Annotated in this window: 61 protein-coding genes; 25 read left to right on the top strand and 36 right to left on the bottom strand. The window is 44.3% G+C overall.

The window, feature by feature from the left end; genetic code table 11:
- Positions 1-188 precede the first annotated feature (188 nt).
- From ACZIX4_RS19400 to ACZIX4_RS19385, 4 genes are read left to right on the top strand one after another with little or no spacing between them, the layout of a single operon-like run.
- Positions 189-521 carry an ArsR/SmtB family transcription factor gene (locus ACZIX4_RS19400; protein WP_463337313.1) on the top strand — a complete coding sequence of 111 codons (333 nt, stop codon included), beginning with the start codon at positions 189-191 and terminating at the stop codon, positions 519-521.
- Between the two features lie 12 nt (positions 522-533).
- On the top strand, positions 534-998 hold the full coding sequence (locus ACZIX4_RS19395; protein WP_463337312.1) for a DUF6428 family protein: 465 nt from the start codon (positions 534-536) through the stop codon (positions 996-998).
- A gap of 2 nt (positions 999-1000) precedes the next feature.
- The gene (locus tag ACZIX4_RS19390; protein WP_463337311.1) at positions 1001-1132 is read left to right on the top strand and encodes a hypothetical protein; all 132 of its coding nucleotides are present in this window, start codon (positions 1001-1003) and stop codon (positions 1130-1132) included.
- Positions 1133-1135: 3 nt separating this feature from the next.
- A complete protein-coding gene (locus ACZIX4_RS19385) occupies positions 1136-1555 on the top strand; it encodes an arsenate reductase ArsC (RefSeq protein ID WP_463337310.1) in 420 nt (139 codons plus the stop codon).
- Positions 1556-1772: 217 nt separating this feature from the next.
- Here ACZIX4_RS19385 and ACZIX4_RS19380 read toward each other — a convergent pair whose 3' ends face one another.
- Positions 1773-3917, bottom strand: coding sequence for a M3 family metallopeptidase (locus tag ACZIX4_RS19380; RefSeq protein WP_463337309.1), 2145 nt, complete (start codon positions 3915-3917; stop codon positions 1773-1775).
- Between the two features lie 162 nt (positions 3918-4079).
- On the opposite strand from ACZIX4_RS19380, the gene ACZIX4_RS19375 reads away from it, so the two are divergent.
- Positions 4080-6899, top strand: a complete 2820-nt coding sequence (locus ACZIX4_RS19375; RefSeq protein WP_463337308.1) for an AsmA family protein — start codon at positions 4080-4082, stop codon at positions 6897-6899.
- 117 nt (positions 6900-7016) lie between these two features.
- Here the strand turns inward: ACZIX4_RS19375 and ACZIX4_RS19370 are convergent, their stop codons facing one another.
- The 3 genes from ACZIX4_RS19370 to ACZIX4_RS19360 all read right to left on the bottom strand — a co-directional run bounded on the left by ACZIX4_RS19370 (position 7017) and on the right by ACZIX4_RS19360 (position 9408).
- On the bottom strand, positions 7017-7373 hold the full coding sequence (locus ACZIX4_RS19370; RefSeq protein WP_463337307.1) for a nuclear transport factor 2 family protein: 357 nt from the start codon (positions 7371-7373) through the stop codon (positions 7017-7019).
- Entirely contained in the window at positions 7373-8278 is a 906-nt protein-coding gene (locus ACZIX4_RS19365) for a pseudouridine synthase (RefSeq protein WP_463337306.1), read from the bottom strand. Before ACZIX4_RS19365 ends, ACZIX4_RS19370 begins: the two co-directional genes overlap by 1 nt.
- Before the next feature lie 185 nt (positions 8279-8463).
- Positions 8464-9408 carry a geranylgeranylglycerol-phosphate geranylgeranyltransferase gene (locus ACZIX4_RS19360; protein WP_463337305.1) on the bottom strand — a complete coding sequence of 315 codons (945 nt, stop codon included), beginning with the start codon at positions 9406-9408 and terminating at the stop codon, positions 8464-8466.
- 118 nt (positions 9409-9526) lie between these two features.
- On the opposite strand from ACZIX4_RS19360, the gene ACZIX4_RS19355 reads away from it, so the two are divergent.
- The gene (locus ACZIX4_RS19355) at positions 9527-10081 is read left to right on the top strand and encodes a hypothetical protein (protein ID WP_463337304.1); all 555 of its coding nucleotides are present in this window, start codon (positions 9527-9529) and stop codon (positions 10079-10081) included.
- Positions 10082-10134: 53 nt separating this feature from the next.
- Here the strand turns inward: ACZIX4_RS19355 and ACZIX4_RS19350 are convergent, their stop codons facing one another.
- The 5 genes from ACZIX4_RS19350 to mvaD all read right to left on the bottom strand — a co-directional run bounded on the left by ACZIX4_RS19350 (position 10135) and on the right by mvaD (position 13470).
- Positions 10135-10320, bottom strand: coding sequence for a hypothetical protein (locus ACZIX4_RS19350; RefSeq protein WP_463337303.1), 186 nt, complete (start codon positions 10318-10320; stop codon positions 10135-10137).
- A complete protein-coding gene (locus ACZIX4_RS19345; RefSeq protein WP_463337302.1) occupies positions 10320-10781 on the bottom strand; it encodes a DUF6934 family protein in 462 nt (153 codons plus the stop codon). The genes ACZIX4_RS19350 and ACZIX4_RS19345 overlap by 1 nt, the downstream gene beginning before the upstream one ends.
- Before the next feature lies 1 nt (position 10782).
- Positions 10783-11364: a hypothetical protein gene (locus ACZIX4_RS19340; RefSeq protein WP_463337301.1), complete on the bottom strand. Its 582-nt coding sequence runs from the start codon at positions 11362-11364 to the stop codon at positions 10783-10785.
- A gap of 9 nt (positions 11365-11373) precedes the next feature.
- Positions 11374-12312 (bottom strand): mevalonate kinase family protein, encoded by a 939-nt coding sequence (locus ACZIX4_RS19335; protein ID WP_463337300.1) that lies wholly within the window; start codon positions 12310-12312, stop codon positions 11374-11376.
- Between the two features lie 75 nt (positions 12313-12387).
- Positions 12388-13470, bottom strand: coding sequence for a diphosphomevalonate decarboxylase (mvaD, locus tag ACZIX4_RS19330; RefSeq protein ID WP_463337299.1), 1083 nt, complete (start codon positions 13468-13470; stop codon positions 12388-12390).
- Between the two features lie 146 nt (positions 13471-13616).
- Between mvaD and ACZIX4_RS19325 the strand changes: the two genes are divergently transcribed.
- The 3 genes from ACZIX4_RS19325 to ACZIX4_RS19315 all read left to right on the top strand — a co-directional run bounded on the left by ACZIX4_RS19325 (position 13617) and on the right by ACZIX4_RS19315 (position 15374).
- Complete coding sequence (locus tag ACZIX4_RS19325; protein ID WP_463337298.1) at positions 13617-14153, top strand: hypothetical protein; 537 nt, start codon at positions 13617-13619, stop codon at positions 14151-14153.
- Between the two features lie 107 nt (positions 14154-14260).
- Complete coding sequence (locus ACZIX4_RS19320) at positions 14261-14872, top strand: M949_RS01915 family surface polysaccharide biosynthesis protein (protein WP_463337297.1); 612 nt, start codon at positions 14261-14263, stop codon at positions 14870-14872.
- A gap of 25 nt (positions 14873-14897) precedes the next feature.
- The gene (locus ACZIX4_RS19315) at positions 14898-15374 is read left to right on the top strand and encodes a TspO/MBR family protein (RefSeq protein ID WP_463337296.1); all 477 of its coding nucleotides are present in this window, start codon (positions 14898-14900) and stop codon (positions 15372-15374) included.
- Positions 15375-15422: 48 nt separating this feature from the next.
- Here the strand turns inward: ACZIX4_RS19315 and ACZIX4_RS19310 are convergent, their stop codons facing one another.
- The 5 genes from ACZIX4_RS19310 to ACZIX4_RS19290 all read right to left on the bottom strand — a co-directional run bounded on the left by ACZIX4_RS19310 (position 15423) and on the right by ACZIX4_RS19290 (position 19920).
- A complete protein-coding gene (locus ACZIX4_RS19310) occupies positions 15423-16058 on the bottom strand; it encodes a DUF4291 domain-containing protein (RefSeq protein WP_463337295.1) in 636 nt (211 codons plus the stop codon).
- An 85-nt stretch (positions 16059-16143) separates the two neighbouring features.
- The gene (locus ACZIX4_RS19305) at positions 16144-17595 is read right to left on the bottom strand and encodes a nicotinate phosphoribosyltransferase (protein WP_463337294.1); all 1452 of its coding nucleotides are present in this window, start codon (positions 17593-17595) and stop codon (positions 16144-16146) included.
- Positions 17596-17658: 63 nt separating this feature from the next.
- The gene (prs, locus tag ACZIX4_RS19300) at positions 17659-18489 is read right to left on the bottom strand and encodes a ribose-phosphate diphosphokinase (RefSeq protein ID WP_463337293.1); all 831 of its coding nucleotides are present in this window, start codon (positions 18487-18489) and stop codon (positions 17659-17661) included.
- 75 nt (positions 18490-18564) lie between these two features.
- Positions 18565-19251 (bottom strand): NUDIX hydrolase, encoded by a 687-nt coding sequence (locus ACZIX4_RS19295; protein ID WP_463337292.1) that lies wholly within the window; start codon positions 19249-19251, stop codon positions 18565-18567.
- A gap of 87 nt (positions 19252-19338) precedes the next feature.
- Complete coding sequence (locus ACZIX4_RS19290) at positions 19339-19920, bottom strand: hypothetical protein (protein WP_463337291.1); 582 nt, start codon at positions 19918-19920, stop codon at positions 19339-19341.
- Between the two features lie 233 nt (positions 19921-20153).
- Between ACZIX4_RS19290 and ACZIX4_RS19285 the strand changes: the two genes are divergently transcribed.
- Together ACZIX4_RS19285 and ACZIX4_RS19280 are read left to right on the top strand one after the other, a co-directional pair.
- The gene (locus ACZIX4_RS19285; protein ID WP_463337290.1) at positions 20154-20846 is read left to right on the top strand and encodes a DUF4397 domain-containing protein; all 693 of its coding nucleotides are present in this window, start codon (positions 20154-20156) and stop codon (positions 20844-20846) included.
- A 179-nt stretch (positions 20847-21025) separates the two neighbouring features.
- Positions 21026-21199, top strand: coding sequence for a hypothetical protein (locus ACZIX4_RS19280; RefSeq protein ID WP_463337289.1), 174 nt, complete (start codon positions 21026-21028; stop codon positions 21197-21199).
- Positions 21200-21265: 66 nt separating this feature from the next.
- On the opposite strand, the gene ACZIX4_RS19275 is transcribed toward ACZIX4_RS19280, so the two are convergent.
- The 3 genes from ACZIX4_RS19275 to era form a co-directional block, all read right to left on the bottom strand.
- Positions 21266-22033, bottom strand: a complete 768-nt coding sequence (locus ACZIX4_RS19275) for a LuxR C-terminal-related transcriptional regulator (protein ID WP_463337288.1) — start codon at positions 22031-22033, stop codon at positions 21266-21268.
- A gap of 112 nt (positions 22034-22145) precedes the next feature.
- Positions 22146-23456 (bottom strand): ribosome biogenesis GTPase Der, encoded by a 1311-nt coding sequence (gene der, locus ACZIX4_RS19270; RefSeq protein WP_463337287.1) that lies wholly within the window; start codon positions 23454-23456, stop codon positions 22146-22148.
- A gap of 123 nt (positions 23457-23579) precedes the next feature.
- Positions 23580-24464 (bottom strand): GTPase Era, encoded by an 885-nt coding sequence (gene era / locus ACZIX4_RS19265; RefSeq protein ID WP_463337286.1) that lies wholly within the window; start codon positions 24462-24464, stop codon positions 23580-23582.
- A 16-nt stretch (positions 24465-24480) separates the two neighbouring features.
- Between era and ACZIX4_RS19260 the strand changes: the two genes are divergently transcribed.
- Positions 24481-24615, top strand: a complete 135-nt coding sequence (locus tag ACZIX4_RS19260) for a hypothetical protein (protein ID WP_463337285.1) — start codon at positions 24481-24483, stop codon at positions 24613-24615.
- Here the strand turns inward: ACZIX4_RS19260 and ACZIX4_RS19255 are convergent.
- Entirely contained in the window at positions 24612-24788 is a 177-nt protein-coding gene (locus ACZIX4_RS19255) for a hypothetical protein (RefSeq protein WP_463337284.1), read from the bottom strand. The genes ACZIX4_RS19260 and ACZIX4_RS19255 overlap by 4 nt on opposite strands.
- Before the next feature lie 62 nt (positions 24789-24850).
- Here ACZIX4_RS19255 and ACZIX4_RS19250 point away from each other — a divergent pair, with 62 nt between their 5' ends.
- Positions 24851-26425, top strand: coding sequence for a T9SS type A sorting domain-containing protein (locus ACZIX4_RS19250; protein WP_463337283.1), 1575 nt, complete (start codon positions 24851-24853; stop codon positions 26423-26425).
- Here the strand turns inward: ACZIX4_RS19250 and ACZIX4_RS19245 are convergent, their stop codons facing one another.
- From ACZIX4_RS19245 to ACZIX4_RS19235, 3 genes are read right to left on the bottom strand one after another with little or no spacing between them, the layout of a single operon-like run.
- Positions 26426-27172, bottom strand: coding sequence for a tyrosine-protein phosphatase (locus tag ACZIX4_RS19245; RefSeq protein ID WP_463337282.1), 747 nt, complete (start codon positions 27170-27172; stop codon positions 26426-26428).
- A 59-nt stretch (positions 27173-27231) separates the two neighbouring features.
- Complete coding sequence (locus tag ACZIX4_RS19240; RefSeq protein ID WP_463337281.1) at positions 27232-28383, bottom strand: lipoprotein N-acyltransferase Lnb domain-containing protein; 1152 nt, start codon at positions 28381-28383, stop codon at positions 27232-27234.
- Positions 28384-28402: 19 nt separating this feature from the next.
- Positions 28403-29476, bottom strand: a complete 1074-nt coding sequence (locus ACZIX4_RS19235) for a putative type IX sorting system protein PorV2 (RefSeq protein WP_463337280.1) — start codon at positions 29474-29476, stop codon at positions 28403-28405.
- A gap of 97 nt (positions 29477-29573) precedes the next feature.
- Between ACZIX4_RS19235 and ACZIX4_RS19230 the strand changes: the two genes are divergently transcribed.
- Together ACZIX4_RS19230 and ACZIX4_RS19225 are read left to right on the top strand one after the other, a co-directional pair.
- On the top strand, positions 29574-30317 hold the full coding sequence (locus tag ACZIX4_RS19230; RefSeq protein WP_463337279.1) for a CDP-alcohol phosphatidyltransferase family protein: 744 nt from the start codon (positions 29574-29576) through the stop codon (positions 30315-30317).
- A gap of 9 nt (positions 30318-30326) precedes the next feature.
- Positions 30327-31247 (top strand): glycoside hydrolase family 25 protein, encoded by a 921-nt coding sequence (locus ACZIX4_RS19225; protein ID WP_463337278.1) that lies wholly within the window; start codon positions 30327-30329, stop codon positions 31245-31247.
- On the opposite strand, the gene ACZIX4_RS19220 is transcribed toward ACZIX4_RS19225, so the two are convergent.
- The 8 genes from ACZIX4_RS19220 to ACZIX4_RS19185 form a co-directional block, all read right to left on the bottom strand.
- A complete protein-coding gene (locus ACZIX4_RS19220) occupies positions 31224-31688 on the bottom strand; it encodes a GNAT family N-acetyltransferase (RefSeq protein WP_463337277.1) in 465 nt (154 codons plus the stop codon). The genes ACZIX4_RS19225 and ACZIX4_RS19220 overlap by 24 nt on opposite strands.
- 52 nt (positions 31689-31740) lie before the next feature.
- Positions 31741-32493 carry a hypothetical protein gene (locus ACZIX4_RS19215; protein ID WP_463337276.1) on the bottom strand — a complete coding sequence of 251 codons (753 nt, stop codon included), beginning with the start codon at positions 32491-32493 and terminating at the stop codon, positions 31741-31743.
- 79 nt (positions 32494-32572) lie between these two features.
- Positions 32573-33346, bottom strand: a complete 774-nt coding sequence (locus ACZIX4_RS19210; RefSeq protein WP_463337275.1) for a TPM domain-containing protein — start codon at positions 33344-33346, stop codon at positions 32573-32575.
- 69 nt (positions 33347-33415) lie between these two features.
- On the bottom strand, positions 33416-34216 hold the full coding sequence (locus ACZIX4_RS19205) for a TPM domain-containing protein (RefSeq protein WP_463337274.1): 801 nt from the start codon (positions 34214-34216) through the stop codon (positions 33416-33418).
- Positions 34217-34654, bottom strand: coding sequence for a TPM domain-containing protein (locus ACZIX4_RS19200; protein WP_463337273.1), 438 nt, complete (start codon positions 34652-34654; stop codon positions 34217-34219).
- 3 nt (positions 34655-34657) lie between these two features.
- Positions 34658-35257 carry a LemA family protein gene (locus tag ACZIX4_RS19195; protein ID WP_463337272.1) on the bottom strand — a complete coding sequence of 200 codons (600 nt, stop codon included), beginning with the start codon at positions 35255-35257 and terminating at the stop codon, positions 34658-34660.
- Positions 35258-35275: 18 nt separating this feature from the next.
- Positions 35276-35605, bottom strand: a complete 330-nt coding sequence (locus ACZIX4_RS19190) for a MerR family transcriptional regulator (RefSeq protein WP_463337271.1) — start codon at positions 35603-35605, stop codon at positions 35276-35278.
- A complete protein-coding gene (locus ACZIX4_RS19185) occupies positions 35605-36582 on the bottom strand; it encodes a M23 family metallopeptidase (protein WP_463337270.1) in 978 nt (325 codons plus the stop codon). Before ACZIX4_RS19185 ends, ACZIX4_RS19190 begins: the two co-directional genes overlap by 1 nt.
- 166 nt (positions 36583-36748) lie before the next feature.
- Between ACZIX4_RS19185 and alaS the strand changes: the two genes are divergently transcribed.
- The 3 genes from alaS to ACZIX4_RS19170 all read left to right on the top strand — a co-directional run bounded on the left by alaS (position 36749) and on the right by ACZIX4_RS19170 (position 41048).
- The gene (alaS, locus tag ACZIX4_RS19180; RefSeq protein WP_463337269.1) at positions 36749-39376 is read left to right on the top strand and encodes an alanine--tRNA ligase; all 2628 of its coding nucleotides are present in this window, start codon (positions 36749-36751) and stop codon (positions 39374-39376) included.
- A gap of 77 nt (positions 39377-39453) precedes the next feature.
- The gene (locus tag ACZIX4_RS19175; RefSeq protein WP_463337268.1) at positions 39454-40410 is read left to right on the top strand and encodes a GSCFA domain-containing protein; all 957 of its coding nucleotides are present in this window, start codon (positions 39454-39456) and stop codon (positions 40408-40410) included.
- Between the two features lie 26 nt (positions 40411-40436).
- Positions 40437-41048 carry a DUF4230 domain-containing protein gene (locus tag ACZIX4_RS19170; protein WP_463337267.1) on the top strand — a complete coding sequence of 204 codons (612 nt, stop codon included), beginning with the start codon at positions 40437-40439 and terminating at the stop codon, positions 41046-41048.
- Between the two features lie 42 nt (positions 41049-41090).
- Here the strand turns inward: ACZIX4_RS19170 and ACZIX4_RS19165 are convergent, their stop codons facing one another.
- Both ACZIX4_RS19165 and ACZIX4_RS19160 read right to left on the bottom strand, forming a co-directional pair.
- The gene (locus tag ACZIX4_RS19165) at positions 41091-41402 is read right to left on the bottom strand and encodes a hypothetical protein (protein WP_463337266.1); all 312 of its coding nucleotides are present in this window, start codon (positions 41400-41402) and stop codon (positions 41091-41093) included.
- 79 nt (positions 41403-41481) lie between these two features.
- Positions 41482-42450 carry an App1 family protein gene (locus ACZIX4_RS19160; protein WP_463337265.1) on the bottom strand — a complete coding sequence of 323 codons (969 nt, stop codon included), beginning with the start codon at positions 42448-42450 and terminating at the stop codon, positions 41482-41484.
- 71 nt (positions 42451-42521) lie between these two features.
- On the opposite strand from ACZIX4_RS19160, the gene ACZIX4_RS19155 reads away from it, so the two are divergent.
- Positions 42522-43400 carry a diacylglycerol/lipid kinase family protein gene (locus tag ACZIX4_RS19155; RefSeq protein WP_463337264.1) on the top strand — a complete coding sequence of 293 codons (879 nt, stop codon included), beginning with the start codon at positions 42522-42524 and terminating at the stop codon, positions 43398-43400.
- Here ACZIX4_RS19155 and ACZIX4_RS19150 read toward each other — a convergent pair.
- The 3 genes from ACZIX4_RS19150 to ACZIX4_RS19140 all read right to left on the bottom strand — a co-directional run bounded on the left by ACZIX4_RS19150 (position 43397) and on the right by ACZIX4_RS19140 (position 45555).
- Positions 43397-44563 (bottom strand): GNAT family N-acetyltransferase, encoded by a 1167-nt coding sequence (locus ACZIX4_RS19150; protein WP_463337263.1) that lies wholly within the window; start codon positions 44561-44563, stop codon positions 43397-43399. The genes ACZIX4_RS19155 and ACZIX4_RS19150 overlap by 4 nt on opposite strands.
- 47 nt (positions 44564-44610) lie before the next feature.
- The gene (locus ACZIX4_RS19145) at positions 44611-45093 is read right to left on the bottom strand and encodes a DUF1761 domain-containing protein (RefSeq protein ID WP_463337262.1); all 483 of its coding nucleotides are present in this window, start codon (positions 45091-45093) and stop codon (positions 44611-44613) included.
- A 132-nt stretch (positions 45094-45225) separates the two neighbouring features.
- Complete coding sequence (locus ACZIX4_RS19140; protein ID WP_463337261.1) at positions 45226-45555, bottom strand: hypothetical protein; 330 nt, start codon at positions 45553-45555, stop codon at positions 45226-45228.
- 28 nt (positions 45556-45583) lie between these two features.
- On the opposite strand from ACZIX4_RS19140, the gene ACZIX4_RS19135 reads away from it, so the two are divergent.
- From ACZIX4_RS19135 to ACZIX4_RS19115, 5 genes are all read left to right on the top strand, one after another.
- Positions 45584-45760 (top strand): DUF5522 domain-containing protein, encoded by a 177-nt coding sequence (locus tag ACZIX4_RS19135; RefSeq protein ID WP_463337260.1) that lies wholly within the window; start codon positions 45584-45586, stop codon positions 45758-45760.
- Positions 45761-45828: 68 nt separating this feature from the next.
- Positions 45829-47817 carry a urocanate hydratase gene (locus tag ACZIX4_RS19130; RefSeq protein ID WP_463337259.1) on the top strand — a complete coding sequence of 663 codons (1989 nt, stop codon included), beginning with the start codon at positions 45829-45831 and terminating at the stop codon, positions 47815-47817.
- A 78-nt stretch (positions 47818-47895) separates the two neighbouring features.
- Positions 47896-48465 carry a DUF4136 domain-containing protein gene (locus ACZIX4_RS19125; protein WP_463337258.1) on the top strand — a complete coding sequence of 190 codons (570 nt, stop codon included), beginning with the start codon at positions 47896-47898 and terminating at the stop codon, positions 48463-48465.
- 763 nt (positions 48466-49228) lie between these two features.
- A complete protein-coding gene (locus tag ACZIX4_RS19120; RefSeq protein WP_463337257.1) occupies positions 49229-50761 on the top strand; it encodes a DUF7619 domain-containing protein in 1533 nt (510 codons plus the stop codon).
- Between the two features lie 366 nt (positions 50762-51127).
- Complete coding sequence (locus ACZIX4_RS19115; RefSeq protein ID WP_463337256.1) at positions 51128-52888, top strand: aromatic amino acid hydroxylase; 1761 nt, start codon at positions 51128-51130, stop codon at positions 52886-52888.
- A gap of 73 nt (positions 52889-52961) precedes the next feature.
- On the opposite strand, the gene ACZIX4_RS19110 is transcribed toward ACZIX4_RS19115, so the two are convergent.
- The gene (locus tag ACZIX4_RS19110) at positions 52962-54881 is read right to left on the bottom strand and encodes an ABC-F family ATP-binding cassette domain-containing protein (RefSeq protein ID WP_463337255.1); all 1920 of its coding nucleotides are present in this window, start codon (positions 54879-54881) and stop codon (positions 52962-52964) included.
- Between the two features lie 167 nt (positions 54882-55048).
- Between ACZIX4_RS19110 and ACZIX4_RS19105 the strand changes: the two genes are divergently transcribed.
- Entirely contained in the window at positions 55049-55342 is a 294-nt protein-coding gene (locus tag ACZIX4_RS19105; protein ID WP_463337254.1) for a DUF983 domain-containing protein, read from the top strand.
- Here the strand turns inward: ACZIX4_RS19105 and ACZIX4_RS19100 are convergent.
- Positions 55314-56423, bottom strand: a 1110-nt coding sequence (locus ACZIX4_RS19100; protein WP_463337253.1) for an NAD(P)/FAD-dependent oxidoreductase, incomplete at its 5' end; no start/stop codon positions are given. The genes ACZIX4_RS19105 and ACZIX4_RS19100 overlap by 29 nt on opposite strands.

The following is a 56423-nucleotide window of genomic DNA, read 5'->3' as shown; positions in this document are numbered from 1 at the left end:
TTATTTTATACACCAGATGGCACCCATTCAAGGCTTGGGTTATAAAGATTTGAAAACAGTGAAAATTCAATTAATCTGTGTCATCAGTGTTCCCTTTCTTAGAATTAACGAATAAACAAATCACCAAGTAGCTCTTTGCCATTATATTCTTTTATCGTAATATTGCGATAAATAAAATCATTGTTGACATGGGTACTTCAAAAACCGAGAATTTTACTGAAACCCAAAACCGTATTGCCGGCATGATGAAGGCACTGGGCCACCCCGCCCGCATTGCCATTATAGAATACCTGCTAAAAGTAAACACCTGCATCTGCGGCGATATTGTAGGCGAACTCCCATTGGCGCAGGCCACGGTATCGCAGCACCTTAAGGAGCTTAAAAATGTGGGGATAATTAAAGGCAGCATAGAAGGCACTGCCGTATGCTATTGCATCGATGAAAAAGCCATAGCGGTTTTACAGCAATACTTCGGGCAGGTGGCTGCAACATTGCAATGCAGTAATAATAACTGTTGCTAAAACATATAGATCATGAAACTTTCAGAACTTAAAACACTACTGACAGGTATTACCGATGTGGTTTTTCGCCTTAAAGACGGTACGGCCGTTCCTGCACATTTCCACGTAACGGAAGTTGGCGCCATAAACAAACACTTCATAGACTGTGGCGGTACGATACGTAAAGAGTATGTTGTAAACTTCCAGCTATGGAGTGCAGACGATACTGAGCACCGCCTGTTACCGGAAAGGCTTTTACACATCATCAGCCTTTCTGAAGAAAAACTCGGCCTTACCGACGGCGAAATAGAAGTGGAATACCAGACGGCTACTATTGGCAAATACGGCCTTACCTTCGACGGGGTAAACTTCGTGCTCACCTCAAAGCAAACAGCCTGCCTGGCTACAGACCAATGCGGTATACCGGCAGTAAAACCAAAACGCAAACTAAGTGAACTAAAGGCGCAATCCTGCGCGCCGGGTTCGGACTGCTGCTAACCATGGAAACAACCGCCAAACGCAAGCGCTACCGAAAATTTGCCGTGATTACCGCTTCGGTAGTGGTATTGCAGCTCATTTTCGGGTTCGACCCAAAGTTTTGCATCATCAACATTATCTGGTTATTCGTATAAATTATGGAAAAGAAAAATATTTTAGTATTGTGCACAGGCAATAGCTGCCGCAGCCAGATTGCCGAAGGTTACCTTAAATACTTTGCAGGCCAAAAAGCCAACGTATACAGCGCCGGGGTGGAAACTCACGGTGTAAACCCCAAAGCCATAGCTACAATGGCAGAAGAAGGCATTGACCTGCGTAGCCATACCAGCAACCACGTAGATGAATATGCTGGTATAGCATTTGACTATATCATTACCGTATGCGACAACGCCAGGGAACGTTGCCCTTACTTCCCTTCCAAAGCAGAGCGTTTCCACTATAACTTCCCCGACCCGGCAAAGGCCACAGGTACCCATGAGGAAATCATGGCGGAGTTCGGCAGGGTACGTGCCATGATAAAGGAGTATACTGAGGATTTTGTTACAACCCGGTTATAAACGCACTGCAATATAACGACGACGTTCTTCCATGTCGACCGCAGCGTAGCGGATTGGAAACATCTTTATTAGATTCTTCCTATCGTCGGGCTGGAAGCGCATAAAATAATAAAGACCGCCAATGAGCGGTCTTTATTATTTTATGAAATTGCAATATCCTAATTATCGGGTAAAGCTCCGAATTAATGAATAAACAAATCAACGCATCCACATCAAATTACTGCACAACCTTATCCTCATACAACCCACGTTTTTTGAGCAGCGGGGTTATCGAAGGGTCGGCACCGCGGAACGCTCGGTACATATCGGCAGGGTTACCGGTAAAGCCACGCTCCAGTATATTTTTCCTGAATGCCGTTGCCGTGTTTTTGTCAAAAACCGTTTTTTCCTTAAAGGCTTCAAACGCATCGGTATCCAGCACGCCGCTCCATATATAGCTATAATAGCCGGCGCTGTATCCTCCGCTGAAAACATGGCTGTAATACGTACTGCGGTAGCGTGGTATAATACTGCTTATAAGCCCTATCTTTTGCATGGCTTCCTGTTCAAACGGCACCACGTTTTGGTTAATAGGTTCGGTGCGGGCATGGTAATCCATATCCAGGTAAGCGGCTGCAAGGTATTCTACCGTGGCAAACCCCTGGTCAAACGTAGCGGCCTGCTGCATTTTTTCTACCAATGCATCAGGTAATGCCTCGCCTGTCTTATAATGTTTAGCATACAGTTTCAGTACTTCAGGGTCAGCGGCCCAGTTCTCCATAACCTGCGACGGCAGCTCCACAAAATCCGTCGGTACACTGGTACCCGAAAGGCTTTCGTAAGTAACATTACTCAGCAGCCCGTGCAGCGCATGCCCAAACTCATGGAAAAATGTACTGGCCTCATCAAAAGTAAGCAATGACGGCTCGGTTGCAGTGGGCTTGGTAAAGTTGCATACTATAGATATAATGGGTGCTATGCGCTTACCATCGGTAGTTTTTTGTTTGCGGTAGCTGGTCATCCAGGCACCGCCCTTCTTCCCTTCCCTCGGGAAGAAATCCATATACAGCAGCCCAAGCAGCTTACCGTCATTATCATGCACCTCCCATGTGGTTACATCTTTATGGTACACCGGCACATCCTTCACCTGTTTAAACTTCAGTCCGTAAAGCTTGTCGCACACCATAAAAATACCGTTGCGCACCGCATCCAGCCCGAAGTAAGGTTTCAGTTCCTGCTCGTCCAGGCTGTAGCGCTCCTTACGAATCTTTTCGGTATAGTAGCGCCAGTCATACGGCTGCACAGGACCTTCAATTTTATCGGCCTGCATCAGCTTCAGTATATCGGCTTCTTCGGTTTTGGCCTTCGCCAATGCGGGAACCCAAATTTCATCCAACAGGGCATTAACCTTTTCCGGGGTCTGTGCCATACGCTCTTCCAGCACATAGTGGGCGTGGCTCTTATAACCCAATATCTGTGCGCGCTCCATACGCAGGTTGGCCAGCTGCACTATGTTAATGCGATTATCATGGCTGTCGCCGTTATTACCGCGGTTTTGGTACGCCTCCCATATCTCCTTACGCAACTTACGGTTATCGGCATATTGCAGGAATGGCATTACGCTGGCGTTTTGCAGGGTAAATACCCACTTACCTTCCTTATTGTGTGCCTTGGCATCTTCGGCAGCAGCGGTTATTATACTTTGCGGCAGCCCGGCCAGGTCTTCTTTATTATCTATAACCAGCTCGTAGCTGTTGGTATCGGCCAGCACATTATCACCAAACTTCAGCGATATTACCGCCAACTCTTCGTTAATCTTACGAAGGCGTTCCTTTTTATCGGCAGGCAGCCCGGCGCCGTTACGCACAAAAGCTTTGTATTTACGTTCCAGTAATTTGGCATCTTCGGCCTTCAGGTGCAGGTCAATCTGGTTATCCCAAATGTATTTAACTCTTTCAAACAAGCGGTCGTTAAGGTAAATGTTATCGTTGTGCCTGGTAACCTCGGGGGCTATCTCCTGGGCTATCTGTTGCAGTTCGGCATTGGTTTCGGCACTGTTCAGGTTGTTGAATACGGTATAAATACGGTTCAGAAGCTGCCCGCTTTCCTCAAGCGCCAGTATGGTATTTTTAAAGGTAGCCGTTTCGTGGCTTGCCGCTATGCCGGCTATTTCGCTATCGTGCAGGCGGATTGCCTCCAACAGTGCAGGCTTGTAGTGTTCGTTTTTTATAAGTTCAAAAGGCGGTACGCCATAAGGGGTATCCCAGGTAGCCAGCAGCGGGTTGTCATCGCCTATGGCCCCGGCCTTGTTTTCTTTGTGGCAGGACATAAGTGTTGCGGTTAGTGTTAGTGCAATCAGTGTATTTCGTAAGGCGGTCATCATGGTAAAGATATTAGCTATTGCAGGCAAATGCAAGTTTGTAAGGCTTTTCTTTTTATTGCAAAATACGCTTTAATGCCTTTGAAAAGTATTAAAGGTGCGTTAAACCCTAAATCTGCTTAACAGGAAAAACCTAACTTTATTATACACTAATGAAGAAAGGCTATGAAAATCAACATAAAGAAAATAACACTTAAAACCCTGAAATGGACAGGCATAACCATAGCGGTGATACTACTGCTGTTGTTTTTGATACCACTGTTGTTTCCGGGCAAGATAGAATCGGAGGTACGGAAGCTGGCCAACAAAAGCCTGGTTTCAAAACTCGATTTCAAGCACACACGGCTGTCGTTTTTTACGCACTTCCCATCGCTCACAGTATCTATGGAGGAAGTATCGCTTATGGGTTCGCCACCGTATGGCAACGACACACTGGTACGCGCAGGGCAAATATCATGCGGTATCAACCTGAAGCGGCTGATTTTTGACAACACTGTAAAAGTGGACGAGATATACGTAAGTGATGCCTATATAAATGTGCAGATAAGCACTAAAGGTGTGGCCAACTACAACGTGTACAAAAGCCCCGAAAAAGAAGACAAAAACGAACCGAAAAAACCAAGCGACCCCGAAGAAGGCACTGCCATACAACTGGACAAGGTAAAGTTTGAAGATTGCCATATTGTGTACAATGACCGTTCGGCTAAGATACTGGTCGATGCTCATGGCTTTAACTACCTCGGCAGGGGCGGCCTGAGTAAAGATGTATTCGACCTGGAAACCGATGCTAACATAGAATCGGTAGACCTGTACTATGACCGCGTAGCCTACCTGGAACGCAAGGAAGTACACGCCGACCTGATAACCCGCATCAATACCAATGCGCTTTCATTCATCCTTGAAAAGAACCAGCTGCGCATCAACGAACTGCCGCTGGAATTTACGGGCTTCTTTACCATACTGCGCGACGGTTATAAAATAGGCATAGATGCCGCCAGTAAAAACACTACCCTGAAAGACCTGTTCAGCATATTGCCCCCACCCTATCTCACCTGGATGGAAGACACCAAAATAAAGGGCGATGCCGACCTTCATTTCACGTTTAAAGGACGCTACAACGCCGCTGTGGGCCAGAAGCCCGACCTCGGCGTATCACTAAAGGTAGATAACGGCGCCATAGAATATAAGGGAGCACCCGCATCTGTTGAAGACCTGAATATCGACCTTGCTGCCATGCTGCCCGCACTGGACGTAAAACGACTGGCAGCCGATGTAAAGGCATTCGACTTTAAAGTGGGCGAAAAAGGTTTTTTCAGGGCACGGGTAAATACAAAAGGGACTGAGAACATTGCCGTAAGGGCCGACATAAAAAGCGCCCTCGACCTAGCCGAGCTGGATGCAGCACTCGGCCTGCCCGATGTAGACCTGAAGGGTACACTGCGCGCCGAACTTGCCGCGAGCGGGTTTTATAATGCCAACAAAAAGCTGCTGCCCCAAACCAAAGGCAACATAATCCTTAAAGACGGCTGGCTAAAAACCATACACTACCCTAACCCCATTAAGGACATTACTTTTGTGGCTACCATAGACAACCCTAAAGGCACTTATGAAGGGCTCAGGGTGGCGGTAACGCCTGCCAGTTTTGTGTTTGAAGGCAACCCTGTTTTTGTAAACGCGAGTATAGAAGACCTTAACGATGTGCTGTATAACGCCCGCATTAAGGGCGAGCTGAACGTGGGGCGTATCTATAAAGTATTTAAGCAGGAGGGTGTGGATGTTACCGGATACGTCAAAGCCGACCTGAGCCTTAAAGGCCGCCAAAGCTATGCCACTACCGGCCAGTACAGCAAACTGGACAACAAAGGCACGCTATTGCTAAAACACATAAAAGCCACAAGTGAATTGTTCCCTAAGGCATTTTTTATAGACGAAGGGTTGTTCCGTTTCCAAAATGAGAAAATGTGGTTTGAAAAGTTCGCTGCCAATTACGGTAAAAGCGATTTTGCCCTGAACGGTTATTTGCTGAATACCATTAATTATTTCATTGAACAGAAAGGTACGCTGCACGGGGAGTTCAACCTGAATTCCAAACTGATTAACGTAGACGAGTTTATGTCGCTTAAAGAGGGCGAAAACAAAGACCGCAAAACAGCTGTGGCCTACGCCAAAGAAGAAAACCCTAAAGTAAGCGGCGTGGTTGCCGTACCCCAAAATCTGGATGTATGGCTTACCGCCAATGCCGAAAAAGTGGAATACAACGGCCTGCTGGTACAGAACCTGAAAGGCAAGACCGGTATAAGCAAAGGGCAGATGTACCTGCAGGGTGCCAACTTTGAGATTATAGGCTGTAAAGTAGGTATTGATGCACGTTATGATGATGAGTCACCCGTTGCGGCCAACTTCGATGCGCATTTTACCGCCAAGGACTTTAGTGTGAAACGGGCATATGACGAAATACCCATGTTTCGTGAAATGGCTACAGCCGCGAGTAAAGCCGAGGGTATCATTTCACTGGATTATACTGTAAAAGGTGACCTTAATGGCGATATGGGGCCTATATACGAATCACTGGAGGGTGATGGCATTATTAACCTGCGTGATGTAAAAGTACAGGGATTAAAAATGTTTGGCGCCCTGAGCCAGAAAACCGGGCAGGACGGCCTGGACAATCCATCGTTTGAAGGCATTACCATAAAAAGCCACATCGACAATAACCTGATACATATAGATCCGTTTACGTTTAAGGTATCGCTGTTCCGCCCAACGATAAAAGGGACTACAAGCTTTAACGGCCTGCTGGATTTGCGTATACGTGTAGGATTGCCACCCGCAGGGCTTATAGGAGTTCCGGTTGTAGTGACAGGGACACACACGGATCCTAAGATTAAGGTTTTCAGTAAAACCGGTAAAACCATAGATGAGGCAATCTATAACGACAAAACCAATACTGTAGTACGGGAAGAAAAAGTAAAAAAAGCGAAGTAAGGTTATGCGGTGATTTGGTTATGTGGTAATTCGAACTAACCTGACATGTTACAACAACTAATATCTGTCGTTATTTCATGTGTAAAAACTTTTGACTTTAAACCTTTGACTTACGACTTACCCGTGGTATACGCGAGAGAACACAATTTGCCCATCCTTAACATCAAACACCTCAGCTACAGGCATGCTTTCCTCCCCTTCTACCTCGCGGATGTATTCTATAAATACACGGTCGGCATTAGCGGTAACGGTCAGCAGCTTATAAAACAGCGTAGGCAGCCTGTCATACGAACCTTGCCACCATTCGCGCAGTGCAGGACGGCCTTTTACAAGCCCATTGGTTTCCGGCTGTCGTATTTTCAGCTTTGGGCTAAAATGCCAGGCATCTTCAGCATACAGCCCTACCAGATGATCCAGGTCGTGGGCGTTAAAAGCATTAATCCATTCGTGGGCTATCTGTTCGGTGGTAAGCATTACTGTGCGTTTTTAAGGTTGATAACCTCCTGCTCTGTAAGGAAACGGTAATTACCGCGTGGCAGGTTCTTTTTGGTAAGCCCCGCAAACGATACGCGGTCTACTTTGGTTACATCATAACCGAAGTTTTCAAAAATAGCGCGTACTACCTTAACGTTTTGTGTGCGCAGTTTCAGGCCAATTTCGGTACGCGGCTGGTTGTCTATATAGCTTATTTCGTCTATAAACAGACGGTGGCCGTCAAGGGTAACGCCACCCTGTATTTTTTCAAAATCTTCCTGCTTCAGGTTGCGGGTAAGCGACACCTGATATATTTTAAACGACTTCTGTCCCGGCTGGCTGAACTTGCGTATCAGTTCGGCATCATTGGTAAACAGGATAAGGCCAATGGTATTTTTATCCATACGGCCTATCGGCTGTAGGTCGGCTTTACTGGCACCGCGTATCAGGTCAAACGCATTGCGTGAATCGCTCTCGCCCGTAGTAGAAAAACTCTTCGGCTTGTTCAGCAGCAGGTATTCTTTCTTCTCAGGGATAATGCGTACACCGTCAAATTCTACAAGGTCGGTTACCTTAACCTTATAACCCATTTCGGTAACCACTTCGCCATTCACCTTTACATTACCACTCTGGATATAAATATCGGCATCGCGGCGGCTGCACATACCACTATTGGATATGTACTTGTTAAGGCGCATTTCGTCCTTATCGGCCTGCGGCTTAGGGGCATTCTGTTTTGGTTCAAAGGGTTTCGGATTGCGGCCTTTTATAAACGCGGCCTTACGTACCGGTTTGCCTTCGCCGGGTTTGTTATCCCTGCGTTCAAACGGTTTGTGGTCGCCATCATTGCGCTTCTTGCCAAATCCTCCCTTGCCCGAAGCACCACCTCGCCTTTTATTCTCCATTGCGTGTAATAATTTTTGCAAAGATAGTTTTTTTTCAAGTCAAAAATGAGAAAGTATTAAGGAGGGATATTTTCAGTCGAAGCAGTAGGTTTCATTGAAGTAAGGCAAAAGGGATGAGACAAAAGTTTTAGCAGGTTTCAAAACCAGATTAACAGATTAACGAACCAACAAATTAACAATCAAACCTACCCAAGTAATTGCCTGCCATGCACCAATACCGTAGGTTCTATAAGCACTATACTGAATACCCCGGCTACAATAAGCCCTTTAAGCAGGTTGTGCAGCAGCAGGTAATCGGTTTTGCCGCCGGCATTCCAAAGGCGGTACATAAAGTAGATAATAACCAGCATACCGGCGTAGAAGTACACATCCATATAACCTACATCGTACACTTCTATAAGCATGTACACGGGGATTACGGTAAGAAATATAAGACCGGCAATGATGCGCTTAGCTGTTTCTTCGCCAAACATTACGGGTATGGTGCGGTAGTTGGCTGCCATATCCCCTACCAGGTTTTCCAGGTCTTTAATAAGCTCGCGGGTAAGAATAAGCAGGTACAGGAAAGTAGCATGGGCGAATATAGTACCCACATTTTCGTTCATAAAATAGGTACCCTCGTTATAGCGCGTTACATACATCAATATACCGAAGAACGGCAATACTGCGAGCAACGCCGCGGTAAGGTTGCCTATAAGCGGGTATTTTTTCAGTTTGTGCGAGTAGAACCAAATCAGGGAAATGTATACTGCAAAAAACACCACTGCCCTCCACGATACCATAAAGGCCAGCAATACCACTATGAAATTCAACACAAAGTATACCTGCAACTTGGTACCCTGACTCACCAGCCTGTCCAGCATGGACTTTTTGGGACGGTTGATTAAGTCCTTTTGGGCATCGTAAAAGTTATTGATGATATAGCCTGAAGCTATGGTAATGGATGATGCCAGCACTATAATGAACAGGTGGCCATCGAGCAATATATCGAGCGCACGGCGCTTGGTATCAAGTATAAATATGGCCGAAAGGTATTGTGCCAGTGCTATAACGGGTATGTTATAGCCACGCACTACCGAAAACAGGCTGAATATTTTCATCAGTACCAGTTTTACTTTTCTTGATGCCATAGTTGTTGTTAATGCTATTTACGGGTAGGGTTACGGACTGTAAATATAACAGTAAATCGGCAAAAAAAGTATAAACAACTCACAAAGCATTTTTATATTTGTAATACAACCATATGCCATGAAAACGATACTATACATTACAACAGTTTTGCTATTCGCCACTGCCTGTAAGCGAAATGACACACCAGAACAAGCAATAACAACTGATAGCAACGTTACAACTTCTGATACAGCTAACACAACTATCGAAGACATAACTGAAACCACAGACGCTAATAGTGATTACGCAACGTATTATGTGGTAATAGCTGATACTGCTCAGGATTATTACAACCTGCACCGCAGCATGTTGCAATTGCAAAAAAGCCTGCCTGCCACTATAGATACTATGGGCAGGTATTACAACAAAGCCAAAAACAAAATTGTATTGCCTGATGACGATGAAGACGAGATGTACGCAGGCGATTACTACCCAAGGCGTTATATAGGGCGTACATTAAGCCTTGAATATCTGAGCATGTATAAGGATAAGACCGACAGCACTACCATAGCACTGGTTACCGGGATTTATGAAACGAAAAAAAGTGCCGACAGCGCCTACTCTGTCCTGCAAAAGCACAGCAAAAAAGCTTTTGTACTGAAATCAGAAATTTATATGGGGTGTATGCATTAAAATTCAAAGATTTCAAAATTAGGGTAATAAAAAAACCTCAGCAGTGCTGAGGCTTATTCATATTTCTTTAAACTGTCAAAATCAATTTTTGCTATGATTTCGTTTGCAATCTCCAATTTGTTTGAAACGGTTTTTGGCAACGCATTGTCCAAAGTAGGTTCCTCAGCTATACCTTCTCCCCACCATTTTTCTCTGTTCTCTAATTGCGAACCACGCCGTTTGTATCTTATCTTTCCCATCATTTTCTTTTTATAAGAAATCCTGTAGCATTCATCAAGTTATTAAAATGCTCTGCAACTTCTCGACCATCAACATCTTTAACTATACCAAATATAAGAAATTTTTGAGACAATTCTTTTAAATTTAGAGATATTGCCATTCTATAAAGTCGTATTCTGGCAGGTGTAGTTCCAGTGAAGAAAACATAGACACTCGGATTTAAATTTGTAAATATAAACACCGCATTTACAACAGTAGCCAAAACTTTCTCTGTATCACCATTATTGCTTACAATAATGTCATCGACGATAAAATCACCTTCTTCAGTATCCCTTTTATCACCAAATCCAAGATTATAAACAAGCTCATTATCCGTTGGAGAAAAAATTATCACTTTTCGAATGGAAGAAATTCCAATGCTTGTAAATTCAAACCGGGTTACATTCGCATTCCAATCAAGCTTATACTTAGGATAATCCATACTACTGCACTACCTTCTTCATTTTACCGGTAAATTGCATCAGCATAAATGTGGTAAAGAAGAATACAATAATGCTTAGCAGTAATTGCAAACCTATACTGCCAAACTGGGCTGCTTTGTGTACGCCTGTATAGCGCGTAAAGCTAAGCGACACCCACAAATCAAGTAATAACTGTGACGGTATTATAAGCAGTACCAGCGAAAAGATTATCAGCAGTACTTTGTGCATGTACAGCTTTTTTATCCAAAGCAACTGGCTTAGTACAAAATAAAGCACCGGCCCGTAGAAGATAACCCAACCATAATTTTCCAGGTTACCACCCTGTATGCTCATACGCACACCATTTTCCTGCGGTTGTTGCAGTGCATAGAGGTTGTACATAAGCGGCATTTGCAGTATCAGGTTTAGTATACCTGCAAGGCGGACCGCCTGGCCCCCTTGCAAAACAAAAAGTTCTTTAAAGTGTATCCCCTTAAGATTGCTTGTTTTTATAATCGAAAACAAGGGTATTAAAATGCCAAACCCCATAAACAGTGACGTAAACAGGGTTTGTAGTATTGCTGTAATATTTAAATCGTTCATTGTAGAAAATTAAAACTGGTAAACCACCTCAACTTTGTGGCCTTTAAGGGCATCTTTAGCCCTGTCTATATCGGGTGCAAAACCAAGGATGTAACCACCACCGCCCGATCCGCATAGTTTCAGGTAGTAATCGTTAGTCTCAATACCTTTTTGCCACAGCTCATGGAAACCTTCCGGTATCATCGGTTTAAAGTTGTGGTATACGGTTTTGCTTAGTTGTTTTATATTGGCAAATAAACCTTTTGCATCGCCATTAAGGAAATCAGCTATGCAGGCATCGGTATATTTCAGGAATTCGTTCTTAATCATGGTACGGAAACCCTGGTCTTTAAGGCTTTCCATGAAAATCTGCACCATAGGGGCGGTTTCCTTTACAATACCCGAATCCAGCAAAAACACAGCGCCTTTACCTTCAAGGTTTTGCATTGGTATACCCGTAGCCTCTATGCTCTCAGCCGAATTGATAAGGATCGGGATGCTCAAGTAGCTGTTCAGAGGATCAAGTCCGCTGCTGGCACCATGGAAATAACTTTCCATACGTCCCAGAATTTTTTTCAGCTTCAGGAGTTTTTCCTGTGTAAGGTTTTCCAGAACGGTGATTTTATCCTTGGCATACTGGTCGTAGATGGCTGCAACCAAGGCCCCACTGCTGCCTATGCCATAGCCCTGCGGAATGCTGCTGTCAAAATACATACCTGCTTCGGCATCACGCTTCAGTGCTTCGATATCGAAAGTAACCAACTCCGGTTCTTCGGTTTGCAGTTTTTCCAGATAGGTTGTAAAGCGGCGTAAGCTGGCGTTACTTTTTAGTGCCTCAGGAGTATCGGTATCGTTTAGTTTGAGCCCGCCGTTATAAAAATTATACGGTATGGCCAATCCTTTAGAACCTTTGTTAATACCATGCTCACCAAAGAGTAGTATTTTTGAATAAAAGAGAGGACCTTTCATTATGTGTTGATTGCTATCTAATTTCGATGTAAATGTACGTATTTTTTTGACACACAGGTTTTACATAACAAATCTTTATGCAAGAGCCTCTGCACCGTTACCCACCTGGTCTTCAATATACTGCCCGTTTTGGCAAAATACAGCCAAATCATTTGCTATAAATTGTAGCACCTCCGCTTTATTTGCCTCAGGATACAGCACGTGTACATTGGCTCCCGCATCAAGCGTAAAGCATACCGGCACGCCCGTTTCGGCACGGAACTCCCATATTTTATTGATAATCTGCAGCGTATTTGGCTTCATAAGAATGAAGTACGGGTTACTGGTCATCATCATGGCATGCAGGGTTAGCGCCTCACTTTCGGTGATTTTTATGAAGGTTTCAACATCTCCGGTAGCCAAAGCCTGCTTTATAGCAGTAAGGTTTTCATGTGCCTGTGCAAAACGCCTTTCGGCAAACGGGTGCCCGTGCATCAGGTCGTGCCCCAGGGTACTGCTTACTTGTTTTTCGCCTTTATCCACCAAAAGGATAGTGTCCTGATAGGTTGTAAAAACAGCTGCCACACCGGTATACTCCACACCATAAAGGTCGGTACTACCAGCAGTTTCTGCATGCTCGCCCCAAATCACTACACTACCACTAACACTGCGGCAGGCACTCCCACTACCCAAACGCGCCAGGAACGAAGCCTTTTGGTTAAAATACTCATGCGTCATACCCGGGTTTAGCAGGCGCTCCAGGCTCATTAGGTTTACGGCCAGCGCCGCCATACCCGAAGCCGACGAAGCTATGCCGCTGCTGTGCGGGAAGGTATTACTTGTATCTATACTGAAATGGTATTGCGAAAGGAACGGCAGGTATTCCCTTATGCGCTCAAAGAACTTTTCTATCTTAGGGCGGAAACTTTCCTTTGGCTGCCCTTCAAAAAGCAGGTCGAACGAAAATGCGCCGTTGTCTTCCTTCTTTTCAAAAGCCAGTGTGGTTATGGTCTTACAGTTGTTCAGCGTAAGGCTTATGCTGGGGTTGGCCGGTATCTGGTTGGCCTTTTTGCCCCAGTATTTTACAAGGGCTATATTGCTGGGTGCGCTCCACGAAAAGCTGCCTTTATCGACAGTATCTGTGTACGGTTGCGGTATAAAATCCTGTACGGATGCCATGTTTCTTTTTTTGAGGGTGTAAAGATACATTTTAAGTTTCTAAAGTCTGAAAGTCGAAAGTTTTTAAAGTTGTGGCTACAGTTGCGGTTTTTAGAATTATTAATAACAAAAAACTATATTTGATAATCAACTAAAACCAAGCGATTATGAAGTGCTACCCTGTCTTAGTTATTTTGCTATTCTTTTTAGCAAGTTGCTCCCCCGAAAAAGAAGGAAAAAAATTCTTCCCTTACGACAAAATCGACTATTACAACATTCAAATTACCGACGATGAAGTGAGGACTTCTTATAACAGAAGAAATGAATCTGAACTCGATTCCTTAAAAATCAAAGTACTACTCGATGAGACTCCAAAAGGCATAAATGACACATTACCCATAGCAAAACTTGTTGATTTAGGCTATAAAAAAGCAAATATCCCTCAAAAATATTTTAAGGCTATAGATAGCATTTTTACAGAGAAAAAAGTTGATAATGCAGAATTCTCGGGCTGCGAATATATCTACCGCGATATAATGGTTTTTAGTAAAAAAGGAAGGATTACCGGCATTGCAAAAATTTGTTTTAGTTGTGGTGGCCATCATATTGTGGGAACTAACGCAGACACAGGATATTTTGGCCAAAATGGAGACTACTCCAAATTAGAGCATCTGTTAAAGACAGACATTGAAGAACACCAGTAGTTTTTAGCATCCTTATTTATTCTTCAGTCAACCCACCGAAAACAGAATAACCATATCACTTCATCAACACATCCGCCAAAAAAGTATCTTTGTAAAAAAACAAGCCGATGCATTACCTAAAAATTATTGCAGCCTCACTACTATTTGCCTCACTGCCGGTAGCCCAGGAGCCTTTGCCAGCCGAAATAAAATTTGAGGGCAAACAAAAAGAAGTGCTTAAATGGGACGATACCGAAGGCAAGCACCTGTTGCTACTTACAGAAACCGGCGGACACGTAAATAAAAAATTCAAACATGAAAATGAAGGCAGCGATTCAGAGCTTTTTGCCTACCATTACCTTTACAACACATCGACAAAAAAATACGCGCAGGCCTGGAAGGTGTACGACTATATAAACGACTGCATTGCAGACATGAACGTAGGCTTTCTGCCAAAAGCCGCCACGCATACCGACCTTAACAAAAACGGCATCCCCGAAATCTGGGTGGTATACCAGGTACAATGCACCGGCGATGTATCTCCACCGGAAATGAAGATAATTATGTACGAAGGCAATGCCAAACATGCCGTACGGGGTACATGTGCCCTTATGATAGGCAGCAAAATACAGGAAAAAGGCCATTATCAGTTTGACAAAGCATTTAATGCTGCCGACCCCGCCATTAAGGATTTTGCCAAAAAACTTTGGAATAAACACGAGGTATTTAAGGTGGGTTAACCATATACTTTAACATTGCATAACCATGAATAAAACAATGAAAATACTGGTAATGGTAGCCACTACTGTTACCCTCGGATATATAGCGGGCACGGTAACGCAAAGCAGCGTAAATACCTGGTACCCTAACCTGAACAAACCATCGTTTACTCCGCCCAATGCCGTATTCCCCATTGCGTGGACTACGCTGTATATACTTATGGGTGTGGCTGCCGGTTTGGTTTGGGCACGTATGGATTTTGAGCGTGAGGAAGTACGCAAAGGACTTAAGTTCTTTGCTATACAGTTTGCCCTGAACATGCTGTGGAGTTACCTGTTCTTCGGGTTGAAGAACCCGCTTGTAGCACTCGTTGAAATTGTTTTGCTATGGCTTATGATATACGAAACCTGGTTCATTTTCAAAAAAATAGACAAAATAGCCGGCATGCTTATGGTGCCTTACCTGTTGTGGGTTACGTATGCTACTGCATTAAACGGGGCTATTTGGTGGCTTAATCGTTAATTTGGTTAAGCACACCTATTCGTAATTCGTAACTGAAAATTCTCAATTCTAAACCCCCACACTCCTGTTGAGTTCGGCATTACCGGTAGTATATACATTTTCTACAGGTACCTGCAACAGTCCTGCCGGGTTGTTTTGCAAAAAGGCGTATTGCTCTTTCGCAAAATCGGTTACGTCTTCTATACGTTTTACGTAGTTTTTCCCAAAGTTTTCTAATACAGCGTCCTTAAGTCCAAGCTGTATGGCACGGCGTTCTATTTTATTACCAAAAGGGTCGTGCTCAGGATCCCACTGCAGGCGTACCGGCTTCATAGCAAGTGCCTGCCGCCATGCCTCATGGCTTTCATAATATTCTGCTTTAAAGCTTGAAAAAGCTGCCCGCTCCAGTATCGCATTAAAATCATCTTTATGGAGCCACAACGCCAGTACGCGTTCCTGGTTTTCCTTGGCAGCCCAACCGCAACGGTACATCATCCACAAAAAATTCGGTTTTATCCACGACATGCGGGTATAGCTAAATGCATCGCCCCCCAGGTATTGGTTCTCTATTGCAAAATCTGCTATACGGTGGTTGTACGCCTGGTACACTACCACCATATCATCCTGGCTGTGCAGGGTAATGTGCTGGCCCGTTTTTGGTAAACGGGCCAGGCTTTCTTTGTATGTTTCTGTTTTAATTTTCATTTTTAAATAATTTACTCTGATAAAGCCCCCAACGAACCTACAAGGTTTTTAAACCTTGCAGGAGACTGAGAACTGCGACTGAAAACTACCCCAGCACCCTCGCCCGTATCTCAGCCAGCGACTGGTCTATGAGCAACTTACCATCGCGGAATACTTCTTTCAGTTCGCCGGTTTTTTCCTCATCCCAACTCACTTGGTCTATAAGCGTATAAGTACCGTTTTCTTTTACAATTTTCATAAGCCCTTTAGCCGATTTCTTGGTACCGTCATCGGTTATTGGGTCTTTAAATATTTCGCGGCCTTCCCCGTTTACCTCCCCGTAGGTAGCTTTCATGGCAAAGCCAAAAGTATCACGGGTGTTGTACTGGTAGGTGTACGAACCGATACCCAACACCACATTAGTACTTGCAAAACCCTTTTGCTTCAGGCGTTCACATATACGGGTGGCGCGGTCCATGTTAATACTATCACCATAAATAGCACCTATTTGCGGGATAAGCTCTTTGTAACCCTTGTTATTAACGCTGCCGCCAAAAGTATCCCAAAGCAGTTCCACTACACCTTTGCGTTCGGCTTCGGTAGTACCGTTAGGGTTGCCACACAGTATATCTACCGGGTCGCCACTGTCGGGGCGAATAACTACCTTACCATCACGGTTTGCTATGGTGTCTTTCAGGCGTGGCAGGTAATCGGTAAGTACTTTCCACAAATCCCAAGTGTCCGACACTATACTTACAATACCCTTAGGGTAAATATCGCAAATCAGCCTTTTAAAGGTTTCAAACTCACCTTCGGTAGTACCCATACACATTACTGAGTGCTCAGTAGCTGCAACAGAGCCTCCCACCAGTTCGGTGTCGCTGTTAGCATTGTAATATTCCTCCAGGAAGTCGATAGCCGGTATGGTATCGGTACCTGTAAAGCTAAGCAGGTGGGCCGCCGCCGAGGTTACCGCCGCATCGATACCGCCCATGCCACGCATACTGAAGTCGTGTCCCTGCCAGTTTACAAACTCGGGTACACTCGACGTTTCAGCAGCATAAGCATCTAATAATGTACGGTAACGTTTAGCCAAGGTAGCCGAGGTACACGGCAGCCATACCACAGCCGACAACAGGGTTTCGAAATAATTGGTCAGCCAGAAGAACTCCGGCAGGGTGTTGTACATGGTAAACATGGGTACACGCATGGGCACAGCGCTGCCTTCGGGCAGGGCTTTAAACACCATAGGGATATATCCCAAATCGTGCAGGGCTGCTATATGGGCAGTGCCTACGTTGTTCTCGCCAAGATAGTTGTTTATACGGCGGGCGTAGCGTGCCACCACCTCATCTTTCGGACGACTGAAGAAACTATGCTCAAACTCTTCTATAATATATTTTTTGATGAAGTATTGCAGCCCGAAGAATACTACCTCTTCTACCCCTTCAATACGTGATTTACGGGGCGTCCAGTTGCTGTACACGAGGGTGGTATTATCAGGATATTGGCGGCGGTGGTCGGTTTTATAACCGTCTGTTAATAGTAGCGGATTCATAATTGGTAATTTTAATGTTGATAAAATGGTTGGGTGGTGTATAATTGGGTGGTTAGGTATATTTTACAATTGAATTTTAAACTGTTTTATAATATCATTTTCTTCAATATCGCGGAATGAGTTGGTTGTAAATACCTTCTCAAACCTTCCGGCAAACACCTCAAACCCTTTGCTGAAAATGCCGTGGCTTACGGCAAGGTACAGTTTGCCTGCGTTTTTTTCTTTCAATGCATCGGCTATGCCCGCAAAAGTGCCGCCGCCGTCGCAAATATCATCCACAATCAGCATATCAGCACCTTTAAGATCGTCTTCATATACGCGGAAACCTGCCAGCCTGCCGGTTTTCACATCGCGGTGCTTGCCGCATTCTACTACATGTGCACCATCAAGGTACTCACTAAGCTTGTAGATTTTTTTCAGGGCACCGGCATCGGGCGAAGCCAGTGCTACGTTACCCACTTCCTCAAGCACCTGGGCTATAAAGCTGTGGTTTGGTATTACGGTAACGTTATTCAGCAATGCAGGGGCCACATCGCTGTGTACGTCAAAAATTATAACTTCATCAAAACCCAGGCTGTTAATGATGTCTGCGTAGACTTTTGCAGTAAGCGGTTCACCGGGTATCATCACCCTGTCCTGCCTTGCGCCGGGCATGTATGGCACAAACAAGCTGATACTTTTCACACCCATGCGTTTCAGGGCATCGGTAGCCACACACACTTCGCCCAGCGCATTAAAGCTGCTCAGCCTGTGGGTAATGGTTACGTTTTGGTGTATATCAAAACCTTCTTCTATTTTTATATGGGGTTCGCCACCATAAAAGGTGAAACTTTTGTGCGTAAGGCCTGCTTTGCCAAACGGGGTAAATGCAGGGTCAAGGTTGAGGCTTATCATAACTTAAAGTATTTTGCGTTATTCTTACACAAATGTAAAAGATAAAATTAACCCACAAAATATTTTGCGTAATTTTTACACAAACTTTATTTCGAAATAAATACCCTCATCAGACAATTGACTGTATTTCTGCTTATTAAATCTAAAATATTTCCCGGGACGGCCGCCTTTTTTTTCTGAAACACGGTCTGTTTCTTCTATAAAACCAAAACTCATAAGCTTCTTACGGAAATTTCGGCGGTCTATTTCCTTCTGCAAAATAGTGCAATACAGGTTTTCAAGGTCAGAAAACAGGAAATATTCAGGCAACAGGTCAAAGCCCACGGGCTGGTAAGTGAGCTTGGCACGCAGGCGTTCTAATGCGGTTTGCAGTATCAGGTTGTGGTCAAAGGCAAGTTGCGGAACAGCATCAGCGGCAAACCATTGTACCTTATCAGCATCGGTATCGGCCTTAACCGTAGTTTTGGAAGAATCTATAAGTGCAAAATACGCCACCGATATTACACGGTTGCGGGAGTCGCGTTTTGTATCATCACCAAAGGTGTAGAGCTGCTCCATGTAGTTTACAGTTACATTGGTTTCCTCCATAAGCTCGCGTTTTACAGCATCCAGAAGCGGTTCGTTATCCTGAACCAGCCCGCCCGGAAGCGCCCAGTACGGTTCCTGACCGTTAAATTTCTGCTGTATAAGCAGTACGTAAAGTTTGCCCCCGGTATAGCCGAATACCACGGCATCTACCGCTATGCGGATGTTTTGCAGCATTGTTTTGCGTATTGATTACACAAAGATACAAAAAAGGGAAGAGCCGCCCTAAAGCAGCTCTTCCCAACCTAAAATTACAACTACGAATTAATTCTTTATCATAACAAACCAATCCCACTCTTCGGGATTGCCAAAGCCCACACTCGGTGTGTACAGGTACAGGCGTACCTTAGCATCGGGATTGGCCTGGCGGTAATCTTTTACCGCCTGCAGGTTGTCTATGGCATTCCATATACCTGCATAATCTATGGTTTCGGGATAGTACGAAAACTCGTCGTACTGCACGGTTTCAAAACCTGAAGCGTCGGGTTGCGCCACTTCGCTTGCTATGGTTTCAAACTCCGACGGAGCATCAAATTGTTGCGGATAGGTCATTTCGCCAAGTCCCATCCAGATGATGTCACCCGCAAAAATGGGCTGGCCCGTTTCCTGGTAAGACAGCTTAATGCTACCGAAATCGCCCGCCGGGTGGTATTCTGTGCCAATGGTAAAGGTTTCCGCTTCGGAAAACTCCAGCTCCTTACCGCCTTCAAAGGCATTGGTAAGCAGGTCTACTTTAAGCAACAGTACTTTATTTCCGTTTGCGGCGTCATTTTCTACAGGCTGGGCGCTATCGCTTGCGCAAGATGCAAAGGCAGCTGCCAGCATAAGTGTGATTAGTTTTTTCATGATGATTGATGATTATTTATCTTATAGATGTTAAAAACCTAAAAGGGTTGCTTCAGGTTTTGCAAAAAATTTGCATTGTACCATCCAAACCCCGTTTTGTACGTTTTAAGCAGATAATAATTTAACATACAGTGCTGTTATTTATCTTTGCCAAAAAAGTTAAATGTTACACCTGCCACGCAACCAAAACGGGGTGTACTGCATCTACTAAGTGTTAATTAATGATCAATGCTATGAACTTAAAATTCTTTTCCAGGATGCTGTTGGGCATCGCCGCGGCCCTGCTGGTAACGTCTTGTATAGACGATGACAACACTTACTACAACCCGTACCCTAATGTGGCCTATGGCGTTATTGTAAATACCAGCCCTAACAGCGGCGACCTTTTCTTTTTTGCCGACCAAAACCAAATAAATAATGCTGCGCTAAACTATGGCGATGCAGCCGGTTACTATAATTTTTATACCGGAAGCCGCGTACTTAGCCTTAAAGACACTGCAGGCGAAACCCTGACTACTGCAAACATTACCCTTAACAACGGTGATTTTTTCAGCGCCTTTGCCGTAAACACGTTTGATAATGTTGAGCTGGTTACGTATCGCGATTCGCTGGAGTACCCGGCATCGGGTACGGCTAATGTAAGGTTTATTAACCTGGCCCCTGATGCGCCTTCGGTAGATGTTACAGGCACAACAGCCACCTTTGCTACGGGTATGGATTTTAAAGAAGCTACCGATTTCAGTAGTGTTGCCGCAGGTACATATGACCTGACCTTTAAAGACAGTGAAACGGGCGAAACTATTTACACTGCTACCGGCCTTGATTTTGCTGATGGCGGTATCTACACCGTGTACACAAAAGGCTTTGTAACTCCCGCTACGGGTAGTAACGACACCTTTTCGGTCAAGAAACTTCGTAACTACTAAACCTATTATAAGGGTTATTCTATTCTGTTTTTCAGGCTGCCTCAGGGCAGCCTGATTTTTTATATGGCGGGTGGTTTTGCAAACTGTACCGTTTAAAACGTATTTTGTACCGCCCATTGTGTTTTAAACCAAAGCAATACTATCAAAGTATAACTTTGGGTACATTAAAATACAACACCATGAAAAATATCCCCCGTAAAATAGCGCACCTCGTTGCAGCAATATTGCTTCTCCCCTCCTGCGCCCCTACCCGTACGGTCGTAGTAGCACCAAGGCGTCCGCCCCGTGCCGTAGTGGTACGCAGGCCTGACCCGGTTGTGGTAAGGCCGGTTACTGTGGTACGTGTACCCTGATGAAACAAAGAAATAATTAGTTTGTGTTAAGTTAAGTACTGCCGGTAGCGTATGCCACCGGTTTTTTTATATCCAGCCTTCGTTTATGGCTTTAGATATAAGCTCATAGGCATTGGCACTGTTTGTCTTCCTCAATAGGTTTTTGCGGTGGGTTTCTACGGTAAAGCGTTTTATGTTCAACTCTGCCGCTATTTGCCCGCTGTGCTGGCCTGCCGCAAGCAGCACCAAAACATCTTTCTCCCGAGCAGAAATAACAGACTTCGTAGGCTTAAATATATTTTCTACAGCAACGTTTATGTACGACGGCTCACCATCAAGCCCTATAAAAGAAAGTATGGGCTTGCCACTTTCCTTAAGGTGCGAAATATCGGTATGCACGCCCAAAGAACGCAACAGGTTACCCTCTGTATCAAACTGTATAAACACCATTTGATGCAGTATACGCACGTACTGCCCGGCAGTATTTTTTATCCTGAAATCATAACGTATTTTATATTTGGCAATTTTTTCGGGTGGCAGGCTCCTGAAAAATTCACGCCCTTTATTTTCAAAATTCAGGAAATATGGCTGGTCTTCCGGATGAATATGGCTTAGGTAATAGCCGGTAGTGATATCAGGCTCAAAACCCATGATATTTTTAATGGAAGGGTCTACATAATCAAATTCCCCTTCAGGGATATTAAAAATAAAGTAAAAGTACTCCCCCACCTGGAAAATACTCAACAGCTTTTTGTGGATTTCGAGTTCAAAAGCCAGTTTCTCGTTTTCATTTTCAAAACGGTTTCCGGAAACATCAGTCCATATTTTACGGGCTTCAGAGAAGAAATTTTTCATAGGCTTAAAAACACTGTTTCCCCAAATATAGGATATTCCCGCATACAAAAAACAGAAAAGGGTTAAGCCTGAATAAGCTTAACCCTTTATATATAATTCTTTAGTAAAAATATTATTTCTGCCTGAAGTAAACATCTATGGGCACCCCGCTAAAGTTAAAGTGCTCCCTCAGCTGGTTTTCTATATAGCGCCTGTACGGGTCTTTAACATACTGCGGCAGGTTACAGAAAAACACAAACTGCGGCATAGGCGTAGGCAGCTGCATACAGTACTTTATTTTTATGTACTTGCCCTTAAGCGCCGGCGGTGGGTTGTTTTCTATAATAGGCAGCATCAGTTCGTTTAATTTGCTGGTAGCTACGCGTTGCTTACGGCTTTCAAATACCTCTACAGCAGTTTCCAGTGCCTTAAGCAAACGCTGCTTGGTAAGCGCCGATATAAACAGGATAGGCACATCGGTAAACGGCTGTATTTCCTCGCGTATTTTCCTTTCGTAATCGCGGGTACTCATGGTGTCTTTTTCCACAAGGTCCCACTTGTTTACCAATATTACTATACCCTTGCGGTTTTTCTCGGCCAGCCAGAAGATACTCTGGTCCTGACCCTCAAAACCACGGGTAGCATCAATTACAAGTAATATAATATCGCTGTGTTCTATAGCACGAACCGAACGCATAACGCTGTAAAACTCCAGGTCTTCCTTTACTTTGGCCTTACGGCGTATACCGGCAGTATCTACCAGGTTAAACTTAAACCCAAAACGGTTGTATGTAGTATCTATAGCATCGCGTGTGGTACCGGCTATGTCAGTCACCACAAAGCGGTCTTCGCCAATAAGCGCATTTATGAATGACGATTTACCAGCATTCGGGCGGCCTACTACGGCAAAACGAGGCAGTACTTCGGCATTTTCATCAGCAGGCTGCGGATCGGGCAGGGCTTCGATGATTGCGTCAAGCAATTCTCCAGTACCGCTTCCGCTGGCACTTGATATGGTGTGGTATTCGCCGAGGCCCAGGTTGTAAAACTCATAGGCATCCTTTTCGCGCATGGCGTTGTCTACCTTGTTCACGGCCAAAATTACCGGCTTGGTCACTTTGCGAAGCAGCTTAGCCACCTCATCATCCATAGGGGTAATGCCCTCTTCCACGTCTACCACAAAGATGATAACGTCGGCTTCGTCTATCGCCAGTTCTACCTGGCGGCGTATTTCGCCTTCAAAAATATCGTCGCTTCCCTTTACATATCCGCCTGTATCAATTACAGAGAACTCCTTTCCGTTCCATTCGCTCTTGCCGTAATTACGGTCGCGCGTAACACCGCTCACAGAGTCTACAATAGCTTCCCTGCGCTGTATCAAACGGTTAAAAAAGGTAGACTTCCCTACATTAGGCCTGCCCACTATGGCTACGATATTATTCATCAGCTTATTTTAATTTTTTGCAAAAGTAGCAATTTTAAGTTGTAAAGTCATAAAGTCGAAAGTCTTAAAGTCAGGACTCGCTGAAACTTCACGACTTTCGACCTTAGACTTTAAGACTTTTGACTACTTATTGTTATACCCAAACCTCCTCAACTGGTAGTTATTACTCCTCCAGTCCTTGTTTACTTTAACGAACATTTGCAGGTGGATTTGCTTCCCGAAGAATTTCTCCAGGTCTTCGCGGGATTGTATCCCTACTTTTTTCAGGGCAGATCCTTTGTGCCCTATAATAATACCCTTCTGTGTATCGCGCTCCACCATAATCACGGCACGGATTCGGATGATTTCGTCTTCTTCTAGGAACTCTTCAGTTTCTATCTCTACAGCATAAGGGATTTCCTTATCGTAGTTCAGCAATATTTTTTCGCGGATGGTTTCATTTACAAAGAAACGCTCCGGCTTATCGGTAAGTGCATCTTTAGGATAGTACGGCGGCGATTCCGGAAGCAGCTCCAGTATGCGTTTAAATACATTTTCAACATTAAAGTTTTCCAGTGCGCTTATAGGGTAAATCTCAGCATTAGGCACTTTTTCCTTCCAAAGTGCTACCTGTTCTTCCAATTGTTCTTGGCTGCTTTTGTCAATTTTATTTAGCAATAATAAAACCGGCACTTTAGCCTTCACAATCTTATTGAAAAACGCCTCATCTTTTAAATCCTTCTCGCCCACCTCGACCATATACACCAGCACATCGGCATCTTCAAAAGCAGTTTTCACAAAGTCCATCATGTTGCTTTGCAGTTCGTATGCAGGCTTTATTATACCCGGCGTATCGCTGAACACCGCCTGAAAATCATCGCCGTTTACTATGCCCAGTATGCGGTGGCGCGTGGTCTGTGCCTTGCTGGTAATGATAGAAAGGCGCTCGCCTACAAAGGCATTCATAAGCGTGCTTTTGCCTACATTCGGGTTGCCTATAATATTTACGAATCCTGCTTTATGTGCCATAACATGGTGTATTTAAATGAAAAAAGCCATTGATACAATGGCTTATATTGCAGGTGCAAAGGTATTATATATTATTGGCAATGGCAACATACGCCATGTAGTGCGGATGGCGCAGGCCGCATTGCCCCTGGCAGGAATTAATTACCGTTAGTTGGCCGACTTTATTTTCTCTATAAAATAAATCGGGATAAGCACAAATGTAAGGCACAACAGCCCTGCGAAAATTTCCATTTCACCATAAGGCCAGTGCATATGCCTTGAGGTTAGACCGAATGAAAGCAAAAATGAGGTTATCAATGCGACGGCATAAACAAATTTTTTCATGTGAAATTGTTTTGGTTAATTCATCGCAATATAATGGGTTATAACCGTTAAAAAAATACCCAATGTCAGGTATTTTAACTAAATACCATAACGCAACCTTCAGTATTTATCACTACCTTGTAAGCCACAAACCTTCATTTATACCAAATATGAAAAAAACTACTTTATTGTTACTGTGCGCTTTATGCTTTACAATTAATACTTTTTCACAATCAGAATACCACGACAGCAGCTTTGGCACCAATAGCATTATAACCGAGAATCCCCTTTACCAGGGCAGCACCCTTAATGTGTTTATGCATGATGATGCTATTTATGCCCTAATGCTGGATATTTCCACCGGATTAACCATGCATAAATACAATAGTGCAGGCGAACAGGACACAGACTTTGTTATTTCTATGACCAGCGATACCTATTACTGGAGTGCAGGCGATGCTTTTCAGGCCTTTGCTGAGGTGACGCCTGACAACAAAATACTGGTAGCCACCCATGGCCTCAGCCCTAATAACGATCCTAACATAACATATTATCACCTTAGTCGCTATAACATAGACGGAACAATTGACACTTCTTACGGTGTAGACGGTTATGCTACAATACCGTACAACGAAGGCGATTACCTGATGCTGCTAAACGCATTCCGCCTGCCGAATGAGGACCTCATTACTATAGGACACACGGGCAGCTCTGTATGGATTGACAAGTTTAACGAAAACGGCATACGCTATAACGATGTGTGGGACAACGGCCGTATTACTTATGGTTTTACACAGGAAAATAATTTCCCTTATGAGGCGCACTATTCTGCAGAGGACAATAGTATCTATGTCTCGTTTATAAACATGGACAGCGAATACAACCTAACCTCCACAATCTTAAAGCTGAACCTGGGCACCGGCCTGCCCGATACAGGTTTCGGCACAGCCGGGATAATCACATTGCCCATTACAGAGATGATTACGCGCTTTACACTGACGGCAGATAACAAAATACTGGCAACAACCCAGGAAGGATATACTAACATACTGCGCAAGTACAATGCTGATGGCTCCCTAATAACCGAATTTGGCACCAATGGTTCCCAGCCGATTGTTGAAAACGAGTTCCGCATACAAAAACTGGTAACCGAAGCGGACGGAAAAATTACCATAATGGGCAAAAAAAATTATGAGGATGGTGTGGCAATTTTTAAGCTGAATGCCAATGGCACTGCCGACACCAGCTTTGGTATAGGTGGAAAAATTGCACACGAAAACGCAAATGCCCAATACTGGGTTTTCGATTATACTGAAAACGAAGATTATATGATTTTAGGCGGAAGTTACCGCACTACAGGCGAGCTGGAACCCTCACTGCTTAAATTGTTTAAAACCGCACAACAACCGGCTTCAGTTTCCGGCAGTATGGTCCAGGCAGTAGCATTATACCCCAACCCCACAGCAGGCCAGGTAAACCTGCAAACCGAAAAAGATATTGTAAGTGCCGAGGTATATACCATAACCGGGCAGCGTGCCGCAACCTTTACCATTACAGATAATACGATAAATATAGCTGAGCTTGCCTCAGGCACCTACCTTCTTAAACTATATGACTCACAAGGTAGTGTATACACAAAAAAACTGGTTAAGATATAATTACACACCAAACAACACATTATTCTCCATTGCCTTAATAAGCGGGGCAGTGTCTTTTAGCTGTACCGGATTTAAAAATGCAGCCGTATGGCGCTCGTGGTGGGTATCGCTGCCTGCAAAATCTATCATACCTTCTTCCAGCAGTTTTTGGGCAATATCGGCTACACCTTTGCCATAGTAACCGGTAACCGAAAGCAGGTTAATCTGGAATTTACAGCCTGCTTTTTTCAGCTTGGTATATTCCTCCTGTTTAAAGTGGTAAAACAGGTAGCGTTCAGGGTGTGCCATAATGGGTTGGTAGCCCTCAAGCTGTAATTGGAAAATTGCCTCATACAATTGCAGCGGGGCAGCAAGGTAACTCATTTCCACCAGCACGTAATTGTCTTTTATAGTAAGCAGCGGTTCATTGCCTATACGTTTTAAAAAAACATCGTCTATAAGATATTCGGCGGCAGCTTTAAAAGGCTCGTATACACCTTGCTGCTTCAGGTATTCCTTGTGTTTATCTTCAGTAGCCAGTATGCCGTCGCGGGTGTTGTTCCACACTCCTGTAAGTACGTGCGGGGTGGTTACAAACTGGCTGAAGCCATATCCTTTAAGCGTATTGATTAGCGAAAGGGAGTCAGCCTCGTCCTTGGCGCCGTCATCTATGCCTGGCAGCAGGTGCGAGTGTATATCTATATATCCCTGTGGGATAAGGCTGGCCAGCGACATGGCGGTACTTTTTTTCTTGAAGAGGGAAAACAAAGGCTTATAGTTTAGTGGTGACCTTACAAAAATAATGAAAACACCGCTTGAATAATGCCTTAGGCAGTAATTTTCCCGTTGCGCGAAAATAGTTTGTGCTGCGGGTAGGCTTCTCTAAGTAATAACTGTGCTACAACCAATAGCAGCGGCAGTACCGTAAGCAGGTATGGCTTGTTCAGCATAAAGAGCAGGTACACCACCACACATCCCAGTAATACAAAGGCAGTTTTACGCAATGCAACCAGTTTATGGGCAAAGCTGAAGTACAGCAGCACCAGAAACAGCGGATTTACCAGCAGCGCATTGTAGTTCCACGTTACCTCGGTATGGAAAGAATACAGACCAACAAAACAGAAGAAAATACCAAGCAACCCGAAAAGTGCATACAGCACCCTGCGAAGGAAAATGTATTTTGATAAAACAACCAACACTACACAAGTAAGTGTAAAGGTATAAATGTTATTCCACCACGACATTTGGGTTTGTTCAGTGCTTTTGTATACAGTTTCTACAGGTTGTGCCAACGGCTGGCCGTTTTGTAGTGTTGTATTACCAATACCTTGTAATAATTGTTCCGGTAAAAACAGCTTGTGCAGCTTGGTATCGGTCTTTATCCCAAAAATAAGATTGATACCCAGGCTTTCGTAAAAACTGTAGTGCAGCTTTTCGCATACTATTTTGCGGTAGGTTTTGCCTTCATCAGTATTTTTCATGGATATTTTTTCCGGAACATGATGCCCTAATACATCGCTCACCATAGTGGTGCAGTTACGGTCAAAATATTTATAGGTATAATATTTCTTGTCGGAGTTTAGCGTAAGCGCCAGTTCGTCTATTACCTGTTGCTTTTGCTGCTGGGTAAGGTTCAGTTTTTGCTCAAAAACATCGCGGTTGTAGTATTCATAGGCATTTACAAAATCAGCATACGATGCCGCCGATACAAAATACTGCAAATCGCCTTTTACAAACTTCAGGTAGAAATTCGGCGTACTGAAATCGAACGTACCGTAATTAAACACCACGTCAAGCCCTGTTGCAGGGTCAGCCACACGTATGGCAGTATGCCCAAAAACCGAATACAGCTCCTGACCCGGCCCGCAGGTAATCAACGTTATAAAGGATTTATCAGATAATTGCTGGGCGCGTGTACACAACGGCAGTACCAGTAAAAGCATCAGTACCGGGAACCGCAATTTTAATAACGTACGCATGGTGTTTGTGGTGTTGTATTTAGTGCCTAAAGATACCCAAATCTACCTTAACGGAAAAAATATTTGAGTACAGTGCCGCACTTTGGTCACCCAGGTCAGTAAGGGCGTAGTCTATTTCTATACCGCGGTACTTAAATCCCACCCCCATATTGGGCTGGAAGGTAAGGCGCTGGCTGTTGTCCAGCTGTTGTTCGTTCTGGAAGTTGCCCGCACCCAGCCTTAAAAAGGCCATATCCAGGTAACCGAATTCAAAACCCATAGCCGGGTCTATACTTACAAAGTCGAGGTTTACAATATCGTTGGTCTTGGCAAACTGCATGTTAAGGTTAACCGCTGCCAAAAGGCTGTAATCGCCGTGGAACTCAAATTTCTTTGCCACACCAAGCTGTGCTTTCGGCAAAGTAATCTCTGTGGTTTCGGGCAGTTCCTGGTTTTGGCCTGCCACGGCACCGCTTATTTTCTCATACTCTTCTTCATTTATGGCCCAAACGTTGTATGTAGTGGTAATATCGCGCAGCATAAAGCCCAGCTTCCATTCGTTTTTGGTTTGGTACTGCATCCCGAAGTCGAACCCAAAGCCCCATGAATTGGCAAACTTACCAATGATGCGGCGTATTACCTTGGCATTAACACCATAGGTAAAACCATCAAGGGGAGCCTTGCGGGCATAGCTCAGGGTAAATCCGTAATCGGCAGTAGAGAAAAGACTGATGCGGTTGTAGTCGATGTTCCCCTGGTCGTCTATCAGCTGGGTGGTGTTCATAATATCGTCCACCCCAAAGCGGATAACCGATATACCCAGTGCGCTGCGGTCGTCTATCGGCATGGCAAAAGCACCGTAGTCGTATTGGGCTATGTTGGCAAAATAGCTGGCGTGCATCAGGGCGGCCTGGTTATCGGTAACAGCCATAAGGCCGGCCGGGTTCCAGTAGCCCGAATTTACGTCGGCAGTACTGCCCGTTACGGCATTGCTCATACCCAGCGCAGCGGCATCTACCCCAATACTCATAAACTCGTTAGAGTATTTACGGGTGGTTTGCGCCCCGGCACTAAGGGCAACGAATACAGTTATGACAGACAGTAATTTTCCCAACACGGTTATTTTGTGCAAATATGATATAAAAATCTCAATTACTAAACTCCGTTTCTATTAACTTTATTGTATTACATTTGCGTATAAATTTTAAGACATGTCTGTAAAGAAACACATCCCTAATTTCATTACCCTGCTTAACCTTGCTTCGGGCCTTATAGCCCTTATTTATGCGTTTGACACCAACTGGCCAATGGCTTTCTTTTGGGTGTGCCTGGGTATTTTCTTTGATTTTTGGGACGGCTTCTTTGCCCGTGTGCTTAAAGTTTCAAGCCCTATAGGCCTGCAGCTCGATTCGCTTGCCGATATGGTAACCAGCGGTGTGGTGCCCGGCCTTGCCATCTTCCAGATGCTTGTAGGCATAGTAGATATGCAGGCAGAACTGAACCTGGAGGGCGATAATTTTTACCTTGGGCTGCTGCCGTATGCCGGTTTCATAATCACACTGGGTTCAGCTTACAGGCTGGCAAAATTCAATGTAGACACCCGCCAGACCGATTCGTTCATCGGCCTGCCTACGCCTGCCAACTCACTGCTTATCATGAGCCTGCCGCTTATACAGTCATTCAGCGACGGTACCGGCTGGGTATTCGATATGCTGAGCAACCCGTATGTACTGGTAGGCATCAGCATTGTGAGTGCATTCCTGCTTAACTCAGGCATACCACTGTTTTCGCTAAAGCTGAAATACTTCAACTGGGAAACCAACAAAGTACAGGTCATCTTCCTGGTACTATCGGTAATCCTGATGTTTGCGCTGCAATATGCTGCTATACCACTCATCATCATCCTGTACATACTGCTTTCGGTAGCCACCCGAAACATTTGGCACAAAGCATAATACGTTTATATGGCAGCACCAAAACGCACACCTGTAACCCCGGTGAAGCGCACTACAACGCGTACCGCAAAAACGGCTGCACCTGCCAAACGTAAGCCCTCAAAAAGCAAAAAGCAAAAACTTACACCGCTAAGCATACTGAAATATTCGGTATACATGCTGTTGCTGTCGTTTGCCGTGACGGGAGTATACCGTTTCAGGCATGGGTTTATGGTGTACCTGGGTTTTACCAAAATAAACAACAAAGCCGTTACCGTTTTCACCAAAGAAGAACGTAAGATAGCCGACCTGCGCATTTACGAAATTGTAAGCCGTCACAAAGACCGTATTTTCGGGTTTGACGTATCGCATTACCAGGGTGAAATAAACTGGGACAGCATAGAGCACACCAAAGGCGATTTCCCGCTTGATTTTGTATTTATCCGTGCTACTGCAGGTAGCAGTAGTTCGGACAACCAGTTTAAGCGTAACTGGAAGGACGCCAAGCGTACCGGCTTTATCCGTGGGGCATACCATTACTATCGTCCGGATGAAAACTCAGTTAAACAGGCCGATAATTTTATAACCCACGTGGCACTACGCAAAGGTGACCTTCCACCGGTACTGGACATCGAAAAAATACCGAGCGGGCAAAGCATGGACAGCCTGAAAAGCGGCCTGAAACGCTGGCTCGATAAAGTAGAGGAACACTACGGCGTAAAACCCATCATCTATAGCGGTGAGAGTTTTTATACTGATTTTTTAAAGAAAGAATTTACAGGCTACAAGCTGTGGATAGCCAATTACAGTTTCTTTAACGATGATATACGGAAGGAGTGGGATTTCTGGCAATTTACAGATAAGGCTGCTATCCTCGGCATAGAAGGCAAGGTAGATGCCAACATCTATAACGGCAGCAAGAAGGATTTAAAGGGTTGCTGTATCCAGTAGTTTTTCAAAACACACGCTATTTTCTACACCTGCATACTGCCCGTAATTCGGTATCAGTACATACCCCGACTTCTTATATAGGGCAATGGCTTCGGGTTGTTTGAGGCCGGTTTCCAACATGCATTTTGCATGGCCAAGTTCTGCAGCCCATTGTTCCAGGGCAGCGAGCACCTGTGCCGCAATACCCTTGCCCCTGTGTTCCGGCAGCGTATACATACGCTTTACCTCCATAGCATCCGGGCTGAGTTCTTTTATGGCGCCGCAACCTACGGGTATATCACCCTCGTAAGCCACGATTACATGCTTAATCGCGGCGATCTTATTAAATTGGTGGTAAAAGGCATGCTCATCACCATCGCGGATGGCGAGGTCGGCATCCAGTAACTGCACCAATGGTACAAAATCAGGGTCGGTAGAATCGGTACGTTTCAGGGTGAGCATAATATTATTGAATTACAGTGAGAGATTTCTCCTATCGTCGAAATGGAATACGCTATGGATTACTTACAACCTTTCCTTTTATATATTCGGCACGGTTTACTTCTTTCCACAACGAATCACGTCCTTTCAGTTCTTTCATAAAACCATCACGGTGAAACGCCCCGTACAGTATAACGATTTTATCGCTTTGGGCAGCAGCCACTTTATCAGCCAGAAGCTTATTACGCAACGTAAGCATCAGGTAATCCCTGTCTGACGACGATACCTTATCTCCCTTATATTTTTCAGTAAACGAAGCCGTTTTATCATAATCGTCTAATACTAATGCTCCCTTATCAGCCTCATAAACATTTATTAGCGAATCCATATAATAATCGGCCCTGACGTCTTTTTCAGCATCAATACCTGTATTCTTGGTCGACTGATGCACTATACCTTTTATCTGGTACTTTTTCATGTCCTTATTATTTGCATCCAGGTAATTGCTCATATTAAAACCCAACACCTTTCGCAGCTTACGCTTGTAGGTATCCTGCTCAAGGCTGTCCATATCCTTACGCCAGCGCACGCCTTCATAGAAAAATACATAGCCCTCATTGCGCAACGAATCATTAAACTGCTTCACCTCATCATAAAACTCAGGCTTATTGATGTGTATCATGGGTACAAACACCACTTTTTTTGTCCCGTTTGTGTAGTAATACGGGTTGTTATGCTTAAACATGGACACGGCAAGTTTGGTAAGCATCTTACCGCAGGAGGCCAGCAACACCGCTGTTATGAATAATAAGGCCAGTTTTTTCATGCTGTTAATGTATAAAAAAGCCGGGAGCATAACACCCCCGGCTGTAATATATTTTAGATCCGGATAAGAAACAACAGCGTTACCAGCTTCCTCCGGCACCACCGCCACTAAAGCCGCCGCCGCCGAAACCTCCTTTAAAGCCTCTTTTTGTTGTGGGCTTTGGAGACGAAAAAGTCCAACTTTTAGATTTACCGCTGCTCTTTATGGGAATGTACTTATAATCCGGCAAAAAGCGGGTAAGCCATGCAAACAGCATCAGTAAAAAGAGAAGCCCTGAAATCACCAAGACAATCCACATTAGTAATACCCATGGGTTCTTGTTATCTTTCCACCACGGCACCACTTCCGCCTCAGCTTTAAACTTACCGCTAAGTGCTTTAAAAATAGCATCGGTGCCATTATCTAAACCATAATAATAACGTCCTGCCTTAAAATCAGGCAGCATATAATCCCTGATAATTTGACCGGTAATACCGGCAGTGAGCCTGCCCTGTACACCATAGCCCGTAGCTATATACATTTCACGGTCGTCTTTACTAACCAATACAAAAACGCCATTATCCTTATCAGCCTGCCCTACACCCCATTTTTGTGCCCATAGTGGTGCCACACGCGCTGCGCTATCGCCTTTAAGGTTTTTTACTGTAGCAATTACTATTTGGGTAGAAGTGGTATCGGCATAATTAAGCAGTTTGGTTTCCAGTGAATATCTTTCTATAGAGTCCAGCATTTCGGCATAATCATACAAACTGGTTTGATGCTCCGGGATTTCCGGTATAACAAATTGGGCAAAACCGGTTAAAGGAGCCAATAAAAGGCTGAAGTAAACAAAAAAATATTGTATTGGTTTCATTGGTTAAAATTTAAAAAGCCGGAAAGCATGTCTTTCCGGCTGCAATATAGTATAAAAAATGAATCATAATTACCAGCTTCCCCCGGCACCGCCGCCACTGAAGCCGCCGCCACCAAAACCGCCACTGAAGCCGCCGCCTCCACCGCCACTCCAGCCACCGGAACTACCTCCGCCCCAGCCGGAGCCACTGCTGCCGCGCCCAAGGCTGCTCAGTATAAGTATATCGGTAAGATCAGGGCCGCCCCAGCCACGGTTACCTCCTCCGCCACCGCCACGGTTCCGGAAAATAATAACCAGTATAATGATAACCAAAATGATGATAAAAGGTATAAAGCCTAAAAATCCGCCATCGTCCTTTTTTCGTTCGCCCTTAAATTTGCCGTTCAGTGCCTGGAAGATAGCATCGGTACCGTTATCAAGGCCCGCATAATAGTCACCTTTTTTAAACTCGGGAGTAATCACACTACGGATAATAGTGCCCACCTGCCCTGCCGTAAGCCTGCCCTGCACACCATAGCCGGTAGCTATATACATGTCTCGGTCATCACGGCTTACCAGTATAAAAATACCGTTATCTTTATCCTTTTGGCCTACCCCCCAGGTCTGTGCCCATTCGGGTGCTACACGCCCTGCGCTGTCGCCGTTAAGGTTTTCTACCGTGGCTATTACTATCTGGGTAGAAGTAGTATCAGAATAGCGTACCAGCTTTTCCTCAAGCCGTGTTTTTTCATCAGATGAAAACAACTTAGCATAATCATATACACTGGTTTGGAAATCCGGTTTTTCGGGAATCTTAAACTGGGCATAGCCCTGCTGTGATACTGCACAAAGCAGCAACACAAGCACTATAAGATGTAATAGTTTTTTCATTTATCCTCTTGATATAGTATCGGGGAGTTCATTTTTATCATCATCCGCATACGGGAAATAGGTTTTAAGGCGGTCACCAGCGCGTACTATGCCTTCGGCCAGGCCTTGTACAAACCTTCTTTCCTTAAAATGGCCTATCACCACATCTTTGGTACAGTCCCAAAAATCTGCTTCCACCACCTTGTCTATACCTTCATCTCCTACTATGGCAAATGACCGGTCTTTTAGGCTTATGTAAAAAAGCACACCGTTACGAGCATTGGTTTCATGCATATTTAAAAACTGAAAAACCTCCTGTGCCCTTTCGAGCGGAGGTTTTTCCGATGTATTTTCTATATGCACCCTTATTTCACCACTGGTGTTTTTTTCAGCCTGCTGAATCGCTTCTACAATAGCTTTCTCATCTTCGGCAGATAAAAAATCGTTTGGTGCAGCCATAGCTTATTTTTTGTCGAAGTTAAACTCTACATCTACAGGCTTATCAGCGCCTTCTACAGCATCAAAATATGGTTTTTCCTTATACTCGCCAAGGAACATTGAATTCGGGAAACGCAACACATACTTATTATACTCCTTTACAGCATCGTTAAAGCGCACCCTCGATGTACGTATTTCGTTTTCTGTAGAGGCAAGCTCATCCTGCAATTTCAGGAAGTTTTCATTTGTTTTAAGTTCAGGATAATTCTCCACACTTACAAGAAGCCTTGACAGTGAAGAAGAAACACCACCCTGCGCTTTGTTAAACTCGGCAAGCTGCTCAGGAGTAACATTAGACGGGTCTATGGTAACCGAAGTAGCCTTAGCCCTGGCCTCTATAACAGCGGTTAGTGTACTTTTTTCAAAATCGGCAGCACCCTGTACGGTTTTCACAAGGTTACCTATAAGGTCATTCCTCCTCTGGTAGTCGGTTTGCACGTTACCCCAGGCCGAATTTACATCCTGGCTTCTTTCAAGAGCCGTATTTTTTATGCCCATTACCCAAAAGAAACCTATGCCTATAATAGCCACAATTACTATAACCGGTATTAACCACTTTTTCATTTCTCGTTTGTTTTTTTATTAAAGTTCTTTTTTTATGTTGATTAACTGTGTTTTCACCAATTCTAATTTACGGATAATTTCATACTTATCCATAGTCTTTTTCTGACCTTCTTTTAAATGCACTTTGGCGCCGTCCAGCGTAAAGCCACGCTCCTTTACCAAATGGTATATAAGCTCCAGGTTCTTTACATCTTCGGGGGTAAACATACGGTTGCCCTTCGCGTTCTTTTTGGGTTTAAGGATATCAAACTCCTTATCCCAAAAGCGGATGAGCGACGCATTAACGTCGAAGGCTTTGGCAAGTTCGCCAATACTGTAATAGCGTTTTTCAGGCAGATCGATATGCATCAGTCAAGCGATTGGTTTTCCTGGTTAGCTAATTTAGCAATTAATACGTATTCTTTTGCAGAAATATTGCCGTAATAGAAATTAAGCGGGTTTACCACCGTGCCGTTCTTATGCACTTCATAGTGCAGGTGGGGCGCCTCGCTTCGGCCGGTACTGCCCACGTAGCCTATAATATCGCCGCGTTTTACACGCTGCCCTGCCCTTACGGCAAATTTGCTCATGTGTCCATAAAGCGTCTGGTAGCCGTAGCCGTGGTTGATTACCACACGATTTCCGTAACCCGACATTTTATTATCTGCCGCCGACACCACGCCGTCTCCGGTGGCATAGATAACCGTACCGGTACGCGCACTGAAGTCCATACCCGCGTGGAACTTACGCACTTTGGTAAACGGGTCGCTCCTGTACCCAAACCCCGATGCCATCTGGCGGAGGTCTTCATTTTTAACAGGCTGAATGGCCGGTATGGCACTAAGCAGTTTTTCTTTGTCTTTGGCCAGTTTGGCTATTTCGTCAAGGCTCTGGCTTTGCACCACTATTTCCTTGCTCAGTACATCAATACGCTTTGTAGTGTTCTTTACAAGGTCGCTGTTGTTATAGCCTTCCAGCTCCTTATAACGGTTTACCCCGCCGAAGCCCGCTTTACGCTGCTCTTCAGTTATCGGTGTAGCATTAAAGTAGGTACGGTACAGGTTATTATCACGCTCCTCCACATTCCCCAGGGCTTCCTCCATAAGGGCAGCCTTGCGGTTAAGGAGTTCGTATTTCAGCTTCATGTTGTCTATTTCACGGGTAAGCAGCCTGTCTTTTGGCGTTTCAAAAAACGGCGTATTAAGCAGCACCACAAAACACAAAAACCCGAACAGCGCCGACGCCGTTAAAAACAGCAACGCCACGCCTACCTTGCGGCTTTTCCTGATCCTTATCTTATGGAAGGCCAGCTTTTCGGGGTCGTAATAATATTTTACCTTCGCCATGTGGTTAATTTATTCTATTTTTGCACCTTAACGGAAAAAACCGTACCATGAGGTACATTGCATAACGAGCAAATGTAAGAAATGTTACGGTTACGGCACTACTTATTTAGTTTGCCAGGCCATTTTACAGATATTTTTAAGCTAAAAAACAAACTTTCATACGAGCATGAAATCCCAGGATATCAGGAAAAAATTCCTGCAATTTTTTGAAGAAAGAGGCCACCTTATTGTCCCTTCTGCCCCTATTGTAACCAAAGACGACCCTACCCTGATGTTTAACAACAGTGGTATGGCACAGTTTAAAGAGTTCTTCCTTGGCAACGGCACGCCGAAAAGCAAGCGTATAGCCGATACCCAAAAATGCCTTCGCGTTAGCGGAAAGCACAACGACCTGGAAGATGTAGGCTTTGACACCTACCACCACACCATGTTTGAGATGCTGGGCAACTGGAGCTTTGGCGATTACTTTAAAAAAGAGGCCATAAACTGGGCATGGCAACTGCTTACCGAAGTGTACGGCATACCGAAAGACATACTGTACGTTTCGGTTTTTGAGGGCAACCCTGAAGAAAACGTACCGTTTGACCAGGAAGCGTGGGACATCTGGAAAGAACTGATAGATGAAGACCGTATTATCCTTGGCAACAAAAAAGACAACTTCTGGGAAATGGGCGACCAGGGTCCATGTGGGCCTTGTAGTGAAATCCACGTAGACATCCGTTCTGCGGAGGAAAAAGCACTGGTATCTGGCAAGAGCCTTGTAAACGCTGACCACCCCCAGGTTGTGGAAATATGGAACAACGTATTTATGGAGTTTAACCGTAAGGCCGACAAAAGCCTGGAGAAACTTCCTGCACAGCACGTAGATACCGGCATGGGCTTTGAGCGCCTTTGTATGGTGCTACAGGGTGTTACGTCTAACTACGACACAGACGTGTTTACACCACTTATCAGCAAAATAGAAACCCCTACCGGTGCTAAATACACTATTAAGGCTGCTAACGAAGACGAAGAAAAAATAAACATAGCCATCCGTGTGGTGGCAGACCACGTACGTGCGGTGGCATTTGCCATTGCCGACGGACAGCTGCCAAGCAACGGTGGTGCGGGTTATGTTATCCGCAGGATATTGAGGAGGGCTATCCGTTACGCGTTTACTTTCCTTAACAAAAAAGAGCCATTTATCAATGAGCTTGTGGCTGTACTTGCTGCACAGATGGGCGAATTCTTCCCGGAAATAAAGGCACAGCAAACACTTGTTACCAATGTTATCCGTGAGGAGGAAGCCTCGTTCCTGCGCACCCTGGACCAGGGGCTTCAGCTACTGGACAATGTAGTGGCAGAAACTACAGGTACTGAAGTGAGTGGTGCTAAGGCATTTGAACTATATGACACTTTCGGTTTCCCGGAAGACCTTACTGCGCTTATCCTTAAAGAAAAAGGTTATACATATGACAAGCCTGGCTTTGATGCCGAACTGCAAAAACAAAAGGAACGCAGCCGTGGCGCTAACGAAGTGGCTAAAGACGACTGGGTTATCCTTGTAGACGGCAATACCGAAAGCTTTGTTGGTTATGACCAACTGGAGAATGACGTAAAAATAACGCGCTACCGTAAGATAGATTCTAAGAAAGACGGTGTGCTATACCAGATAGTACTTGATGCTACGCCTTTCTACCCGGAAGGTGGTGGCCAGGTAGGTGATAAAGGCGTACTGCAATCGGCTAACGAGAGCATTGAAATCCTTGACACCAAAAAAGAGAACAACCTTATACTGCATATAACCAAGTCGCTTCCTGAAAATGTAAACGGCAGTTTTGTAGCTAAGGTAAACGCTACCCTACGCGATGAAAGCCAAAGCAACCACACGGCTACACACCTGCTACACCAGGCACTGCGCAGCATCCTTGGTACACACGTGGAGCAAAAAGGTTCGCTTGTAAGTCCGGGATATTTACGTTTCGACTTTTCACATTTTGCAAAAGTGAGCGATACCGAGCTTGCCGAAGTTGAGGCTTTTGTAAACACCCGCATACAGGAGCACCTGCCGCTTATAGAGCGCAGGAGCATTCCGTTTAAGCAGGCGGTTGAAGAAGGTGCCATGGCACTATTCGGAGAGAAATACGGCGACAATGTACGTGCCATTAAATTTGGCGACAGCATGGAACTTTGCGGTGGTACACACGTTAAGAACACTGCCGATATATGGTACTTTAAAATAATAAGCGAAAGCGCTGTAGCAGCAGGTATCCGCCGTATAGAGGCGATTACCGGCACTGCGGTTAAGGACTTCTTTGCATCGCAGGAAAAAGCCCTTGACGAAATTAAGGCTACCCTTAAAAATCCGCAGGATACGCTTAAAGCTGTCGTATCATTACAGGATGAAAACGCCAAACTTAAAAAACAGGTGGAAGCACTCCTTAAAGAGAAAGCGAAAAACCTGAAAGGCGAACTTGCCGCCGAGCTACGGGAAATAAACGGCGTGAAGTTCCTTGCCAAACAGGTAGACCTTGACCCTACAGGTGCTAAAGACCTGGCTTACGAGTTGGGCAACCTTGGCACAAACCTATTCCTTGTACTGGCTACCGTAAATGAAGACAAGCCGATGCTTACCTGTTACGTAAGCAAGGAGCTTGTTGCCGAAAAAGGCCTTAATGCAGGTACTGTAGTACGCGAGTTGGGCAAGTTTATACAAGGCGGCGGCGGCGGACAGCCATTCTTTGCAACTGCTGGCGGTAAAAACCCGGCCGGTGTAGCTGAAGCACTTGCAGCAGCCATTAACTATGTGAAGTAGTTTTTCACTCTGATATATTACAAGCCCTTCTTTTCGGAGGGCTTTGTTTTTTATAATTAACTTTGCTAAAAAAGCACATGCAGTTCAGCACACCGGTACCACTACAGGAAGGCAATCCTAAGATAGACTACAACTCACGCATACTATCGTTGGGGTCGTGCTTTGCCGTGAATATCGGGCAGAAGTTTGATTATTTTAAGTTTCAAAATACCATCAACTCGTTTGGCATACTGTTCAATCCGCTGGCACTGGAAAAGGTAATCCGCTTTGCTGTAGAAAACAAGACCTTCACTGACGCTGATGTCTTTCAACACAACGAACTATGGCACTGTTATGACGCCCACAGTGACCTGAGCAACCCTGATAAAGAACAATTAATCCACAATCTCAACACGGCCTGCCAGACCCTGCGTGATGCAATTGTTTCTGCTACACACATTAACATAACCCTTGGTACTGCATGGGTGTATCGCCTTACTGAAACCGGTGAACTGGTAGCCAACTGCCATAAGGTTCCGCAAAAACATTTTACAAAAGAACTGCTTGATGTAGCCACCATTGGCAACAGCCTGCAAAATATCCTGTCACTAATAGCACAGGTAAACCATACCGCAACAGTGATATTCACCATATCGCCGGTACGTCACATAAAAGATGGTTTTACCGAAAACCAATGGAGCAAGGCCAACCTCATCTCAGCCCTGCATGCCACGTTGCAAGTTCCCCCTCCGGGGGTTAGGGGGCTGTACTTCCCTTCTTACGAAATAATGATGGACGAGCTGCGTGACTACCGTTTTTATGCCGAGGATATGATTCACCCAAACCAGGTAGCCATTGATTATATATGGGAACGCTTTGCCCAAAACTGGGTTAGCGAGGAAGCACAGCAAACCATGAAGCAGGCCGACAACATACAAAAGAGCCTACAGCACCGCCCGTTTAACCCGGAATCTGACAGCCACAAAAAGTTTCTGGAAAACCTCGGCACAAAGATTGCTATACTACAGCAACAGCATCCGCACATACAATTTTAAGGGTACCAAATTTACACCAAAACAAAATGTTAAAGAAAATACTAATCGGCACAGCGGCAGTAATCCTTATACTGCTTGCGTTCCGTTATTGTGAATTTAAAAAAGACGGCGACGGCACCACCTTTGAGGAGTCGGCCATGATACAGCAACAGATAAAAAACGTGGGTAAGCTGGTGGTTACCGAAGGACACTTCAGCGAGGTGGTAACCTATAAAAACAAGGAGAATTACCTTGGCGATTACCTTTCGTTTGAAAAGAAAGCACTGGTTATTGTTAATGCCGAGGCCACTGTAAGCTATGACCTAAGGCAGGTGCAGTATGATATAGACGAGGAGAATAAAACCATTACCATTACAAACATCCCAAAAGAGGAGATTAAAATCTCTCCCGATATTAAGTTTTACGACATTCAGGAGAGTACTTTCAATGAGTTTACCGGCGACGATTATAATAAGATAAGCAAGCAGGTAAAGGAAAGCATGCGCAAGAAGATTGAGAAAAGCACTTTAAAGACCAATGCACAAAACCGCCTGATAAGCGAATTGAGCAAGATATTAATCCTGACCAACAGCATGGGCTGGAAACTGCAATACAACGGCGAGCAGGTAAACGATAAGAATATTGATGTACTACTATAAAACTATCCCCATTTCATTAAACCGAAATGGGGATAGTTTTTATTACTGTTTTTTCTCTACTGTTACCTCTTTTTTGGTAATGGTTACATTGCTCTTATTATCGCCGTCTTTACTTTTGATGCTGAAACCGTCCTTGCTCACATTTACCGATGTACCGTCAGGGTCTTCAGCAGTTGTGGTAGTAGTGGTTGTAGTTGTCGTGGTATTCGTCTGCGGTTCGGGCTTAGGAGCCGGGGCCACAGGTTTTTCTACCGGGGCCGGGTCTACAGGTGGCGGGGCTACCGGTTCTTCTTTCTGTTTGCAGGAAGCCAGCAATAATACGGCTGCCGTTGCGGTTAATAATGCCTTTTTCATGATGTTGTCATTTTAGGTTATTAGTAATCATAAAATTACAAATCGTAACCCTAAAATAAACCTAAGGCAAACTTAAAACTTACTTAATCAACCCGATACGTTTACTGTGTGCTATGGCATCGCTGCTGTCCTTAAAGTAGCACACGGCCACTCCCATACTCTCTATATTCTTAACCGCCTTTTCAGCCTTGGGCTTTTTGCTGTGCCCGGTTTGGCGTATGTACACCGCCTTAACCGTGACGGGGAATATTTTGCACACATCTTCATACAAGAAAGGATCGTGCTGGGAATCGTCGCCCAGCAGGGTATACTGAAGGTGCGGGTAAAACTCCAGTATGTGTTTTATTTTGTCAAACTTATGGCTGTGGTTGCCGCGCCCGGTAACAAGGAAATCCATCAGGCTGGTTTTTATATCCTTAAGCAGCAGTACCGCACGTGGCAAATCGTGCTTGGTAGTGAACTTCACAATAAAAGTATACAGGTTCCATTCGCTGCTCGATACGTAGAAGAAAGCATTCTGCTCATCTTTATTATTACGCCCTGCCGTGCTCAGCGCCTGGTAGTGTGGCACCACGTCTTCAAATATCTTCCGGCTGTAAATATTCTTAAACAGCAAAATGTAAATCTTCTTGAAGAAATTCCGCGTATGTGAAACCAGGAACGTATCGTCTATATCCGATATAAATCCCAATGTCCCCTCATGCGGACGCACGTAGGTGCCTTTCTCCCTAATTTCTTCACCATTGTAGTTAAGACTCACGTAATAGTCGGCCCATCCATAGGCTAGTCCTTCCGTTAACGGTATACAGAATTTAAAATAGCCGTCGGCAAGGGTTTTGGTGCGTATTTTTTGTCCGTTATGTTCCAGGAACACTTCGGTGTTGGGGATTGTCTTTACAAGGAACATTTTAAGTACAGAACGTGCATTCTTAAAACGCTTTTTCTCAAACTCATAGCCATTTGCAGTATTAGGGCGAAACACATGCCCGAATACTATAAATTCCTGGTCGTTGGCATAGCCGCGATAAAGCCTGAGTATGGGTTCCATCAAAATTTTATCAATTTTATAAGAAGCGTGAAAGTTCCTTTTACTTAAATTTAGTTCAAAAATCGATACTAATGCCTACCCAAAAGAAATTTTTGCTAATAATTAACCCTATATCGGGCGGAAACGACAAAACGGAACTGAAAGAGCAGGTGCTGCAATTTGCTTCAGAACAGGGAATTGAAATCATTATCTACGAAACTACAGGCAAAAATGACGGGGCCAAAATACAGAAACTATACGAAGAACACACCCCCGAACGCATACTTGTGGCCGGGGGCGACGGCACCATAAAACTGGCAGGTGAAGCCATAGGGCACCACGATGTTGTGGTGGGCGTATTGCCTGCGGGTAGTGCCAACGGGCTTTCGGTAGACCTGAATTTGCCAACGGATATTGAAGATATATTGGAAGTAGCCTTTCATGGTGATTCCATAGAAATGGATATGGTGTGCATTAACGGCAAAAAAAGCCTGCACCTGAGCGACCTTGGCGCCAATGCCGAATTGATAAAGAACTACGAAAGCGGCAACGTACGAGGCAAACTGGGCTATGCCATACATGCATTTACTACGTATAAGGAGTTGGGCGACCCGTTTATGGTAACGGTTACTGCCAATGGCGAAACCCTGCAAAGCGAGGCACGTATGGTGGTGATAGCCAATACCCAAAAGTACGGCACAGGCGTTACCATAAACCCTTTGGGTAAAATGGACGACGGCAAATTTGAGATTGTGATATTAAAGTCGCTCGACCTGTTTTTTATAGGCCGTATACTCACCGGAAATATGCCTATTGAGGATGAAGAGCACGTACACATTATTTCAACCGAAGCAGCGGAAATAACGACCAACATGCCGGTAAGTTTCCAGATAGACGGGGAGTTTTGCGGTGAAGAGCAAAAGCTGGATATTAAGATACTGCACCGCCAAATGCGTGTGGCGGTACCTTAAACCGTAACGGGCTGTTCGGCTTTAAAAGGGCTGCGTTCGTGCCACTGTACTTTCGGGTCGAAATAGTTGAACAGCCATTCCATACTACGGTTGATCAGCGGTGTAGTGTGTTTTATAAGACCGTACACAGGTTCGGCCTGCGCGCCTACCGAGCTTTTTATTTCCATAGCCGAGCGCCCGTAAATAATATGGCTGAACTGCTTGTTGATGCTATAGGCTGCCATGTCGTACAGCATGTTCAGGTACAGCATTTTTTCTTTTTGGATGGCCGCATCGTAACCTAAAAAGTACGTATCCATATCGGCACCGTTTTTTATAAGGGTATTGAAGCCTACCAGTTTCCCATCAAGGAAATAACCGTAAAAACGGAAGTTATCGCCCAGCAGTTTCTTGAATGTATAAAAATGGTCTTCCGGCAGGTGGAACGTATTGAACGATGCATTTCCGGCTACGGTAAGGTACAGCTGCTGTATGCACTCGCTGTGCGCCTTTATTTCTTCACAATTCAGTTGCTTTTTTTCAATACCTGCCGCCTTTTTACGCGCACGGTTGTACTGGGTGCGGTATTTGGTGCTTAGTGCAGCAAGGTAATCGTCCATGTTTTCCCAATATTCCTTCCTTGAAAAAATCATGTTCGGCTGGGTGCAGAACTTGAAATAACCCGTATAACCTGCCGCATCAAAATCTGGGAATTCACTTTCGTTAAAATCCTTAATTGTAATCAGGTTGATGTACACGCACTGTTTGCGGTAGTATTTTTTCAGTGCATGCAGCGCCTTTTCAAACTGGGCTAAGGCAGCAACTTCATCCACATCATCATTTAGCAGATAGGCATTTTGGCCGGTAAGCATGTTATTGCCCAAAACCAGCACCTTCGAACTGAATTTCTTGAACAGGTATTCCTTCACGCAAAAGCCTTTTTCGCGCTGGCCAAGAGTATTTACGTCGCTAAGGTTGATGTATTGCGCCAGTGCAATGCCACACAGAGCATCACCCTTAAACAGGCCGATAAAATGGGCTGTCAGGTTTTCCGGGGCCGACTGTTCCAAAACCGAAAGATACGCTTTGGAAAGGAATATGTTGCTTTGCGCCAGTGCATCCCAGTTGTCCGGCAGGGAAGCTACGGTGCTATAAAGCCTGTAGTGCAGTTTGTGAGTAGGCATATTATATAAACCTCCCCGAAGGGAGGTCTTACAAAGTTATGAAATTTTTATTCCCATGCGCAGATAATGCCACCCATAATAGTAAAGCATACCGTAAAGTAGCCTGCGTTTATAAGGATGTATTTCCAGCTTTTGCCTTCAAACTGGGAGTTGGTGCCAATAATAGGCAGCGCCATAAGGATGCCCGCCATAAACCCATGCAGTGCACCGTGTTTAAAGGTGCGGTAAGCATGACCGTAGTCGGCCATGAAAGCGTCAAAAGACGGCTTTGGAGTCATAGCGCCACCACCTATCATCCCGTAAGCGCCAAACTGGTGAATGGTAAGGAACTGCAATACAAAAGCCAGCAGGAATGCAAAAATAAACGTAAGCCCGAATATTTTAAGCATATTGGCTTTTTTGGCAGCATCGGGGTCTACACCGGCTTCGCGCATCCATATAGTGCCGAAAACTTTTGGGTTGTACCATATAAACCCAACCGGGAATGTGGAAACTGCCGCTACAAGGACGGCAAGGAAATTAATGTGCATAATTGTTTGTTTTAGTGTTTATGTATAACAAATATATGGTTTTAAAATCAATTGGTTGTTAGGGGTTTATGAGAGTTATTACACAGAGCCACTCAGAGAGATTACAAAGATTCTGTGTTACAGAAGAGCATTTTATTTCAAATAGCCAAAAGCAGCATACCATTTACGGCGGCTTAAATACTCCATATTCCTGTCATTGGCATACGCCTCACGTTCAAAACTGATGTTACGGTAAGCTTCTTTTGATGTGCGATATTGCAGCCTGCGGATGAAGTATTCTGTTACGTACCAAATGTAGAACGGCAGTACCAAAAGCTCTGCTTGCTGGCGCAGGTGGATGCGTTCGTGGTTCAGTAAAACAGGGTTAGTGGCAAGGGTTTTATCCCGAACGAAAACAAACGGGAACAGCGTAAGTCCGCTATAACCCTTAGGGACTAAATATTTTGAGGCTATTACTATCATTTTGTGTAAAGTTCCTAAATTTGCGTATATGAGTGGCGGAATTTTTGGAAATAAATTAACAGAAGGCGAAGATTATTACCTTTCGCCCGAAGGCTATAAGGTGTTTACCGAAGCCTGGCACCTGAAACGCGGCTACTGCTGTAAAAGCGGATGCAGGCACTGCCCGTATGGGTACGATAAGCGTACGGGAGAATTTAAAAAATAGTTGTTGGTTGTCAGTTGTTGGCCACCCTCGAACCATGAACAATAAACCATAAACAACAAACATAAGACATGATTTTTAAAGAACAGATACTTGAGGGGATTCCGGTAGTTTTGCCGCAGCCAAAGCCGTATGACCCGGCGGTGAACCACGCCCCGAAACGTAAAGATATACTGAGTGCTGACGAAAAGAAATTGGCCCTGCGCAATGCCCTGCGTTACTTTGAGCCGCAGCATCATGCAGAGCTGATAAAGGAATTCAGCCATGAGCTGGAAACCTACGGGCGCATTTACATGTACCGCCTAATGCCGGATTATGCTATGTATGCCCGCCCAATAGACGAGTACCCGGGCGAGTCGCTTCAGGCGAAAGCCATTATGCTTATGGCCCAGAATAACCTGGACCCGGCAGTGGCACAGCACCCGCATGAGCTAATAACTTATGGTGGTAATGGGGCAGTATTCCAGAACTGGGCGCAGTACCGCCTGACCATGAAATACCTTGCCGAAATGACCGACGAACAAACGCTGGTTATGTACAGCGGGCACCCTATGGGGTTGTTTCCGTCGCATAAGGAAGCGCCAAGGGTAGTGGTTACAAACGGTATGGTAATTCCTAATTACAGCAAACCTGATGATTGGGAGAAATTCAATGCTTTGGGTGTATCGCAATACGGGCAAATGACTGCTGGTAGCTATATGTACATTGGGCCCCAGGGCATTGTGCACGGCACCACCATTACGGTGCTGAATGGCGGTCGTAAAATAGCTAAAGATGGCGAAGGCCTTGCGGGTAAGGTATTTGTCACTTCGGGACTTGGCGGTATGAGCGGCGCACAGCCAAAAGCCGGTAATATAGCAGGCTGCATTACGGTTTGTGCCGAGGTTAACCCGAAAGCGGTACACACACGCCACAGCCAGGGCTGGGTAGACGAGGTAATAACCGATACCGACGCACTGGTAGCCCGTGTGCTGAAAGCAAAGGAAAATAAAGAAGTGGTTTCTATAGCTTACCAGGGCAACGTGGTAGACGTATGGGAACGCTTTGATACCGAAAATATTTATATTGACTTGGGTAGTGACCAGACATCGCTGCACAATCCGTGGGCTGGCGGATATTATCCTGTTGGCCTTTCGTTGGAGGAGTCGAATGCCCTTATGGCTGAAAACCCTGATGCATTTAAAGAGAAAGTGCAGGAATCACTACGCAGGCAGGCAGCTGCTATTAACAAGCACACGGCTAAAGGCACGTATTTTTTTGACTATGGGAATGCCTTCCTGTTAGAGGCTTCACGTGCGGGTGCCGATATTATGGCGGCCGACGGTATTAACTTTAAATACCCAAGCTACGTGCAGGATATCATGGGGCCTATGTGTTTTGATTATGGATTCGGGCCGTTCCGATGGGTGTGTACTTCGGGTAAGCCGGAAGATTTAGCCTTTACCGATAACCTTGCCGCACAGGTATTGGAAGAGATGGCTAAGACCGCCCCAGCAGAAATCCGCCAACAGATGGAAGACAACATCCGCTGGATAAGGGGTGCCCAGGAAAACAAACTGGTAGTAGGCTCTCAGGCGCGTATATTATATGCTGATGCAGAAGGCCGTATTAACATAGCGAGCGCTTTCAACAAAGCCATTGCCGAAGGCAAAATAGGTCCGGTCGTTTTAGGGCGCGACCACCATGATGTAAGCGGTACCGATTCGCCTTACAGGGAAACGAGTAATATTTATGACGGTTCGCGTTTTACAGCCGATATGGCCATACATAATGTTATTGGCGACAGTTTCCGTGGCGCTACATGGGTGAGCATACACAACGGCGGCGGCGTAGGCTGGGGCGAGGTTATAAACGGTGGATTCGGCATGGTTCTTGATGGAACTACTGAAGCATCAAGGCGCTTGGAATCAATGCTTTTCTGGGACGTAAACAACGGTATTGCAAGGCGTAGCTGGGCTCGTAATGATGAGGCCATCTTCGCTATAAAACGTGCCATGGAACAGCAGCCGTTACTTAAGGTAACACTGCCGAACCTGGTAGACGACGCACTGCTTGGTTAATTATACAAGATAAGCACTGATACGGTTTCGGGATGCAAATTGCTATGAACTCAAATTAATATTATTACTATCTGTCTTATGAGAACGATAAAAATGCTCCCGCTGCTATTGCTTTCGCTTTTTGCGGTAAGCTGTGCCTGTATCAGTGTGCGGTCTGACTACGACGATGCCGCTGATTTTACCACCTACAAAACCTACGGTTTTTTAAAGGATGGGATTGACAAGGCCGAAATAAGCGACCTTGACAAAAAACGCATTATGAAAGCCCTTGAAACCGAAATGGCGGCTAAAGGCTTTACCAAAAGCGACAAGCCTGATGTGTATGTAAACTTTTTTACCAAAGCCACAAAAGAAGTAAACGTTAACAACTGGGGCGGCTACGGCGGCTGGGGTTGGGGCGGATATTACGGCTGGGGCTGGGGTGGCTACGGTTGGGGTGGCCCATGGGGCTGGGGCGGTTACTCGTCTGTAAGTACCCAGACTGAAGGCACACTTTATGTAGACGTTATAGATGCACAAAAGAAAGAGCTGGTTTGGCAGGGAATAGGTACCGGTGTGCTTACCCAGAACCGCGACAAGAAGCAGGAGCGCATTAACCAGTTTGCTAAGCAAATACTTACGCAGTTCCCGCCGCAAAAGAGTAAATAAATTTCAAGTTTCAATATGAAAGGGCCTGGCTGAATTTTAGTCAGGCTTTTTTTATGATTTATGCGCAACCTTTTAACGGTTCCGGTATCTATTTTATAACCAATTTATAAAATCTATGAAAAGAACTTTACTATTATTATTCCTGCTGGTGGCAGGGGTAAGCAGTGCGCAGATTGTAAACATACCTGATGCGAATTTTAAGAATTACCTATTGAATTATTTGCCATCAATCGATACAAACAATGATGGTGAAATACAGGAAAGTGAGGCAATAGCATTTACAGATTATTTGACTGTAAATGATTTGATTGAAAGTTCTATTCAAGACCTTACCGGGTTGGAAGCCTTTACTAATGTTACATATCTACATATTAATTGTGATTATGTTACCCAAATTGATTTAACAGCAAATACTCAGCTCGTAAATCTTGAAATATCAAGTGCTCACTCACTTACAAGTTTTAGTTTGTCTGGGCTTAATCAGTTACAGAGCGTTTCTATTGCGGCTGATAACTTAACTAATATTAATTTGTCCGGATTATCACAACTACAAACTTTTACCATGCAAAATTCTTATGTTCAGTCACTCGATTTTTCAGGTGTGCCGAATCTTAGCAATATTCATTTAAATGAGTTGAATAGTCTTACTTCACTTATTATAGGTAATAATACAAATTTTCAAAGTTTGTGGTTAAATTCAAGCAGCCTGACATCTTTTGACTTAAGTGGATGCCCAAATATAATATCACTTAACATTTGGTTTATGAACCAGACAGAGGATATATTCATTAACCTGAAAAATGGTAATAATCTATACAGTCCTAATTCTACTGCTGTGCATACAAGCTATAATCCTTTATCGCAATATAAGTGTTATGTGTGTATAGATGAAGGAGAAGCCGAAAATTTTGAATATTTGTCTGAGAACATTGTCTTAAGTACCTACTGTAACTTCACCCCAGGAGGCGATTACAATACGATAGCCGGTACAGCGACTCTTGATGCTGATAATAACGGTTGCGATGCTTCAGATATATTATTGCCTTACGCAACTGTAGAGATAAACGATGGTACTACTACAGGATATTCATATACTTCAAATGGTGCTTATAATTTCTATACGCAAGCTGGCACGTTTACTGTTACACCGCGGTTTGAAAATGACTGGTTTACGGCAAGTCCAGTGACAGTTACTTTCGCCGACAACAATAATAATACTGTGACACAAAATTTTTGCGTAACAGCAAACGGCGTACATAATGATGCTGAAGCAAGTATCCTTCCGTTAGTACCAGCCCAACCAGGCTTTGATGCTATCTACAAAATTGTTTACAAAAACAAAGGCAACCAGACCCTGAGTGGCGACGTAACTTTTACTTATAACGATAATGTATTGGATTATGTTTCGGCATCGCCTGTGGAAACAGCATCTGCATCTGGAAGTTTAACATGGAGTTACAGTAACCTACTCCCTTTTGAAAGCAGGGAAATAATTGTTACCCTTAATGTAAACAGCCCTATGGAAACCCCGGCGGTAAACATAGATGACGTGCTGCCGTTTACTGCTACCATTACACCTGTTACCGGTGATGAAACACCGACAGATAATACATTTGAATATACCCAAACGGTAGTGGGTTCATTTGACCCGAATGACATTACCTGCCTTGAAGGGGCTGTTGTTTCCCCTGATAAAATAGGCGAATACCTGCACTACAATATTAATTTTGAAAACACAGGAACGGCACCGGCTACGTTTGTAGTGGTCAAAGATATAATTGATACAACTAAATACGACATCAGCACACTCCAGATACTTGATGCCTCGCATGCCATGCAGGCACGCATTACGGATAACAAGGCTGAGTTTATATTTGACAATATCAACCTTGCTGCAAACGGCGGCAAGGGCAATGTGGCCTTTAAAATCAAAACGCTGAACAGCCTTGCTGTAAACAGCAGCGTTACCCAGCAGGCCGACATTTACTTTGACTACAACTGGCCTATTGTAACCAATGAGGCTACTACGACATTTGCAATATTGAATACTAATAACCCGGGCAAAGACATTTCGGTAAAACTATACCCTAACCCAACCAGGAGTACTGTAAACATTACTGCGCAAAGCACCATTCAAACCGTACAGTTATACGATGTACAGGGCAGGTTGCTACAGGCTGCCAATGCAAGTGGCCTAACGGCTACCGTAGATGTATCAGGCCGTGCAGCTGGTATTTACTTTATAAAAGTTGCTACTGATAAAGGTACTGCTGTAGAAAAGCTGGTAAAAGAGTAAAACTAATAGAAATAATATTATGTACGCCGGGGCAGCTGTCCCGGCTTTTTTGTTTTACCTGCAAAAATCAGGTTTTCACCGCATAAATTATTTATAGATGTATTGCTTGATTATATTTGATACAAATCTGATATAAAAATTGCACGTACAGTAAGTGAGTAGGCTGTACGGGTGAGTAGTTTTATGTTATCTTAAATTTCATTTATTACTTTGTCCTGAAAGCCACAGTGTATACTGTGGCTTTTCTTATTTATTTTGTAACAAAAATGCCGATGTGTTTTGAAATAAGTTATAAACTTCATTTTTTTACAAACTTCAATAATAATTCCGTAATTTTACGAGGATAACATTACACTAACACTACTCATGGACGCAGCATTTGAAAGCAACCCGCTTGTAGACCGGTTGCCATCGCACCTGAAACAATTCATAAAACCTCAGGATTATGAAGAGTACACGCCCATAAACCAGGCGGTGTGGCGCTATGTGATGCGTAAAAATGTAGACTACCTGAGCCGTGTGGCACACGAATCGTACCTGGACGGGCTTAACAAAACCGGTATCAGCGTAGACAGCATACCGAGTATGTATGGCATGAACCGCATCCTTAAGGAAATAGGCTGGGCTGCCGTAGCGGTAGACGGGTTTATCCCGCCCAATGCGTTCATGGAATTCCAGGCTTATAATGTTTTGGTTATCGCTTCAGACATCCGCCAGCTTGAAAATATAGAATACACCCCCGCCCCCGATATTATCCACGAAGGTGCAGGGCATGCACCCATTATAGCCAATCCGGAATATGCCGAATATTTAAGGCGTTTTGGTGAAATAGGCTGTAAGGCCATATCGTCGGCGCGTGATTATGAAATATACGATGCCATAAGGCTGCTTTCGATACTTGAGGAAGCCGAAGGTACCCCGATAGATGAATTAGAAGCCATTCGTCGCCGTGTAGATGAGCTACAAAACGAACCAGCCGAACCGAGCGAAATGGCACTGATACGCAACCTCCACTGGTGGACGGTAGAGTACGGGCTTATCGGTACGGTGGAAAATCCTAAGATATATGGTGCCGGACTGCTGTCGTCTATTGGCGAAAGCGCCTGGTGCATGACTGAAAATGTAAAGAAACTACCATACGAAATTAATGCGGCCTACCAGGGTTTTGATATTACAAAACCACAGCCACAGCTGTATGTAACACCTGATTTTGCCCACCTTAGCCTGGTACTGGAAGAGTTTGCCAATAAAATGGCGCTACGCACCGGCGGCCTTAGTGGGGTGCAAAAACTGATACACAGTAAAGCGCTTGGTACAGTAGAGTTGAGTACCGGCCTGCAGGTTTCGGGAATATTTACAAACGTTATAGAAAGTGAAGGTAAACCGGTGTACCTGCAAACAACAGGTGGCACAGCATTGGCATACAGGGAAAAAGAGCTTGTAGGCCACGGTATTGATTACCATACTGAAGGTTTTGGCAGCCCTGTAGGAAAGCTTAAGGGAATTAACCTGTCTATAGAAGATATGAGTCCGCGCGACCTGCGTGCGTACGACATCTACGAAGGTGAAACTGTAACGCTGGAGTTTGAAGGCAATATTGTCGTTACCGGTGAAATCATTACCGGCAAGCGTAACCTGCAAGGAAAGATAATCCTTATCAGCTTTAAAAATTGTACCGTAACACATAATGAGACCGTGCTGTTCAGGCCGGAATGGGGTATATACGATATGGCCGTAGGTAAGAAGGTAATCTCTGCCTTCTCAGGCCCGGCTGATGTACACAGTTTTGATTTGGTAGGGCATGTGCCGTCTTCCAAAACCATTAAAGGTAAAAAAACAGCTGAAAGGATTGAATTGGAAAGCTTATACCAAAACATCCGCAACATCCGTGAAGGCAAACCGGCAACCCTTAGCATAGAACAGATATTTGGCATACTAAAGGAAAAACATAACGATGACTGGCTCCTATCGGTAGAAATTGCCGAACTGGCCCATTCGAAAAACAACAATGCCCTGCTTGATGAAGTAGTGCAGCACCTTGATCAACTGAAGTTAAAACGCCCTAAGGTAGCACACCTTATTACCGACGGGCTTTCGCTGATATTTGAAAAAGAAAGCGTTAATTAATCCAAACCCACGAAAAAGGCTCCCGAAAAGGAGCCTTTTTTATTCCCTGTAAGTATGTTGTTGAACATCCTGTTTATGCATTTTCAATTTCTTCCTGCACTTTTTCCCATTCTTCCATAAGGCCGTCAAGGTCTTTTTTCTTTTGCTCATAAGCACTAAAGAATGATGCATCACCCATCAGTTTTTCAGGATGGTCAGCCAATGCACGGTCGTCCTTTTGTATATCGTTTTCCAGCTGGCTTATCTGGCTTTCTATTTTACTCAGCTTGTTTTGCAGTGCCTTGGTTTTCTTTTGGTCTTCAAAACTCACCGGCTGTTGTTTTTGCTTTTCCTGTTTTACAGGTTGCGGTGCAGGAGTATCACGCTTTTCTACTTCGCGCATATTTTGCATATTGCGTTGCTCCAGGTAAAAGTTAATATCACCCAGGTATTCCCTTATTTTGTGGTCTTTAAACTCATATACAATATTGCTCATCCCCTGCAGGAAATCCCTGTCGTGACTTACAATAAGCAGTGTACCTTCGTATTTTTGAAGTGCAGCCTTCAGTACGTTTTTCGATTTAATATCAAGGTGGTTGGTAGGTTCGTCCATCACCAGTACGTTTATCGGCTGAAGCAACAGCTTACACAATGCCAGCCTGTTACGCTCACCACCCGATAGCACTTTAACCTTCTTCTCCACATCATCTCCCCTAAACAGGAATGCGCCCAGCATATCACGTACTTTACTGCGGTTAGTATCGGTAGCGGCATTTTCCATGGTCTCCAGCAGGGTAATTTCACCATCTAGATATTCCGCCTGGCTTTGCGCAAAATAACCCAACTGCACATTATGACCCAATTTTATTGTACCGGTATAGTCGATGTCGTTTACAATTGCTTTTACAAAGGTTGATTTACCCTGTCCGTTTTGCCCCACAAAAGCAATTTTGCTGCCACGTTCTACCAGCAGGTTAAGGTCTTTTAATATCAGCTTATCGCCATACTTTTTGGTAACGTGCTCAGCTTCCACCACTACCCTGCCCGGTGTTTGCGATACCGGGAACGAAATGGTCATAACTGAGTTATCATCTTCATCTACCTCTATTCGCTCTACCTTATCCAGCTTTTTTATTAGCGACTGCGCCATTGAAGCCTTACTAGCCTTGGCACGGAACTTTTCAATCAGTTTCTCGGTATGTTCTATACTCTTTTGCTGGTTCTTTTGTGTGGCAAGCTGCTTTTCACGGATCTCCTGACGCAGTATCAGGTATTCAGAATACGGCTTGGCAAAATCGTATGCCTTACCCAATGAAATTTCTATGGTACGGTTGGTTACATTGTCCAGGAACATTTTATCGTGCGACACGATAACCACCACGCCCGGATATGTTTTAAGGAATGATTCTAACCAGATGATACTCTCAATATCAAGGTGGTTTGTAGGCTCATCCAACAGCAGTACGTCGTTAGATTGTAAGAGTAGCTTGGCAAGCTCTATACGCATACGCCATCCTCCCGAAAAAGTATCGGTGAGTTTATCAAAATCCTCACGTTTAAAGCCAAGTCCCAGCAATATCTTCTCGGTATCGCCCACGTAGTTATACCCTCCCAGGATTTCATATCGGTGAGTATAATCGCCAAGGTCTTCTATCAGTTTAGAGTAGGCTTCGCTCTCATAATCGGTACGCGTAGCCAATAGGTGATTGATTACATCAATTTTACCCTCTACCTCTTTTATATCTTCAAATGCCTGGTAGGCCTCGTCAAGCACCGTACGCCCGGGTATAAAGTCAATATCCTGACGCAGGAAACCTATTCGAACTTCTTTTTCTGTAGCAATAACCCCAGAATCGGGTTTAATATCGCCGGAAAGGATTTTAAGCATGGTCGATTTCCCTGCACCGTTTTTGCCTACAAGGCCCACACGGTCACCCGCACCAAGGCGGAAAGTAACTTCTTCAAACAGGTACGTTCCACCAAAGGAAACCGATAAATTATGTATGTTTAGCATTCTGTATAGCCGTTATAAATCGTAAATTTGTGGAAAGATAATACTTTTTGCAAATGTTAAAAAAAGGAAGCAAATTATATAGCATTTTAACAGGAACCTGCCCCCGATGCCACCAGGAAAGTATGTATATGTACAAAAATCCCTGGAACCTCGACAAAATATTTAAAATGCATGATGATTGTTCGCACTGCGGCCTGCATTATAAAATAGAACCGTCTTTCTTTTTTGGGGCAATGTACGTAAGCTATGGTGTGGGTGTGGCTATAAGTATAGCTATTTTTATCATTTGCTCAGTATTCATAGGCACCGATCTCAAGACATCGTTTATAGCCATAATTGTTGGCCTTATTGTATTAATGCCTTATATCATGAGGATTTCCCGCAATATATGGATAAACTTTTTCATCCATTACCGCAAAGACTGGCGCGAAATTAAAGAGCAGAAAAACGATTCAAATTAATTTCCCTTTTAACCGGCACACCCATTTCTATAGAGTCAAATAATTCTTTTGCCATATAAGGCGCAAGCATTACTCCTCGTGTACCAAGGCCATTAAGTAAGTGTACATTCTTATATTGGTGATGTGTACCAATAAGTGGCTTCCTGTCCTTTACTGTAGGCCTTACACCAGCATAATGGTCTACTATTTGATACGGACAGGTAATTATTTCGGCAAGTTTCTCTACCAATTCATTTTTGGCAGCCTCTGTAGGTATAGATGTTTTATCCTCCCACTCATAAGTAGCCCCTACTTTGTAAAGGTCATTGCCTACAGGCAATACAAATAATCCAGCTTTAATCCCCACAGACAATTTTAAATCCGGAGCTTTTATGAGTAAAAGTTCACCCTTAGTACCGTTTAAAGGCAGGTAACTGAAATACGGATTGTTTTTAATACCAAATCCCTCTGCAAAAACAATATGTTTTGCCAAAACACCCTTGTATTCAACATAGTTTTCGTTGATTATAAGCACTGAGTAGTCGAAAGTTTCCTCTAAAAGATTGCCGGCAATTTTGCTATGCTCCCAGTACGAAGAAATTAAGGTATTGGTATCAATATAACCGGTATGCAACACTTTACCAAATCCAAACGGTGAAGGAATACCTTCAAATTTATCATGGATAATTTCCGGATGCAAAAATGGCGTGAGTTTTGGGTTATCGATGGCTTCAAACCACATATTTTGCTCCTCCACAGAGGCAAATTTTCTGTATAACGGTACCCTATGATCAATTTTCAAACCTAACTTATGCTCCAAAGCCTCATAAAACGGCATCATGTAAGTTATATGCTCAAGAGCATCTTGTGTAGGCTTCATTCTCTTTAGTACAACAGGATTGTACACTCCTGCCGCTGCCAGGCTTGAATTTTGGGAGCTATCGGATATAATCAGGATGGATTTTCCGTCTTTTAGTACTGTTTCAGCAAATGCTATACCGGCCAAGTGGCCTCCCACAATGATAAAGTCTTTCATACGGCAAAGATAACAAGAGAATTTGGAGCCAAAAATGATAAAACTCCATAGTTTCCAGGGAAATAC

Source organism: Flavobacterium niveum (assembly GCF_055231775.1).
The sequence above is the reverse complement of the archived record's forward strand: the minus strand, read 5'-3'. Positions and strand labels throughout refer to the sequence as shown.

Bases quoted from the DNA above. Each gene is read 5' to 3' on its own strand.
- ACZIX4_RS19210 (WP_463337275.1), bottom strand. From the start codon at position 33,346: ATGAAACCAATACAATATTTTTTTGTTTACTTCAGCCTTTTATTGGCT.
- ACZIX4_RS19395 (WP_463337312.1), top strand. From the start codon at position 534: ATGAAACTTTCAGAACTTAAAACACTACTGACAGGTATTACCGATGTG.
- ACZIX4_RS19345 (WP_463337302.1), bottom strand. From the start codon at position 10,781: ATGGATTATCCTAAGTATAAGCTTGATTGGAATGCGAATGTAACCCGG.
- ACZIX4_RS19145 (WP_463337262.1), bottom strand. From the start codon at position 45,093: ATGCACATTAATTTCCTTGCCGTCCTTGTAGCGGCAGTTTCCACATTC.
- ACZIX4_RS19305 (WP_463337294.1), bottom strand. From the start codon at position 17,595: ATGAATCCGCTACTATTAACAGACGGTTATAAAACCGACCACCGCCGC.
- ACZIX4_RS19360 (WP_463337305.1), bottom strand. From the start codon at position 9,408: ATGGCATCAAGAAAAGTAAAACTGGTACTGATGAAAATATTCAGCCTG.
- ACZIX4_RS19185 (WP_463337270.1), bottom strand. From the start codon at position 36,582: ATGGCGAAGGTAAAATATTATTACGACCCCGAAAAGCTGGCCTTCCAT.
- der (WP_463337287.1), bottom strand. From the start codon at position 23,456: ATGAATAATATCGTAGCCATAGTGGGCAGGCCTAATGTAGGGAAGTCT.
- ACZIX4_RS19175 (WP_463337268.1), top strand. From the start codon at position 39,454: ATGCAGTTCAGCACACCGGTACCACTACAGGAAGGCAATCCTAAGATA.
- ACZIX4_RS19225 (WP_463337278.1), top strand. From the start codon at position 30,327: ATGGCAGCACCAAAACGCACACCTGTAACCCCGGTGAAGCGCACTACA.
- alaS (WP_463337269.1), top strand. From the start codon at position 36,749: ATGAAATCCCAGGATATCAGGAAAAAATTCCTGCAATTTTTTGAAGAA.
- ACZIX4_RS19150 (WP_463337263.1), bottom strand. From the start codon at position 44,563: ATGCCTACTCACAAACTGCACTACAGGCTTTATAGCACCGTAGCTTCC.
- mvaD (WP_463337299.1), bottom strand. From the start codon at position 13,470: ATGGCATCCGTACAGGATTTTATACCGCAACCGTACACAGATACTGTC.
- ACZIX4_RS19385 (WP_463337310.1), top strand. From the start codon at position 1,136: ATGGAAAAGAAAAATATTTTAGTATTGTGCACAGGCAATAGCTGCCGC.
- ACZIX4_RS19125 (WP_463337258.1), top strand. From the start codon at position 47,896: ATGAGAACGATAAAAATGCTCCCGCTGCTATTGCTTTCGCTTTTTGCG.
- prs (WP_463337293.1), bottom strand. From the start codon at position 18,489: ATGATAAGCCTCAACCTTGACCCTGCATTTACCCCGTTTGGCAAAGCA.
- ACZIX4_RS19110 (WP_463337255.1), bottom strand. From the start codon at position 54,881: ATGCTAAACATACATAATTTATCGGTTTCCTTTGGTGGAACGTACCTG.
- ACZIX4_RS19320 (WP_463337297.1), top strand. From the start codon at position 14,261: ATGCATTACCTAAAAATTATTGCAGCCTCACTACTATTTGCCTCACTG.
- ACZIX4_RS19160 (WP_463337265.1), bottom strand. From the start codon at position 42,450: ATGGAACCCATACTCAGGCTTTATCGCGGCTATGCCAACGACCAGGAA.
- ACZIX4_RS19165 (WP_463337266.1), bottom strand. From the start codon at position 41,402: ATGAAAAAGGCATTATTAACCGCAACGGCAGCCGTATTATTGCTGGCT.
- ACZIX4_RS19170 (WP_463337267.1), top strand. From the start codon at position 40,437: ATGTTAAAGAAAATACTAATCGGCACAGCGGCAGTAATCCTTATACTG.
- ACZIX4_RS19205 (WP_463337274.1), bottom strand. From the start codon at position 34,216: ATGAAAAAACTATTACATCTTATAGTGCTTGTGTTGCTGCTTTGTGCA.
- ACZIX4_RS19390 (WP_463337311.1), top strand. From the start codon at position 1,001: ATGGAAACAACCGCCAAACGCAAGCGCTACCGAAAATTTGCCGTGATT.
- ACZIX4_RS19255 (WP_463337284.1), bottom strand. From the start codon at position 24,788: ATGAAAAAATTTGTTTATGCCGTCGCATTGATAACCTCATTTTTGCTT.
- ACZIX4_RS19290 (WP_463337291.1), bottom strand. From the start codon at position 19,920: ATGAAAAAACTAATCACACTTATGCTGGCAGCTGCCTTTGCATCTTGC.
- ACZIX4_RS19230 (WP_463337279.1), top strand. From the start codon at position 29,574: ATGTCTGTAAAGAAACACATCCCTAATTTCATTACCCTGCTTAACCTT.
- ACZIX4_RS19375 (WP_463337308.1), top strand. From the start codon at position 4,080: ATGAAAATCAACATAAAGAAAATAACACTTAAAACCCTGAAATGGACA.
- ACZIX4_RS19155 (WP_463337264.1), top strand. From the start codon at position 42,522: ATGCCTACCCAAAAGAAATTTTTGCTAATAATTAACCCTATATCGGGC.
- ACZIX4_RS19365 (WP_463337306.1), bottom strand. From the start codon at position 8,278: ATGGAGAATAAAAGGCGAGGTGGTGCTTCGGGCAAGGGAGGATTTGGC.
- ACZIX4_RS19310 (WP_463337295.1), bottom strand. From the start codon at position 16,058: ATGAAAATTAAAACAGAAACATACAAAGAAAGCCTGGCCCGTTTACCA.
- ACZIX4_RS19315 (WP_463337296.1), top strand. From the start codon at position 14,898: ATGAATAAAACAATGAAAATACTGGTAATGGTAGCCACTACTGTTACC.
- ACZIX4_RS19285 (WP_463337290.1), top strand. From the start codon at position 20,154: ATGAACTTAAAATTCTTTTCCAGGATGCTGTTGGGCATCGCCGCGGCC.
- ACZIX4_RS19325 (WP_463337298.1), top strand. From the start codon at position 13,617: ATGAAGTGCTACCCTGTCTTAGTTATTTTGCTATTCTTTTTAGCAAGT.
- ACZIX4_RS19380 (WP_463337309.1), bottom strand. From the start codon at position 3,917: ATGATGACCGCCTTACGAAATACACTGATTGCACTAACACTAACCGCA.
- ACZIX4_RS19340 (WP_463337301.1), bottom strand. From the start codon at position 11,364: ATGAACGATTTAAATATTACAGCAATACTACAAACCCTGTTTACGTCA.
- ACZIX4_RS19120 (WP_463337257.1), top strand. From the start codon at position 49,229: ATGAACCAGACAGAGGATATATTCATTAACCTGAAAAATGGTAATAAT.
- ACZIX4_RS19130 (WP_463337259.1), top strand. From the start codon at position 45,829: ATGATTTTTAAAGAACAGATACTTGAGGGGATTCCGGTAGTTTTGCCG.
- ACZIX4_RS19350 (WP_463337303.1), bottom strand. From the start codon at position 10,320: ATGGGAAAGATAAGATACAAACGGCGTGGTTCGCAATTAGAGAACAGA.
- ACZIX4_RS19250 (WP_463337283.1), top strand. From the start codon at position 24,851: ATGTCAGGTATTTTAACTAAATACCATAACGCAACCTTCAGTATTTAT.
- ACZIX4_RS19105 (WP_463337254.1), top strand. From the start codon at position 55,049: ATGCATGATGATTGTTCGCACTGCGGCCTGCATTATAAAATAGAACCG.
- ACZIX4_RS19355 (WP_463337304.1), top strand. From the start codon at position 9,527: ATGAAAACGATACTATACATTACAACAGTTTTGCTATTCGCCACTGCC.
- ACZIX4_RS19335 (WP_463337300.1), bottom strand. From the start codon at position 12,312: ATGAAAGGTCCTCTCTTTTATTCAAAAATACTACTCTTTGGTGAGCAT.
- ACZIX4_RS19115 (WP_463337256.1), top strand. From the start codon at position 51,128: ATGGACGCAGCATTTGAAAGCAACCCGCTTGTAGACCGGTTGCCATCG.
- ACZIX4_RS19215 (WP_463337276.1), bottom strand. From the start codon at position 32,493: ATGAAAAAACTGGCCTTATTATTCATAACAGCGGTGTTGCTGGCCTCC.
- ACZIX4_RS19135 (WP_463337260.1), top strand. From the start codon at position 45,584: ATGAGTGGCGGAATTTTTGGAAATAAATTAACAGAAGGCGAAGATTAT.
- ACZIX4_RS19140 (WP_463337261.1), bottom strand. From the start codon at position 45,555: ATGATAGTAATAGCCTCAAAATATTTAGTCCCTAAGGGTTATAGCGGA.
- ACZIX4_RS19370 (WP_463337307.1), bottom strand. From the start codon at position 7,373: ATGCTTACCACCGAACAGATAGCCCACGAATGGATTAATGCTTTTAAC.
- ACZIX4_RS19240 (WP_463337281.1), bottom strand. From the start codon at position 28,383: ATGCGTACGTTATTAAAATTGCGGTTCCCGGTACTGATGCTTTTACTG.
- ACZIX4_RS19200 (WP_463337273.1), bottom strand. From the start codon at position 34,654: ATGGCTGCACCAAACGATTTTTTATCTGCCGAAGATGAGAAAGCTATT.
- ACZIX4_RS19400 (WP_463337313.1), top strand. From the start codon at position 189: ATGGGTACTTCAAAAACCGAGAATTTTACTGAAACCCAAAACCGTATT.
- ACZIX4_RS19195 (WP_463337272.1), bottom strand. From the start codon at position 35,257: ATGAAAAAGTGGTTAATACCGGTTATAGTAATTGTGGCTATTATAGGC.
- ACZIX4_RS19295 (WP_463337292.1), bottom strand. From the start codon at position 19,251: ATGCTGCAAAACATCCGCATAGCGGTAGATGCCGTGGTATTCGGCTAT.
- ACZIX4_RS19260 (WP_463337285.1), top strand. From the start codon at position 24,481: ATGAAAAAAGCCATTGATACAATGGCTTATATTGCAGGTGCAAAGGTA.
- ACZIX4_RS19275 (WP_463337288.1), bottom strand. From the start codon at position 22,033: ATGAAAAATTTCTTCTCTGAAGCCCGTAAAATATGGACTGATGTTTCC.
- ACZIX4_RS19280 (WP_463337289.1), top strand. From the start codon at position 21,026: ATGAAAAATATCCCCCGTAAAATAGCGCACCTCGTTGCAGCAATATTG.
- era (WP_463337286.1), bottom strand. From the start codon at position 24,464: ATGGCACATAAAGCAGGATTCGTAAATATTATAGGCAACCCGAATGTA.
- ACZIX4_RS19190 (WP_463337271.1), bottom strand. From the start codon at position 35,605: ATGCATATCGATCTGCCTGAAAAACGCTATTACAGTATTGGCGAACTT.
- ACZIX4_RS19220 (WP_463337277.1), bottom strand. From the start codon at position 31,688: ATGCTCACCCTGAAACGTACCGATTCTACCGACCCTGATTTTGTACCA.